At 44.1% G+C, this 54,061-nt stretch carries 34 protein-coding genes and 1 pseudogene; 30 read left to right on the top strand and 5 right to left on the bottom strand.

What is annotated here, in order from left to right; genetic code table 11:
• The 15 genes and pseudogenes from NSB03_RS09855 to NSB03_RS09785 all read left to right on the top strand — a co-directional run.
• Positions 1 to 216 (top strand): annotated as a pseudogene (locus tag NSB03_RS09855) (IS4 family transposase); the annotation flags it as partial.
• A gap of 38 nt (positions 217 to 254) precedes the next feature.
• A complete protein-coding gene (locus NSB03_RS09850; RefSeq protein WP_024986945.1) occupies positions 255 to 1,238 on the top strand; it encodes a FecR family protein in 984 nt (327 codons plus the stop codon).
• A gap of 162 nt (positions 1,239 to 1,400) precedes the next feature.
• Positions 1,401 to 4,733, top strand: coding sequence for a TonB-dependent receptor (locus NSB03_RS09845; protein WP_024986946.1), 3,333 nt, complete (start codon positions 1,401 to 1,403; stop codon positions 4,731 to 4,733).
• A 15-nt stretch (positions 4,734 to 4,748) separates the two neighbouring features.
• Positions 4,749 to 6,389, top strand: a complete 1,641-nt coding sequence (locus NSB03_RS09840) for a SusD/RagB family nutrient-binding outer membrane lipoprotein (RefSeq protein ID WP_024986947.1) — start codon at positions 4,749 to 4,751, stop codon at positions 6,387 to 6,389.
• 34 nt (positions 6,390 to 6,423) lie between these two features.
• Positions 6,424 to 7,536: a glycoside hydrolase family 18 gene (locus tag NSB03_RS09835; protein ID WP_022137597.1), complete on the top strand. Its 1,113-nt coding sequence runs from the start codon at positions 6,424 to 6,426 to the stop codon at positions 7,534 to 7,536.
• A gap of 29 nt (positions 7,537 to 7,565) precedes the next feature.
• Positions 7,566 to 8,708, top strand: a complete 1,143-nt coding sequence (locus NSB03_RS09830) for a DUF1735 and LamG domain-containing protein (protein WP_024986948.1) — start codon at positions 7,566 to 7,568, stop codon at positions 8,706 to 8,708.
• 262 nt (positions 8,709 to 8,970) lie between these two features.
• Positions 8,971 to 9,513: an RNA polymerase sigma-70 factor gene (locus NSB03_RS09825; protein WP_024986949.1), complete on the top strand. Its 543-nt coding sequence runs from the start codon at positions 8,971 to 8,973 to the stop codon at positions 9,511 to 9,513.
• A gap of 151 nt (positions 9,514 to 9,664) precedes the next feature.
• Positions 9,665 to 10,636 (top strand): FecR family protein, encoded by a 972-nt coding sequence (locus tag NSB03_RS09820; RefSeq protein WP_024986950.1) that lies wholly within the window; start codon positions 9,665 to 9,667, stop codon positions 10,634 to 10,636.
• 183 nt (positions 10,637 to 10,819) lie between these two features.
• Positions 10,820 to 14,182, top strand: a complete 3,363-nt coding sequence (locus NSB03_RS09815; protein ID WP_024986951.1) for a SusC/RagA family TonB-linked outer membrane protein — start codon at positions 10,820 to 10,822, stop codon at positions 14,180 to 14,182.
• A 12-nt stretch (positions 14,183 to 14,194) separates the two neighbouring features.
• Entirely contained in the window at positions 14,195 to 15,796 is a 1,602-nt protein-coding gene (locus NSB03_RS09810) for a SusD/RagB family nutrient-binding outer membrane lipoprotein (RefSeq protein ID WP_257466361.1), read from the top strand.
• Between the two features lie 42 nt (positions 15,797 to 15,838).
• Positions 15,839 to 16,852, top strand: a complete 1,014-nt coding sequence (locus NSB03_RS09805) for a glycoside hydrolase family 18 (RefSeq protein ID WP_024986952.1) — start codon at positions 15,839 to 15,841, stop codon at positions 16,850 to 16,852.
• Between the two features lie 24 nt (positions 16,853 to 16,876).
• Positions 16,877 to 17,890: a BT_3987 domain-containing protein gene (locus NSB03_RS09800; RefSeq protein ID WP_024986953.1), complete on the top strand. Its 1,014-nt coding sequence runs from the start codon at positions 16,877 to 16,879 to the stop codon at positions 17,888 to 17,890.
• 11 nt (positions 17,891 to 17,901) lie between these two features.
• A complete protein-coding gene (locus tag NSB03_RS09795) occupies positions 17,902 to 19,116 on the top strand; it encodes a DUF1735 and LamG domain-containing protein (protein ID WP_135035521.1) in 1,215 nt (404 codons plus the stop codon).
• Between the two features lie 152 nt (positions 19,117 to 19,268).
• Positions 19,269 to 21,620, top strand: a complete 2,352-nt coding sequence (locus tag NSB03_RS09790; RefSeq protein ID WP_024986954.1) for a glycoside hydrolase family 3 N-terminal domain-containing protein — start codon at positions 19,269 to 19,271, stop codon at positions 21,618 to 21,620.
• Positions 21,621 to 22,209: 589 nt separating this feature from the next.
• Positions 22,210 to 22,347: a hypothetical protein gene (locus NSB03_RS09785; RefSeq protein ID WP_159102125.1), complete on the top strand. Its 138-nt coding sequence runs from the start codon at positions 22,210 to 22,212 to the stop codon at positions 22,345 to 22,347.
• Between the two features lie 51 nt (positions 22,348 to 22,398).
• Here NSB03_RS09785 and NSB03_RS09780 read toward each other — a convergent pair whose 3' ends face one another.
• Positions 22,399 to 23,778: a sigma-54-dependent transcriptional regulator gene (locus NSB03_RS09780; protein WP_024986955.1), complete on the bottom strand. Its 1,380-nt coding sequence runs from the start codon at positions 23,776 to 23,778 to the stop codon at positions 22,399 to 22,401.
• An 87-nt stretch (positions 23,779 to 23,865) separates the two neighbouring features.
• On the opposite strand from NSB03_RS09780, the gene NSB03_RS09775 reads away from it, so the two are divergent.
• The 15 genes from NSB03_RS09775 to rodA all read left to right on the top strand — a co-directional run bounded on the left by NSB03_RS09775 (position 23,866) and on the right by rodA (position 49,247).
• Entirely contained in the window at positions 23,866 to 24,705 is an 840-nt protein-coding gene (locus tag NSB03_RS09775) for a peptidylprolyl isomerase (RefSeq protein WP_024986956.1), read from the top strand.
• A 5-nt stretch (positions 24,706 to 24,710) separates the two neighbouring features.
• On the top strand, positions 24,711 to 25,946 hold the full coding sequence (locus NSB03_RS09770; protein WP_024986957.1) for a M16 family metallopeptidase: 1,236 nt from the start codon (positions 24,711 to 24,713) through the stop codon (positions 25,944 to 25,946).
• A 50-nt stretch (positions 25,947 to 25,996) separates the two neighbouring features.
• The gene (locus NSB03_RS09765; RefSeq protein WP_024986958.1) at positions 25,997 to 27,355 is read left to right on the top strand and encodes an MATE family efflux transporter; all 1,359 of its coding nucleotides are present in this window, start codon (positions 25,997 to 25,999) and stop codon (positions 27,353 to 27,355) included.
• A gap of 21 nt (positions 27,356 to 27,376) precedes the next feature.
• Positions 27,377 to 29,695 (top strand): ATP-binding protein, encoded by a 2,319-nt coding sequence (locus NSB03_RS09760; RefSeq protein WP_024986959.1) that lies wholly within the window; start codon positions 27,377 to 27,379, stop codon positions 29,693 to 29,695.
• 115 nt (positions 29,696 to 29,810) lie between these two features.
• On the top strand, positions 29,811 to 34,322 hold the full coding sequence (locus NSB03_RS09755) for a translocation/assembly module TamB domain-containing protein (RefSeq protein ID WP_257466360.1): 4,512 nt from the start codon (positions 29,811 to 29,813) through the stop codon (positions 34,320 to 34,322).
• A 31-nt stretch (positions 34,323 to 34,353) separates the two neighbouring features.
• On the top strand, positions 34,354 to 36,693 hold the full coding sequence (gene tamL, locus NSB03_RS09750; protein ID WP_257466359.1) for a translocation and assembly module lipoprotein TamL: 2,340 nt from the start codon (positions 34,354 to 34,356) through the stop codon (positions 36,691 to 36,693).
• Between the two features lie 97 nt (positions 36,694 to 36,790).
• Positions 36,791 to 37,702: a nucleotidyltransferase family protein gene (locus NSB03_RS09745; RefSeq protein ID WP_024986960.1), complete on the top strand. Its 912-nt coding sequence runs from the start codon at positions 36,791 to 36,793 to the stop codon at positions 37,700 to 37,702.
• Between the two features lie 141 nt (positions 37,703 to 37,843).
• Positions 37,844 to 39,799, top strand: a complete 1,956-nt coding sequence (locus NSB03_RS09740; protein WP_024986961.1) for an ABC-F family ATP-binding cassette domain-containing protein — start codon at positions 37,844 to 37,846, stop codon at positions 39,797 to 39,799.
• Positions 39,800 to 39,846: 47 nt separating this feature from the next.
• On the top strand, positions 39,847 to 41,883 hold the full coding sequence (locus tag NSB03_RS09735; protein ID WP_257466358.1) for a M13 family metallopeptidase: 2,037 nt from the start codon (positions 39,847 to 39,849) through the stop codon (positions 41,881 to 41,883).
• Positions 41,884 to 42,034: 151 nt separating this feature from the next.
• Positions 42,035 to 43,558: a bifunctional phosphoribosylaminoimidazolecarboxamide formyltransferase/IMP cyclohydrolase gene (gene purH / locus NSB03_RS09730; RefSeq protein ID WP_024986962.1), complete on the top strand. Its 1,524-nt coding sequence runs from the start codon at positions 42,035 to 42,037 to the stop codon at positions 43,556 to 43,558.
• A 16-nt stretch (positions 43,559 to 43,574) separates the two neighbouring features.
• Complete coding sequence (locus NSB03_RS09725) at positions 43,575 to 44,597, top strand: rod shape-determining protein (RefSeq protein ID WP_121767219.1); 1,023 nt, start codon at positions 43,575 to 43,577, stop codon at positions 44,595 to 44,597.
• Between the two features lie 7 nt (positions 44,598 to 44,604).
• Complete coding sequence (mreC, locus tag NSB03_RS09720; RefSeq protein WP_024986963.1) at positions 44,605 to 45,450, top strand: rod shape-determining protein MreC; 846 nt, start codon at positions 44,605 to 44,607, stop codon at positions 45,448 to 45,450.
• Positions 45,447 to 45,944, top strand: coding sequence for a rod shape-determining protein MreD (mreD, locus tag NSB03_RS09715; protein ID WP_024986964.1), 498 nt, complete (start codon positions 45,447 to 45,449; stop codon positions 45,942 to 45,944). The genes mreC and mreD overlap by 4 nt, the downstream gene beginning before the upstream one ends.
• A gap of 2 nt (positions 45,945 to 45,946) precedes the next feature.
• Positions 45,947 to 47,809 (top strand): penicillin-binding protein 2, encoded by a 1,863-nt coding sequence (mrdA, locus tag NSB03_RS09710; RefSeq protein WP_135039098.1) that lies wholly within the window; start codon positions 45,947 to 45,949, stop codon positions 47,807 to 47,809.
• Entirely contained in the window at positions 47,790 to 49,247 is a 1,458-nt protein-coding gene (gene rodA / locus NSB03_RS09705) for a rod shape-determining protein RodA (protein WP_024986965.1), read from the top strand. The genes mrdA and rodA overlap by 20 nt, the downstream gene beginning before the upstream one ends.
• Positions 49,248 to 49,255: 8 nt before the next feature.
• Here the strand turns inward: rodA and gldH are convergent, their stop codons facing one another.
• Genes gldH through metF form a run of 4 tightly spaced genes read right to left on the bottom strand, consistent with a single transcriptional unit; the run spans position 49,256 to position 53,366 of the window.
• Entirely contained in the window at positions 49,256 to 49,741 is a 486-nt protein-coding gene (gene gldH, locus NSB03_RS09700; protein WP_024986966.1) for a gliding motility lipoprotein GldH, read from the bottom strand.
• Positions 49,719 to 51,272 (bottom strand): PSP1 domain-containing protein, encoded by a 1,554-nt coding sequence (locus NSB03_RS09695; RefSeq protein WP_257466357.1) that lies wholly within the window; start codon positions 51,270 to 51,272, stop codon positions 49,719 to 49,721. Before NSB03_RS09695 ends, gldH begins: the two co-directional genes overlap by 23 nt.
• Positions 51,273 to 51,286: 14 nt before the next feature.
• Positions 51,287 to 52,411: a DNA polymerase III subunit gene (locus NSB03_RS09690; RefSeq protein ID WP_024986967.1), complete on the bottom strand. Its 1,125-nt coding sequence runs from the start codon at positions 52,409 to 52,411 to the stop codon at positions 51,287 to 51,289.
• Position 52,412: 1 nt separating this feature from the next.
• The gene (gene metF, locus NSB03_RS09685; protein WP_257466356.1) at positions 52,413 to 53,366 is read right to left on the bottom strand and encodes a methylenetetrahydrofolate reductase [NAD(P)H]; all 954 of its coding nucleotides are present in this window, start codon (positions 53,364 to 53,366) and stop codon (positions 52,413 to 52,415) included.
• Between the last annotated feature and the right edge of the window lie 695 nt (positions 53,367 to 54,061).

Below are 54,061 nucleotides of genomic sequence, written 5' to 3'. Positions count from 1 at the left end.
ATCGCAAGACTTGTCGCGATGGTCTGCATGGCTCTTGTATGGGCATATCTCGTTGGTGAACATAAAGATATAAATATTAAACCGATAAGGATTCTGAAACATGGAAGAAAGGAAAAGTCGCTTGTCAAGTATGGTTTGGAGGAGATTTCAACAATACTTCTGCGTCCGACTTATACCCCAAAATTCGATGTTTTCAAATTTTTGTCATGTACTTAAATTTAGTATATAAAGCCCCAAAAAGAAAGAAAAGGTTTATGAAAGACTGTATTCAACAACTCGTAGAATTATTCGGAAACAATGATTATTCAGCTGGTACACGAAAGAAAGTACAACGATGGCTGGCTGATGAAGAGCATGTTGACGAAAAGGATAAAGCACTCCGTATGCTTTGGAAACAGGCAGGGGAACAGGAAGTACCCAATGGAATGCAACAATCAATACGCCAAATGCAACAAAATATAGGATTAAAGCCTGTTTCTCATAAGAATTATCAGCTATTTGTATGGAGAGCGGCGGCTATTTTCTTACTGGCTGTATCATCTGTTTCTGTTTATCTGATGTTGGAAAAAGATCGGCCTGTAAAAGATTTGGTAGAGTGTTATATACCAACAGCGGAGATTCACGAACTCACCTTGCCTGATGGCACGCATGTCATGTTGAATTCAAAAAGTACTTTATTATATCCAGAGCAGTTCAATGGAAAGACGCGAAGTGTATACTTGATAGGTGAGGCTAACTTTAAAGTGAAACCGGATAAGAAACATCCTTTTATTGTAAAAGCGAACGATTATCAAGTAACTGCTTTGGGTACGGAATTTAATGTGAACGCTTATCCGGAAAGTAATGAGTTGATTGCCACTTTGCTGGAAGGAAGTGTAAGAGTGGAGTTCAATAATCTGATATCTAATGTTATTCTAAAGCCTAATGAACAATTGATATATAACAAGCATACAAAAGAACATAACCTGCAATTGCCTGAAATAGATGATGTGACAGCATGGCAGCGTGGAGAATTGGTCTTTAGTAATATGCATCTGGAAGATATTTTCACAAGCCTGGAACGTAAATTCCCTTATGCCTTTGTTTATAGTCTTCATAGTATGAAGAAGAATACCTATAGTTTTCGTTTCCAGAATCAAGCAAGTCTGGAAGAGATTATGAGCATTATATCACAAGTAGTGGGAGATGTAGACTATGTTATTAAAGGAAATAAATGCTATGTAACCAATAAGAAATAAATCAGTTGTAGAACCTATTTAAATTGAAGATATTATGTGAAAAAGTATCCGGAAGGAATGCCCGTTCCTTCCGGATGTGAAATCAAGTTCTCCTTAATATTAGCGTGTATTGACGCTATTCTGAATGATCATAGAATAATAACCAATTAACTAATACTAAAGATGCTACAAATTTACGAAAAAATAGCAGAACAAATAGTTCATAAGCGAGGCTTTCTCACTTTTTTAAGTTTATTGTTACTAACATCTACCCTTGCTTTTGCTCAAAGTGGTAATAAAATTACTATTCAGCAGAAAAATATCACTGTTGTTGATGCTCTGAAAGCTGTAGAAAAACAGTCGAAAATGTCTATTAACTACAGTGACTCCGAATTGAAAGGAAAAGAAATAGCAAATCTTAATTTGCAAAATGTTGCTGTATCGGCAGCACTTGATGTAATCCTGAAAGGAACAGGTTTCGCCTATCAAATTCAAGGTAATTATATTATAATCACTGAGAAGAAACCTGCAGTTGCAACACAAACTATGAAGGATATCAAAGGGAAAGTTGTTGATGAGAGCGGTGAACCACTGATTGGAGTTAATATCTCAGTGGATGGCAATTCGACCGGTACAATTACCGATTTTGATGGAAACTTTGCAATAAAAGCTTCAGACAACTCTACTTTGAAAGTTTCTTATATAGGATATGCTACTCAAATGGTAACTGTTTCTAAAAAAGATTTTTATCCGATTACTATGAAACAGGATACGGAGGTGCTAGATGAGGTGGTTGTTACTGCATTGGGTATTAAACGTGCAGAAAAAGCATTGTCTTACAATGTACAACAGATAAAAGGTAATGAATTGACTACTGTGAAAGACGCAAACTTTGTAAACTCATTGAACGGTAAGATAGCCGGTGTAACCATAAACAAGAGTGCGGCTGGTGTCGGTGGTGCAACTCGTGTTGTGATGCGTGGTGCAAAATCCATCGAAGGAGATAATAATGCATTATATGTGGTAGACGGTATTCCTTTGTTTAATACCAATATGGGAAATACAGACAGTGGTATTATGGGTGAAGGAAAGGCTGGAACAGAAGGTATTGCTGACTTTAATCCTGAAGATATCGAAAGTCTCTCTGTGTTGAGTGGTCCTTCGGCTGCTGCGTTGTATGGTAGTAGTGCGGCAAACGGCGTCATCCTAGTAACAACCAAAAAAGGTAAAGAAGGGAAACTATCTATTCAGTTCTCATCTTCTACTGAGTTTAGCAAAGCGTATATGACTCCAGAATTTCAAAATACATATGGAAACAAGAAAGATGTGTATGAAAGCTGGGGAGAGAAATTGCCAACTCCGTCAAGTTACGACCCTAAGCATGATTTCTTTAATACCGGTACGAATTTCATAAACTCACTTACTTTGACCACGGGAACTAAGCAGAATCAGACTTTTGCTTCTATCTCATCTACTAATTCTAAAGGTATCGTGCCCAATAACGCATACGACCGTTTAAACTTCACCATTCGTAACACTTCTACATTTCTGAATGATAAGTTACAACTGGATTTGGGAGCATCGTATGTGAAGCAAAAAGATAAAAATATGGTTTCGCAAGGTCAGTATTGGAATCCGGTGATGGCTGCTTATTTGTTCCCGCGCGGTGAGAATTTTGAGGACATAAAGACTTTTGAACGCTATAATGAGAGCCGTAATTTACCTGTGCAATACTGGCCTGTGGGTGAGTCTACTTATGCTTCTCAAAATCCTTATTGGACAGCTTATCGCAATGTAGCTACCAATGAAAAGAGCCGTTACATGTTCAATGTGGGATTGACCTATAAAATCACCGATTGGCTGAATGTTGCCGGTCGTTTCAGAATGGACGATACCTATGTGAGTTTTGAACGTAAAATTTATGCTTCTTCCGATCAGAAGTTTGCAGAAGGTACTAAGGGGCATTACGGGTACAGTAATTACAATGACCGCCAGGAGTATGCCGACTTTATGCTGAATATCAACAAACGCATTCTGGATTTCAGTCTTGCTGCCAACCTTGGTTGGAGCTATTCTAATTATTGGGCTTTGGAAAGAGGATATAAAGGTGCCTTACTCAAGCTTCCCAATAAATTTACCACTACTAATATCGATACAAAAAATGGACGTATCTCCGAAAAAGGAGGTGGTGACAGTGTGCGTAATCATGCCATCTTTGCTAACGTGGAGTTGGGGTGGAAAAGTATGCTCTATCTGACTTTGACCGGTCGTAACGAATGGAATTCTCGTTTGGTAAATACCAATGAGGAATCTTTCTTTTATCCTTCTGTTGGTCTGTCGGCCATTGTATCTGAAATGGTAAAACTACCTGAATTTATATCTTACTTAAAAGTACGTGGTTCTGTCACTGGAGTAGGTGCTCCAGTATCTCGTGCGGGTTTGACTCCCGGTACGGTGACTGATCCGCTTGTGGGTGGCCTTTTGAATCCTACCTATATCTATCCTTTCACTGATTTCAAGGCAGAACGTACCAAATCTTATGAATTTGGTTTGACTTTTCGTTTGTGGAATAAATTGAGTGCGGAAGTTACTTACTATCATTCTAATACGGAGAACCAGACATTCTTGGGTGAACTTCCCGAGTATACTGGATACAAACAAATTTATTTGCAGGCAGGTGATGTAGAGAACCGTGGTTGGGAAGCTTCATTGGGATATAGCGATAAGTTTAAAAACGGATTATCTTTCTCTTCTACTTTGATTTTTTCACGTAACGTCAACGAAATTAAAGAAATGGTAACTAATTATGAGACAGGTTTGGAGGGAACTTCGCCGATTAATATTCCCGAAGTTGTGAAAGACAAAGGTCGTACGATTTTGAAAGTGGGAGGTAGTATCCATGATATTTATGCCAATACATTTTTTAAGAAAGACAGTCAAGGATTTGTGGCAGTAGAGAGTGATGGAAAATTTGGTATGGAAAGAGGTGAACCTGTTTACTTGGGCAAAACCTCACCGGATTTCAATCTCGGTTGGAGTAATGCATTGTCATACAAAGGTTTTGGGCTAAACTTCCTGGTTAACGGACGCTTTGGTGGTGTAGTAACTTCTTCTACAGAAGCTTTGCTTGACCGTTTTGGGGTTTCCAAACGTTCGGCTGAGGCACGGGATGCCGGGGGGGCTTTGATAAAAAATCAAGGTAGAGTAGACGCGAAGGCCTATTATCAAATGATTGGTACAGGAAACTATGAAACATCCGGTTATTATGTGTACAGCGCTACCAATATTCGTTTGCAAGAATTGTCATTCAGCTACACTATGCCTAATAAATGGTTTGGAAATGTACTGAGAGATGTTACGGTTTCGTTTATCGCAAATAATCCTTGGATGTTATATTGTGAAGCTCCGTTTGACCCTGAACTTACACCTTCTACAAGTACTTATGGACAAGGTAACGACTACTTTATGCAACCAAGTGTACGTAGCTTTGGTTTTGGCATTAAATTTAAATTATAATAAACCAACTTTATTATGAAAAAGATAAATCAATATAAACTCTTAGCAGGTATATGCCTCTTGTCATTTTTGACGGCATGTGATTATGAAAGAATCAATACCAATCCGTTTGAAATGACTGAAGAAGAAGGGCTGATGGATGGTTTTGCTGTAGGCGGTTTGGTTACGGCCATGGAGCAAACTGTTTTTCCGGTGGGTACTCAAGCCGATGATACAGACATTATTAATCAATATCAGACTGATTATCATCTTTCGGCCGATTGTTGGAGTGGTTTCTTCGGGCAGAATAACTCTACCAGTTGGAATTCGGGCCGTAACAATACAACCTATTTTTTAATTGACGGTTGGATTGCGGGCACTTATACACGTTCGTATACCAATGCATTTAATTCTTGGAAGAAATTGAAAGTATTTTCAGAAAAAAATGATGCCCCTGAAATTTATGCATTGGCACAAGTTCTGAAAATTTCGGCTTGGCACAAAACGTTGGAGTGTTTCGGGCCAATGCCTTACACCCATGCTGCCGATCCGACAATGAATATACCTTTCGATTCGGAAAAGGCGGTATATACTGCTATGTTTCAAGACTTGACTGATGCCATTGACGTATTGACTGAAAAAGCTGTGAACGGTATAAAAGTGATGGAGGAATATGATGCGGTTTATGCTGGCGATACCAGGAAATGGGTGAAATACGCCAACTCATTGATGCTTCGTCTGGCGATTCGCGTTCGTTTTGCTGATGAAGAAATGGCAAAGAAGTATGCGATTCAGGCTGTCGGACATTCTATAGGTGTAATGACTGCAAGGGATGATGAAGCACAGATGAGTGCAGGTGCTGGTATTACTTTCCGTAATAACATTGAATGGTTGTCCGAAACGTACGAGGAGTCACGTATGGGATCATCTATATTCTCCTACTTAATGGGATATGCTGACCCTCGTTTAGGTGCTTATTTTAAGCCTGTAGACGCGGCAAGTACAGCCGGACAAGTGGCTTATGACGGTAAAAAATATCAAGCAGTGCCTGCCGGACATACTTTTGCGCCGAATGATGTTTATAAATTGTTTTCTAAACCAAAGATTGAAAGTAACACTCCGACTTATTGGCTGCGTGCCTCCGAAGTTTATTTCTTGCGTGCTGAAGCTGCTTTAGTATGGCCTGCCGACTTCGGTAGTGCTGAAGCGCTTTACAAACAAGGTATTGAAATGTCGTTCCAGGAAAATGGTGTAACTACTTCTGTGGATGCCTATATGAATTCTGGTAAAGCACCGATGAAGCATGAATTCACAGGTTTCTATGCTTGTAGCTTCCCGGCACCTTCTACTGCTACTGCTAAATTTGAAGGTAGCACAGAACAGAAATTGGAGAAGATCATCATTCAGAAATGGATTGCTCTTTTCCCTAATGGTCAGGAGGCTTGGACAGAGTGGAGAAGAACCGGATATCCGAAATTGAATCCTGTAATGGTAAATAATGGTTCGAGTCAAGGTGCAACTAAAGAGAGTGGCGTACGCCGTATGATTTATCCTACAAGTTTTTACCAGACAGAGGAAGGACAGGCTATTTATAACGCAGCTTTGCTGTTACTTAATAACGGTCAAGGAGGCGAAGATAAATCTTCAACCCGCTTGTGGTGGGACTGTAAACGATAACCTATAATCACTATTTTGATACAAAATGAAGAATATGAAAACATTAAGAAATTTATTATATTTCCTCTCTCTGGCAGGCTTGATGATAACAACTTCCTGCACTGATGTGGAAAATATAGATATGGAGCACATCGGAGGTAATAATACGATGGGCGATAGTGAATATTATGCCAATCTGCGTGCCTACAAGGCAACCGCCTGGAATTATGGGCGTCCCGTTGCTTTCGGATGGTACTCCAATTGGTCTCCTGCCGGAGCTTACAGAAAAGGATATCTGACTTCTATGCCGGACAGTATGGACTTTGTTTCCATGTGGAGCGGTGCTCCCGGACGCTTTGATATCACTCCTGAACAGAAAGCGGATAAAGAGTTTGTGCAAAAAGTGAAAGGTACAAAATTGTTGCAGGTGAGCCTGCTTTCTTATATTGGCAAAGGGGCAACTCCAAACTCGGTATATACTCCTGTGGAAAAACAGGCAGAGGAAGAAGGCTGGAGTGATTCCAAACTGGAAGATGCGAAGAAGAAAGCTCGTTGGGAATTTTGGGGATTTGAAGGCGAATTCAACAGTGAAAACCATTATGAATGTTTGGCAAAGTTCGCTAAAGCTCTTTGTGACTCTTTGGATGCAAACGACTGGGATGGTTATGATGTTGACTGGGAAATCGGAAGTGGTGTGTTTGATATGGATGGAACGTTAAGTGAGAATAGGCACTTAATTCATTTAATAAAGGAGATGAATAACTATATTGGTCCGAAAAGCGACCCGGAAGGCAAAGGACATAAGATGATTTGTATTGATGGTCAAATTTATGGTCTTACCAGAGAGTTGGATGAGTATGTCGATTATTGGATTATACAAAGTTATGGTTCTTCCAGACCTAGTCTTGAAGGATATGGTGTAGATCCCAAGAAAATAATTTGCACGGAAAATTTCGAAAAGTATGCCGTTAATGGTGGTCAGTTGCTTAACCAAGCTGCTCATATGCCGTCCAAAAGTTATAAAGGTGGAATAGGGGCTTATCGTTTCGATAACGATTATGACAATACTCCCGATTACAAGTGGATGCGTCAAGCCATTCAAATAAATCAGAAGGTTTTCAATGAATGGAAAGCAAATCAAAGTAAAGAAGAGAACAAGTCAGAATAGACGGGTTGGTAAATCAATAAAACGAAAGAATTATGAATAAACATAGATTCAATTATTTGGTGTTAGGAGGTATGGCCTTGCTGATGAGCGCTTGCAATAATAGCGAGAGTGACTTATTGGAACCTAAACTTTATTTTGAAAATAGGGAATATGTATTCTCGTTGGAAGATGAAAGTGGGGTAAGGAGTTTTGATTTATCTTCAAGACTTTCTTCCATGGTTTCTTCGCAGGTGGATGTGTCGTATGCCATCGCTGATAAAAGTGTACTGGACGAATACAACACGCAATATGGGACAGCTTATGAGATGTTTGATGCATCGAATGTAAAATTAAGCAGTGCGACTTCTACTATTCCAAGTGGAAAGTTGTATGCGGAAAATGTACAACTGGAACTCTCTAATCTGGAGACGCTTGAAGAGGGAAAATCATATGCCTTGCCGGTGCGTGTACAGTCGACTTCTATATCGACTCTTCCCGGAACAAGCATTGCTTATTTCATTCTCTCTAAACCTCTAAAGATAACCAAAGTCGGTACATTCAATAGCAATTATATTTCTGTAAAATTCCCGGTTGGAACTTATTTCTCATCGTTCACTTATGAAGCATTGGTTTATATCGACAGATTTGGCGATAACAATACGATTATGGGGACTGAAGGCAAAATGATTCTTCGTATCGGTGACGCAGGAGGCGGGGTAACTCCTAGGGATATTCTGGAAGTCGCAGGAACACAGGGATATAAAGTCAAGGAGGCATTACAGGCGAAGCGTTGGTATCATATTGCTTTGACTTATGACCAACCTTTGGGAAAAACGGCTATTTATGTCAATGGCTCGAAATGGGCCGGATCAGATTGGGGTATTCCGGGTTTTGATCCAAATTCAGATGTAGGTTTCAACATTGGTAAGATTCCGGGCTTCCCATGGGGAGAACGTCCGTTGTATGGCAAAATGTGTGAACTTCGTGTCTGGAATGTAGCTCGTACGGAAAATCAGCTTAAACAGAATGTGTTGGGCGTTGATCCGAAATCGGATGGATTAGTACTCTATTATAAGTTGAACGGAACGGAAGTCGAAGAAGGAGGAGTTATTACAGACTCTACTGGTAAAATAAATGGCACAACTAATGGTATAAGAATTACCACATTGGATACTCCGGTAGCTATCGAGTAGTGATAAACATCAGTTTTTAAAATACCGATAAGTTTAGATCCATTAATCAGCGTATAAAAGAGCTGAACTTGGATAAACTTGGGCTGTTTTTTTATACAAAAGGAAGAAGGAAACCTGTGAATTAAGCAAATGTTTGTTCGCAGGTTTTCTTATCTTTTAATAAAAGGAATTTTAGCCATATTTAAATTTTCTCTAAAAAGTTTTTGTTTCACATATAAAATATATTTCTTTGCAGCAGTTTAATACTTATGAAACTGCTTGAATGGCTCAAATTAACTTCAATTCGATATATACAACTTATTACAGGAAAGCTTTCCTGTTTACCTTGTCGTATGTCCACAACGACCAAGTTGCAGAGGATATCGTTTCGGAGGCAATCATTCATCTATGGGAATTGAGCAAAGAGCGGGAGATTCCGAGTATTGAAGCTATATTGATCACTTATATCCGCAGTAAATCACTAAATTATCTGAAACATATACAAGCACAGGAAAATGTTTATCAAACTCTGCTTGATAAGGGACAGCGCGAACTGGAGATTCGCATATCTACATTGGAGGCCTGCGATCCTAATGAAATACTATCAGAAGAATTACGGGCAAAAGTAAAGACGCTATTGGCTAGTATGCCTGAGAAAACCCGCATTGCTTTCGTACGCGACCGATTGGATGGTAAATCGCATAAAGAGATAGCCGAAGAATTAGGGATAAGTGTGAAAGGGGTGGAATATCATATCACTAGAGCGGTTAAAATGCTACGAGACAGTCTCAAAGACTATGCTCCATTTTTATTTTTCTTCATTTAAAGCGGCAGTATGGGGCTGTTATTTCTACTTTTTTTGGGGTAATAACAAAAAAAATCGCATTTCTTACTAGGGAATATGCTTGGTGGGTGGTATTCTTTATGAAAGGGGGCAAGTAACCTTGCTTATTCCTGTTTATAAACTATACGTTATTATGAATAAAGAATTACTATTAAAATATATTTCAGGCAAAGCATCCCAACAAGAGAAAGAAGAGGTTGCCACTTGGATTGATGCGGATGCTGCCAATCTCAAAGAGTTCATTTCACTTCGTAAAAGTTACGATGCATTCCTATGGCAGGATACGGAAAGTCTCTCTCGGAAAACGAAAAAGACTTTTTCGTTGCGTCCCGTTGCACGGTGGGTATGGCAGATTGCAGCCGTGTTTGTAGTGGCTTTCGGTTTGAGCTATATAATGATACAGGCTTTCCAAAAAGAAAATGTAGAGATGCAGACTGTTTACGTGCCTGCCGGACAGCGTACCCTAGTAACACTTGCCGATGGAACCACGGTGTGGGTGAACGGAAAAAGTACATTGACTTTTCCAAATCGTTTTTCTTCCCGTACACGCAAAGTTGAACTTGATGGAGAAGCTTATTTTGATGTTCGGAAAGACCCAGAGAAACAATTCATTGTTTCCACTGCCCATCAGTCTGCTATAAAAGTATTGGGTACCAAATTCAATGTAAAGGCATACAAAGAAGCAGATGAGGTTATTACAACCTTGGTTGAAGGAAAAGTCAACTTTGAATTCAACAATGCCGGGCAACAGCCGCAATATATTATAATGGCTCCCGGGCAAAAGTTGGTTTATAATTCTCAAAATGGAAAGACACAACTCTATACAACTTCCGGTGAGAGAGAACTTTCATGGAAAGATGGCAAAATCATTTTCCGTCAAACGTCATTACGGGATGCACTGGATATCTTGGCAGATAGATACAATGCCGAATTTGTCATACAGGAGAATGTACCGCATGACGACTCATTCTCAGGAACATTTACCAACCGGAATCTGGAACAGGTACTTAATTTTATCAGTGTATCTTCAAAAGTACGTTGGCGTTATTTGAATAACAATGGAACTGCCGGTAAAGAAAAGATAAAAATAGAGATATTTATTTAGTGCTAGAAAATATAAAACCTTGAAAACCAAAACTTATTGCCATGAAAAACAAAGACCCTTAAAAACAAAAAAAATACGGGACGATATTGGCCGTATCTTCCCGTATGAGCCTCAGTAATTGTGAACTACTTGTTTGCAGGCAAGTATAACTACCAATTTTCTAATTAAACTCGTTACAAATCTATGCAAAATTATTGTATCGTCCAATTTCTTGGAGGATTAAAGTCGCTTAGACGAACCTTAAAGGAAATATCGTTGGCTATGAAATTACTATTAATGCTGCTTGTTTGTTCTGTTGGGCTGACTTATGCGTCTGACGGATATGCACAAAGAAACTCTATCTCGCTGAACATGAAGAACAGCACCATCGAAGAGGTGCTGCACACTATCGAACGTGAGTCCGGATTCGGCTTTTTTATCAATAGCAAGAATCTGAATCTTAACCGACGGATAACGGTTTCCGTATCGGATAAAAATATCTTTCAAGTACTGAAGCAAGTCTTTGAAGGTACTAATATCGAATATAAGATATTGGATAATCAAATTGTACTGACAGCTAAGGAAACTAAAGTTGCCCAGCAAAAGACGCAAAGCGTTAAAGGTACGGTAGTTGATAAAAATGGAGAACCGCTGATTGGTGTTTCCATAGTGGAGAAAGGAACCACTAATGGAACGGTGACGGATCTTGATGGAAATTATACGTTGACTGTTCATACTGCCAATCCGGTGTTATTATTTTCATATGTGGGGTATCAGAAAAAGGAACAACCTGTCACGGGTTCGGTCTTGAATGTTACTTTGGAGGATGATTCACAAGTATTGAATGAAGTGGTGGTCACCGCCCTTGGTATTAAAAAAGAAGCGAAGGCGCTTTCTTATAATGTTCAGGAAGTATCTGCCAGTGAAATAGTTGGTGTTAAGGATGCCAATTTTGTAAACAGCTTGTCCGGTAAAATTGCCGGTGTGGTTATCAACTCCAGTTCATCCGGTATAGGTGGTGGAGCGAAGGTGGTGATGCGTGGAGCAAAATCCCTTTCTGGAAATAATAATGCACTGTATGTGATTGACGGTATTCCGATGCCTTCATTGGAAACTACACAGCCGGACGACTTTATGACTGGTATGGGACAGTCCGGTGACGGTGCTTCCATGATTAATCCCGAAGATATTGAAACCATGTCTGTATTAAGTGGTGCCGCAGCTTCTGCACTTTATGGAAGCGATGCCGCCAATGGCGTTATCATGATTACCACGAAAAAAGGTGCAAAAGATAAACTTCGCGTCAGTTATGCTAACAATACTTCGTTTTTCAATCCGTTTGTAACTCCGGAGTTTCAAAATACTTATGGTGCAACTACAGGTGAACTGAAAAGTTGGGGGCAGAAAATGGGACAACCCAGTAATTACGATCCGTTAGATTTCTATCAGACAGGATGGAATGAAACTAACTCTTTGACTATCAGCAATGGTAATGAGAAGAATCAGACATTCCTTTCTATGGCTGCTACTAATGCAGCGGGCATTGTTCCGAACAATACATTGGATCGTTACAACTTCACTATCCGGAATACAACGAGTATGCTTAATGACCGTTTACGTCTCGACTTGAGTGCTAGTTACATGAATGTGCGCGAACAGAATATGCTATCGCAGGGGCAGTATTTTAATCCGATAGTTCCTGTCTATCTGATGTCGCCGAGCTACAGTCTGGATATGCTTCAACAGTTCGAGATGTATAACGAAACTCGTAACTTCAAAACGCAATATTGGCCGTGGGATAATCAGGGAATTGCTTTGCAGAATCCATATTGGATTGTCAACCGTGACAATTTTATCAATCATAAGAATCGTTTTCTTGTAAGTGGAGGTTTGAATTTTGAAATCACTAAAGGTATCACATTGGGGGCACGTGCCAAAATGGATTATACCTCGGCTCTGTTTGAAAAGAAATATTCGGCGTCTACTGATAATATCTTTTGTCAGGATTTTGGCGGATATTATAAAGGCGATGCTTCTACCCGTCAGCTTTATGGTGATGTGATGTTGAATATAGATAAATATTTTGGTGATTTCTCATTAACAGCTACGCTAGGGACCAGCATTCAAGATGTCAACTACCAGTATTTCGATGTTGGTGGTAGTTTGAACTCGGTAGCCAATAGCTTTACAACGCTTAACTTGATGCAGTCTACCGTGAAGTTTCAGCAAGATGGTTATCATGACCAGACGCAATCTATTTTTGCTACCGCACAGTTAGGATGGAAAAGCAAACTTTATTTGGATGTAACAGGGCGTGTAGACTGGTCTTCTGCTTTGGCATGGACTGAGGCGAAGTCAGTTGCTTATCCGTCGGTCGGTCTTTCTGCCATTCTGACAGAACTGTTGCCTATCAAAAACGATGTGCTTACTTTCTTGAAAGTACGTGGTTCGTATAGTGAGGTGGGAAATGCTCCTACGCGTTATATTGCTTATCAGACCTATCCGTATGAGTCGGCTTCTCCCACAACAGCTACTACGTATCCTAACACAGATATTAAGCCGGAGCGTACCAAAGCGTGGGAAGTCGGTTTGCAGTCTCATCTTTGGAATGATAAATTGGAACTGAACGTATCTTTGTATAAGACATCTACCTACAATCAATTGTTCAATCCTTCACTCCCCTCATCTTCCGGTTATTCTTCCATCTATGTCAATGGTGGACAAGTGGATAACAAAGGTATTGAGCTCAGTCTGACATTGAATCAGCCTCTCGGACCGGTGAAATGGAACTCTACGTTCACTTACACTCTCAATCGCAACAAAATTAAAAAGTTGTTGAAACCGACCACTTTGTCGGGTGGAGAAGTCGTGAGTCAGGACATGATGGATCTTGGCGGGCTTGAAATCGTGAAGTCACGTCTTTTTGAGGGTGGTTCTATTGGTGACCTCTATGTGACCGCTCTTCGTACAGATCATCACGGATATATTGATGTGGATTATGTCAATAATACAGTAGCTATTGACGACAAAGCCGGCGAACGTAAGGATGGCTGGATTTATGCAGGTAACTCTCAAGCCAAATACATGATGGGATGGCGTAACTCCTTCTCTTGGAAAGGGCTGACATTGAGTTGCTTGATTAATGCCCGTATCGGTGGTGTGGTTGTTTCGCAGACCCAGGCATTGATGGATGCTTACGGTGTTTCTAAGGCTACGGCTACGGCACGTGATTTAGGATATGTATTGATTGATGGTCACGAAGTGCCTGCCGTGCAGAAATATTACAGTACTGTGGGAAGTGGTGTAGGCTCGATGTATGTTTACAGTGCTACAAATGTCCGTCTAGCGGAATTGTCTCTCGGTTATGACGTTCCTGTTCAAAAGATAATTCCCTGGATTCAGAGTATGAATGTAGCCTTCACCGGACGCAATTTGTTCATGTTCTATTGTAAGGCTCCTTATGATCCTGAGCTGACGGCAAGTACAGGTACACACTTTAGCGGTATGGACTATTTTATGTTGCCGAGCCTGCGTAATTTAGGCTTCTCTGTTAAACTTAATTTCTAAAGAATCGACAAGATGAAACAGATATCAAAATATATAAAAGTTGTCAATGGTGCGTTGCTTGCCGGAAGTTTGTTGCTTACAGCCTGCACCAGCCATTTTGAAAGTTGGAATATCAATCCGAATGAGGTGACTCCGGAGCAGATGGAACGCGATAACCTTAAAACTGGAGCTTACTTCACACAGATGGAGAGGGGGATTTTCGTGGTAGGTAAGGATAAGGGAGGTTTGTTTGAGGAAACTCAGATGCTGACCGGTGACATATTTGCCAGCTACTTTGCTCCTGTCAAGACGTGGGATTATGCCGGAACAGAAGATAACGACTGTTATAAACTATATCGCCAGTGGTATAATTCACCGTTCAACAACGCTTATACCGAAGTGATGCAGCCGTGGCAAAGCATCGTAGAGAATACCGATGAGGTTTCACCTGCACGTGCTTTGGCTACTATTGTCAAGGTGTTTGGTATGAGCCGTATTACGGATAAGTATGGTCCCATTCCTTATTCTAAGTTTGGTACAAGCATTCATGTGGTTTATGACAGCCAGAAAGATATATACTATCGCTTCTTTGAAGAATTGGCAGATGCCATTGAGGTGCTTACTGGATATAATAGCCGGACATCCGAACCTTATATGGAACGTTATGACTATATTTATAATGGTAGAGTGGAGAAGTGGATTAAGTTTGCCAATACACTCCGTCTTCGTTTGGCAATGCGTATCTCTTATGTAGATGAGACAAAAGCCCGGACAGAAATAGAAGCTGCAATCGGTCATAGTATAGGGCTGATGACGTCTGTTGATGATAATGCAGTTTTGAAGCAGTCTGCATCGTTCACTTTCATCAATGAGTGGTGGGAAGCATTTGAAAGTTTTAATGATTTTCGCATGAGTGCTACCATGGATTGTTATTTGAAAGGTTTACAAGATCCACGTTTGGCGTGTTACTTCAAGGGTGCTGTGAAAGACGGGGCATATCATGGAGTCCGGAACGGGCAGACTAGCCGTAATCAGGGAACATTGTCAGAGGCGGCTTCCAGTATGAATGTGGGACAAAATGATAATATACAGTGGATGAGTGCTGCTGAAACTTATTTTCTGTTGGCAGAGGCTAAATTGCGTTTGAACCTAGGGGATAAGACAGTACAGGAATACTATGAAGAAGGTGTGAAAATCTCTTTCTCTTCCAAGGGGGCTACAGGGGTGGATACTTATCTTGCTGACAATGTTAACGTGCCGGCTACTTCTTTCATAGATCCGATAACAGGACGTAGCACTGATGTAAGCCGTATGGTTTCGACCTTGACAGTGAAGTGGGATGACAGTGCTTCTGAAAGTAAGAAACTGGAGCGTATTATGGTACAGAAGTGGATTGCTCTTTTCCCTGACGGGCAGGAGGCATGGAGTGAGATGCGTCGTACAGGTTATCCAGGAATTGTAACTATCAGTTCGAATCGTTCCGGTGGTGAAGTTCCTGAAGGAGAACTCATAAGTCGCCTGAAGTTCCCGACAACAGAGTATTCTGACAATAGCGAGAATACGCAAGCCGCCGTCTCCTTATTGCAGGGTACGGATATTGCCGGTACACGTCTTTGGTGGGATGTGAAAAGGTAATCAGATATATAATGTAGAATAATCTAACCAAGTAATTAGAATATGAAAATAATGAAATACTTGTTGACCGCGATAGCCACAGGCAGCCTGATGTCTGCTTGCAACACCGACATCGAATCGCTGACTATCCAGAAGCCGTTGACTTACGACGACCAGTACTACCAAAACCTGCGCGATTACAAAGCAAGTGACCATGAAATAGCTTTTGGATGGTTTGCGCAGTATGGAGCTCAAAACTCAGCGGCTGTTCGATTTATGGGATTGCCCGATAGTCTCGATATTTGTTCTATGTGGGGTGGTATCCCTGCAAAGGAAAATACTGAGATATGGGAAGAAATTCGTTTTGTGCAGAAAGTGAAAGGTACCAAAATGCTCTGTGTGGCAATTACACGTATTGACGCGGAAACTGACGAACACGATTTTAAGAAGGCTTACAATGAAGCAAAGGCAATGCCGAATGGTGATGAACGAACCGCAGCGCTTAATCGTTCCTTTGAAATGTATGCTGAATATTTCCTTGATCAGGTGTTCCTGAATGACCTTGACGGCTTCGATGCTGACTATGAACCGGAAGGTGACTTTTTGAGTGATTCGAATTTTGAACACTTCTACAAGCATATGGCTAAATATATGGGGCCGAATCCGGATATCACGAAAGAAGAACGTCTACAACTCATTGAAGAACGTTATGGTAAAGAAATAGCTTCGCAAGAAGGCATTTGTGATAAAATGTTGAATATTGACCAGACAAGTACCAGTATGACTAGTCTTGTTCCATATAGTAACTATTGTTTCCTTCAGGCATATAGTGGTGGCACAGGTGCCGGCGGATGGCCTGATGAAAAGGTGGTATACTGCTGCAATATGGGTGACGGTTGGCAAGGTGATATGCAGTCCATGTACAATCAGGCACGTTATAAACCTGCGAACGGCAAACGTAAAGGAGGATTTGGAGCATTCTTTATCCATCGCGACTATAATGTACATGAATACAATCCCGAACCTTATTATCGATTCCGCCAATGTATCCAAATACAGAATCCGGCTATCCATTAATTAACTTTTTAATGAAAGATGACAATGAAAAATAGAAAAAATCTGTTTTATATAGGTATGTTCGCCATCTGTGTGCTCGGTTTTACTGCTTGTGGCGATGATGAGACTTACGATGTCTATGGAGATCCGTATAATAGAGTGTACATTTTGGATAATTCCAAGGAGTATAAGATAGTACAGACTCCCATCAGTACAGTCAGTAATGTCGATTTCACATGGGAGGCGAGATGTTCAAAGAAAGCGAGTGGAGACATTAGAGTAACAGTAGCGGTTGATAACTCTCTGATTGATGCTTATAATGAAGAACATGACACAGAGTTTGAAGCTTTGCCTGTTGAAACTGTTGTGCTGGAGAATGCAGAAATGACTATTCCCGCGGGAGAAATGGTGGTGGCAGACGCTGTACATCTAAAATTGACTGATGACGCGAATGTTCTCTCTACCCTTAAAAGTGCGAAAGGATATATTATTCCTTTGCGTCTTGTTTCGGCAGAAGGGGGGAATTCGCAGTTGAGCACTAATATGCTGGCGCCTTCTTTCTTGACTATTACTGTGACCGAGGATAATATGAATCATGAAGCTACCCGATATACTGGTACTGGCACATTAGTGGCAGACCAAACAGGATGGACTGCTACCACCAATGGGACTGTTCAGTCTTGGTATGAACCGATTGAAGCCATTTTTGATGGAAATTATGAAACTTATTGTTCCATTTCTAACCGCTCAGGTGAGCTTTTACTGGATATTGATATGGGGAAAGCATATTCTTTTGATGGTATCAAAATGACAAGTTCCGGATATGATTATGATACTTGGACTGAAAAAGAGGTCGGTGTGTTCAGTGCCGGCATGACTGTCAGCACAAGTGATAATGGTACGGATTGGAAAGCACAAGGGGAAATTGAAAGTGATGCCGAAGATTGTGTTTTCTATGCTCCGTTGACTGCCCGATATATTCGAATAACTGTTCCGAATGCTGGTGGTTGGTATGGTGCATCTTTGGAATGTGGTGTATTTAATGTTTATGCTAAATAATAATTGAAGTTATGAAGAAATATACGCTCTTATCTTTATTTGCCTTGTTGCTTTGTGTGTCAGGTTGCAAGACTGAACCAGATTACAGCGATGCTGTCTATATGACCGGCACGTTGACTTCTTCAAATGTGAAATTTCTCGTTGAGGGGCAGTCTACATTAGGCTTAACCGTAACTTCAACCGATAAGATGGACACTGATGTGAAAGTTGGTGTACAGGTGGCTCCTCAGCTACTTGAGTCTTTTAATGCCTCTACTGGTCGTAACTGCCAGATGCCTCCCGAAGGTAGCTATAGTTTTGAAGGTGGTGAAGTGGTGATTCCGGCAGGGCAAAACCAGTCTACGCAAATCAAGGTGACTGCTGATTCCGAGAAATTACAGGAGGGTGTATCCTATTGCCTTCCTGTATCTATTACTTCTGTGTCAAATAGCGATCTGAAAGTGATGGAAACTTCCCGTACCGCTTATGTTATGTTGACTAAGGTTATTAATATCAAGGCTGCTTACCTGGCACGCCGGGGATATTTCAATATTCCTTCGTTCGGTGATCAGGAAAACAGTCCGGTGAAAGCACTCGGACAGATGACGTTGGAGATGAAGGTGCTTCCCGTATCTTTCCCGGTTGGACAGGAAAGAAGTGCCAATGGCATTAGTTCGTTATGTGGATGTGAAGAGAACTTCCTTTTCCGTTTTGGTGATGGTGCCGGTAATCCGGTTAATAAATTGCAGTTTGTGAAAGGTTCCATTGGTTCGGCTTCGCATCCTGATAAGAAAGACCATTATGAATCATGGGTAGAGAAAGAATTTCCTACAGGTCATTGGTTACACTTCGCTGCTGTGTATGACGGTCAGTATCTACGTCTCTATTTGGACGGTGAGCAGATTCACTTCGTAGAGACAAAGAATGGTGGTTCCATAAACTTGAGTATGGCTTATGACAGTCATACTTGGGAGGATACATTCTCTATTGGCCGTTCGGCAGGTAACGCACGCTTCTTTGATGGTTACATCAGTGAGTGCCGTGTATGGAACGTGGCGCGTACGGCTGCCCAGATTGAGGATGGCGTTTGCTATGTAGACCCCACAAGTGAAGGACTAATCGCTTATTGGCGTTTTGATGGTGAAACGCAAGATGACGGTACGGTGCTTGATATGACTGGACATGGACATAATGCCGTACCGGGTGGTACTGTTACTTATGTCGACAATCAGAAATGTCCGTTCTAAAATAGGATAAAATAGAGGTTGTTTTCACTCAAACGAAGCCTGCTGTCAAATCAGCTTTGCCACAAGGCATTGCGGGATGATAGCAGGTTTCTTATTTGAAATGTTTTTTATAAATGGAGAAATAAAGTCATTAATATAAATAGAGGTTATTTATGCTAAATAGAATATGTGGATTACTATTGTTTTTGGGACTGTTGATGGTGGGAACCTGTGTTTCTGCACAACTGCCGATAGAATCCTATAAAAATCCCCAACTACCGGTTGAACAACGAGTGGCAGACTTACTCTCCCGCATGACCGTGGAAGAGAAAGTCGGTCAGCTTCTCTGCCCCTTAGGTTGGGAAATGTATGAGATAAAAGGAAAAACAGTCACCGTTTCCGATAAGTTCAAGCAACTGATGAAAGAACGGCATGTCGGAATGCTTTGGGCAACTTACCGTGCCGACCCGTGGACAAAGAAAACACTCGAAAATGGTCTGAATCCCGCATTGGCAGCTAAGGCTGGAAATGCCTTGCAGAAATATGTAATGGAGAATACCCGTTTGGGAATCCCCATATTCTTGGCAGAAGAAGCTCCACACGGTCATATGGCAATCGGTGCTACTGTCTTTCCGACGGGAATCGGAATGGCTGCCACTTGGTCACCTCAATTGATAAATGAAGTCGGGAACGCGATAGGAAAAGAGATACGACTTCAGGGCGGGCATATCAGCTATGGTCCCGTGCTCGACCTTACCCGTGATCCGCGTTGGTCGCGTGTAGAAGAAACGTTCGGTGAAGACCCTGTGCTGACTGGGAGGATAGGGAAAGCAATGGTTGAAGGATTGGGTGGTGGAAATCTATCCCAACCATACAGCACACTGGCTACATTGAAGCATTTTCTGGCATACGGAATCTCGGAGAGCGGACAGAACGGAAATCCCTCTTTTGTAGGGATACGTGAGTTGCACGAGAACTTTCTTCCCCCTTTCCGACAGGCAATTGATGCCGGAGCCTTGTCTGTCATGACTTCTTATAATTCGTTGGATGGTATCCCCTGTACTGCAAATTACTACTTACTGACTGAACTTTTGAAGAATGAATGGCAATTTAAAGGATTTGTGGTTTCGGATTTGTACAGCATCGAAGGGATTCACCAAAGCCATTTTGTTGCGCCAACCATGGAGGAAGCGGCTGTCATGGCTTTATCGGCCGGAGTGGATGTAGACTTGGGAGGTGATGCGTATATGAATATAATCAATGCCGTAAATACCGGTCGTGTCAGTAATGCAGTGCTTGACGCATCTGTCGCCCGTGTACTCCGGTTAAAGTTTGAAATGGGTTTATTTGAGAACCCATATGTCATCCCTGAAAAGGCTGAGAAAGAAGTGTGCAATGATGCGCATATTGCTTTGGCACGTAAGATAGCACAAGCCTCAATCACTCTGCTGAAAAATGACCGTTCACTGCTTCCGTTAAATAAGAATATTTCCAAAGTAGCATTGATAGGTCCTAATGCCGATAATCGTTATAATATGTTGGGCGACTATACCGCTCCGCAGGAAGAGGAGAATGTAAAGACCGTATTGGATGGAATCAGGACTAAGTTATCTCCATTGCAGGTAGAATATGTGAAAGGCTGTTCCATACGCGATACTTTGACATCCGATATAGAACAGGCTGTCGCTGCCGCCCGACGTTCAGAAGCCGTAATTGCCGTAGTAGGTGGTTCCAGTGCCCGTGATTTTAAAACCAGTTATAAAGAAACGGGTGCGGCAATTGCTGATGAAAAGACAGTCAGTGACATGGAATGTGGCGAAGGGTTTGACCGTGCGACGCTTTCTCTATTAGGGAGACAGCAGGAATTGCTCAAAGCATTGAAAGCTACGGGGAAACCGTTGATTGTAGTATATATCGAAGGCCGTCCTTTGAATAAAACCTGGGCTGCTGAAAACGCTGATGCTCTGTTGACAGCCTATTATCCGGGACAAGAAGGCGGAAATGCCATCGCTGATGTCCTGTTCGGAGATTATAACCCGGCAGGAAGATTACCGCTGACAGTTCCTCGTTCGGTAGGGCAGATTCCCGTTTATTACAACAAGAAAGCACCTCAGAACCACGATTATGTAGAACTGTCCGCTTCTCCGCTTTATGCTTTCGGATATGGTTTGAGTTATACCTCTTTCGAATATTCGGATTTATGTGTATCAGCTATATCCCCTCATTCTTTTGAAGTTTCATTCAAGGTCAAGAATACTGGGGAGTATGATGGCGAAGAAATACCCCAGCTTTATTTGAGAGATGAATACGCTTCGGTAGTGCAGTCCCTGAAACAGTTGAAACACTTCGAACGCTTTTATTTAAAGCGTGGAGAGGTTAAGGAAGTGAAGTTCGTTTTGTCTGAAAGTGATTTTACGATAATAGACCGGAATTTAAGGGAAGTAGTGGAGCCGGGTACTTTTCAGATAATGGTTGGGGCGGCTTCGAACGATATCAGATTACAGGCAAAAGTGGAAATAGAATAGGATACTACAGACTTGACAAATATCAATGCCACTATAAGATTATTGCCATTCATCGGTTTCACCTGATTCTTGAAATGTCGATGAATAAGGAGATAGCGGGTGAAAGCGAGGGGTAAAATTGGGTGAAACAGGACATTATCGGTTTTACCTTGTCTTTTCAAAATATCCTTTGAGCTAAAACCAATATCATTATAGCTAATCCGGATATCCTTATAGCTAATGAAAATAGGCTTATAGCAAATCCATTGTCAGGTATTAACAGATGAACTGTCAGATGTTAATAGCCTAGTCGTCAGGTGTTAATATCTTGGTTCTCATCTATTAATACTTGAATTGGTACATCTATAGATTCAACAGATTGCATCTATATACTCACCGTATTGCATCTATATATTCAGCACGATGACTATATATGCCCAGCAATCGGTATAAATAAATTCAAAAGGTGAAAGCGATAATGGAAGACTTCACCTGTTTTTTTCCTACGCTTTCACCCGCTATCTCCTTATTCATCGATGTTTCAGTTATAAGGTGAAACCGGTGGAACTTATGAGTCAAAAGTTCATGTTATACTTATGCAAATCAGTAATTGAAAACAAAATCTCATTCATTCCCGTACAAGAATGAGCTAAACCGTACGAAAATGCTCGAATCTGCAGTGACGGAGATTGATATTTCGGATACGGTTGTTTTGAAACAGATTCCTCAAATTGGTAAACTGAAATAATACGTTAGATTCCCAATAAAATAATGTGCCCCCTGCTTTTTAGCTTGTCGCCTACAAATCAATATTATATAACTTCAACTTATTATATAAAGTTTTCCGGTCAATATCCAGTAATTGCGCAGCTTTACTCTTGTTATTTCCGGTTTGGCGCAATGCTTCCAGGATATGTTCTTTTTCAGTCTCTTCATTGCGGAGTGCCATACTAGTACCGGTGGATACCGGAGCTTCCAGCAACTCTGTTCCTAGTTCCAATAAAGTAATAAAACTTCCTTGTGCCAATAAAGTCGCTCTTTTGACGATGTTCTTCATTTGGCGTAGATTTCCCGGCCAGTGATAACTCAGCAAGGCCTGTGACGCCTTTGCGTCAAAACCAACCAGATGCTTATCCAGTTCCTTGTTGGCCTGGTCGAGGAAGAAGTTGGCGAAGAGCAGAATATCTTCTTTTCGTTCTTTCAGGTCAGGCATCCGCAACGTAAACTCATTGATACGGTGATAAAGGTCCTCGCGGAACGTTCCTTTTTCAATCGCTTGCTCCAAATTCTCGTTGGTAGCGGATACCAGACGAATATCCACGGATATTTCCTGGGTAGAGCCGACCGGACGTATCTTTCTCTCTTGCAGGGCACGCAGCAGTTGAATCTGTACCTCATAACTAAGATTCCCGATTTCATCTAAAAAGATAGTGCCGCCGTTGGCTGCGACGAAAGCTCCGGTTTTGTCCGTCAGTGCGCCCGTAAACGATCCTTTCACATGACCGAAAAACTCGGAGGCTGCCAGTTCTTTGGGGATAGAGCCGCAATCTACAGCAATAAACGGTTTGTCGCTTCTCTTGCTGAGTTGATGGATACGATGCGCCACATATTCTTTTCCCGTTCCGCTGGAACCGTTGATTAGTACGGACATATTGGTCGGAGCCACCAATCCTACATAATTGTATAGCTGCTTGGCAGCATCACTTTCTCCCTCCAGATAAGAATGGTTAGTTTCGGAAGTGTCTTGTGAATTAGAACTTCCTTTTTTAGGACTGGAAGAGTTCCGGGCTGTAGAATGGGGTACCGCCGGACTACTTTCCGTTTGCAAAGCCTCGGATATTTTCTTCAGCAACTCTTCAGGATTTACGGGTTTGGCAATATAATCCCGTGCTCCGAGTTTCATCGCCAGTACGGCAGATTGAATATCCGCATATCCTGTCATGATAATCAACGGAATATTTATACCCCGGTCATTCATCCATTTCAACAAATCGATACCTTCGTAATCGGGCAACCGTAAATCAGATAATACCAAGTCAACAGTCTGACTTTCAATATGCTTTCGGGCACGTGCAATATTACTCACTGATGATACTTCAAATCCCTTCTTGCCTAACCAGGTCTTTAGCATCATTCCAAAAGTGATATCATCTTCAACGATCAATATGGAGCTCATCATGTCAGGTTTTGATTCTTTTAAGCTACAAAGGTAAGATGATTTAGGCGAAAATGGTATATTTGCAAACTTAAATTAAATAAAAGCGTAATGAAAAAGATTGTATTGATATTATTAACTATATCGTTTTGCGGATTAACTTCCTGCAAGACTGGAACAAAAAAAGGAGGAGACATGGATAAAGAGACATTGGTAAAGATTGAGACAACTGCCGGAGATATCAAAGTGAAGTTGTACAATGAGACACCAAAGCATCGGGATAATTTTATCAAACTGGTGAAAGAGGGGATGTATGAAGGGACACTGTTCCATCGTGTCATCAAAGATTTTATGATTCAGGCAGGCGACCCGGATTCAAAGAACGCGCCGAAAGGGAAAATGCTTGGAGCAGGTGATGTCGGCTACACCATTCCGGCAGAATTTGTATATCCGAAGTATTTCCATAAGAAAGGCGCCTTGTCGGCAGCCCGTCAGGGAGATAATGTGAACCCGAAAAAAGAATCTTCCGGTTGTCAGTTCTATATCGTGACAGGTAAGGTGTACAATGATTCTACGTTGCTCGGCATGGAAAGCCAGATGAATGAAAATAAAATCAACGTTATTTTCAACAAACTGGCGCAGAAGCATATGAAGGAAATTTATAAGATGCGTAAGGAGAATGACGAAAACGGTCTTTACGATTTGCAGGAAAAACTGTTTACGGAAGCACAGGAATTGTCGGCAAAGGAACCGGAATTCCACTTCACCCCCGAACAGATTGAAGCATATACGACCGTAGGCGGGACTCCGCATCTGGACGGTGAATATACCGTATTCGGCGAAGTAGTGGAAGGTATGGATGTGGTGGATAAAATCCAGAAGGTAAAAACAGACCGTAGTGACCGTCCCGAAGAAGATGTGAAGATAATAAAAGCGGCAATACTTGACTAAATGATATGAAAATCAACAGGCACATTCTTGACAATGGGTTACGGTTGGTACATTCGCAAGATGAAAGTACGCAGATGGTGGCCCTTAATATATTATATAATGTGGGAGCTCGCGACGAAGATCCCGAGCATACCGGTTTTGCCCATCTGTTCGAACACCTGATGTTCGGAGGGTCGGTGAATATTCCCGATTATGACATGCCGCTTCAATTGGCGGGTGGAGAGAATAATGCCTGGACGAATAATGATATAACCAATTACTACCTCACTGTACCTCGTCAGAACGTAGAAACCGGCTTTTGGCTGGAATCCGACCGGATGTTGAGTCTTGACTTTAGCGAACGGAGCCTGGAGGTACAGCGGGGAGTGGTCATGGAAGAGTTCAAGCAACGCTGTCTGAACCAGCCTTATGGAGATGTAGGACATCTTTTGCGCCCTTTGGCTTATCAGGCGCATCCTTATCAATGGCCTACCATTGGCAAAGACCTGTCGCATATTGCCAATGCTACGCTGGAAGAAGTAAAAGCATTCTTTTTCCGTTTTTATGCCCCGAATAATGCGATTCTGTCCGTAACCGGAAATATCACTTTCGAAGAAACAGTATCGCTGACAGAAAAATGGTTTGGTCCTATTCCCCGTCGGGAAGTACCCCAGCGGAACCTGCCTCAGGAACCGGAACAGACGGAAGAACGCCGGTTGACGGTAGAACGGAATGTTCCCCTCGATGCCTTGTTCATGGCTTTTCATATGTGCGATCATCGGCATCCGGATTATTATGCATTTGATATTCTGTCGGATGTGTTGAGCAATGGGCGCTCCAGTCGATTGAACCAGCGTTTGGTACAACAGAAACAGTTATTTTCGAGCATAGATGCCTATATTTCAGGCAGTGTAGATGCAGGGTTATTCCATATTAGTGGAAAGCCTTCGGCTGGTGTCACTCTGGAACAGGCGGAAGCGGCAGTAAGGGAAGAACTGGAACGGTTGCAGCAAGAACTGGTTGACGAACAGGAACTGGAAAAAGTGAAGAACAAATTTGAGTCCACCCAGATATTCGGCAACATCAATTATTTGAATGTAGCAACCAACTTGGCATGGTTCGAACTGCTTGGCCGGGCGGAAGACATGGAAAAAGAAGTAGAACGTTATCGTTCTGTCACGGCAGAACAATTGCGGACAGTAGCCCAATCCGCTTTCCGGAAGGAGAACGGGGTTGTGCTCTATTATAAAAGTAGGGTGTAGCGTCCGGCAAGGTTTACTTGCGGCATACAAGTATTTATAAGACAAGGACAATGAAAAGACTATTTGATATATATAAGACTCATTACAAAGCGCTAATTTTTCTCGGATTACCTATTGTTATTGGACAGATAGGCGTTATTATACTCGGATTTGCCGATACATTAATGATTGGGCATCATAGCACGGTAGAGCTGGGCGCAGCATCTTTCGTGAATAATGTGTTTACTCTTGCCATCATTTTCAGTACCGGATTCTCGTACGGACTGACACCTGTTGTGGGTGGTCTGTACGGTACTCATCAATATGCGCCTGCCGGACAAGCCCTGCGAAACAGCCTGCTGGCAAACCTGATGGTTGCGCTTCTGTTGACTGTCTGTATGACTGTTCTTTATCTGAATATAGAGCATCTCGGACAACCGGACGAATTGATTCCCCTGATTAAACCTTACTATCTGGTGCTGCTTGCTTCCCTAGTGTTTGTCATGATTTTTAATGGATTCAAACAATTTACAGACGGAATCACAGATACCAAAACCGCTATGTGGATACTGCTCAGTGGAAATGTATTGAACATCATCGGCAACTATATCCTGATTTACGGAAAGCTCGGCTTTCCCGAACTGGGCTTGTTGGGAGCTGGTGTCAGCACGCTGTTTTCACGTATCGTGATGGTGGTTGTATTTATAATCATCTTTGCGCGTAGTTCGCGTTTTGTCCGCTACAAAGTCGGTTTTCTCCGGCTGGGGTGGTCGCGTGCCATTTTCGGCCGTTTGAACGGACTCGGATGGCCGGTTGCTTTCCAGATGGGAATGGAAACAGCCTCTTTCAGCCTGAGTGCCATCATGATTGGTTGGTTGGGGACGATTGCTTTGGCTTCCCACCAGGTCATGTTGGCAATTTCCCAATTCACCTTTATGATGTATTATGGGATGGGAGCTGCCGTAGCTGTCCGTGTCAGCAATTTCAAAGGACAGAATGACATAGTCAATGTGCGTCGTTCCGCCTATGCCGGTTTTCATTTGATGATGACATTGGGCGTTGTGCTTTCCTTTATTGTCTTTCTTTGCCGCAATCACTTGGGAAATTGGTTTACCGACAGCCCGGAAGTAGCTGCTATGGTTACTTCTCTTATATTCCCTTTCCTCATCTATCAGTTTGGCGATGGATTGCAGATTACTTTTGCCAACGCTCTGCGTGGAATCTCGGATGTGAAACTGATGATGGTTATCGCCTTTATAGCATACTTTATCATCTCCCTGCCTGTAGGTTACTTCTGCGGTTTCGTGATGGGGTGGGGAGCAGTAGGTGTTTGGATGGCGTTCCCTTTCGGACTGACAAGTGCAGGATTAATGCTTTGGTGGCGTTTCCGCTATATGACGAAACTCTCCGTTCCCCGAATTAATACTTAATGATTTAATACTTAAAATCGCATGGCTTCCTATCGTTTCACAAAACTGAAAGTAACCATCGGTTACACGTTATTACTTGCGATTCTTCTTTTTTCTCTGGTGTTTGTGCATCATGAGATGGAGACATTGTCGGCTGCCGACGACCAGCAGAATCTGCGGACAGACAGCCTGCTGACTCTGATTCACGAGAAAGACCAGAATACCATCCAGATGCTCCGCGTATTGAGTGAAGCGAATGACAGCCTGCTTTCCGCTTCGGAGATTGAAGAGATTATTTCCGAGCAAGACTCTGTTATAATTCAGCAACGGGTGCAGCATCGGGTTATCACTAAACGTGACTCTCTGCTGACTACTCCCAATAAGAAAGGTTTTTTCAAGAGACTGGCGGAAGTGTTTGCTCCTTCCAAGGATAGTGCCGTACTCGTTAATACATCTTTGGAAGTCGCTACGGATACCATTTTGGAACCGGTTGCTTCTAAAGATTCCCTGCAGCAAAAGATTCGCATGGCTACCGAAGAAAAACGATTGCAACGACGAAGAACAATCCGGCGCACCAGTACTAAATACCAACGCATGAATTCGCAGTTGACGGCAAGAATGGATAGCCTGATAAAACAATACGAAGAAGAAATGACTTTGCGTGCCCGTCAGGATGCTGAGATGCAACAAGAGGTAAGAATGCGCTCCGCACGCACCATTGCCGGAATCGCTATCGGTGCGGTTTTGTTGTCTGCCTTTTTCTTGGTATTGATAGTACGTGACATCTCTCGCAGCAACCGCTACCGTCGGCAGTTGGAAGAAGCGAACAAACGGGCGGAAGACCTGCTCGTAGCCCGTGAAAAACTGATGCTCGCCATAACCCACGACTTCAAAGCGCCGCTCGGATCCATCATGGGTTATACCGAACTACTGTCCCGTCTGACGGAGGACGAACGGCAACGCTTCTACCTGGATAACATGAAAAGTTCCTCGGAACATCTCTTGAAACTAGTCAGCGACTTGCTCGACTTCCACCGTCTTGACCTTAATAAAGCGGAAGTGAATCGTGTCACTTTCAATCCTTCGCAGTTGTTCGAGGAAATCTATGTCAGCTTTGAACCGTTGACGGTCGCCAAGGGATTGGCATTGCAGTGCCACGTCGCTCCGGAATTGAACGGACGTTACGTCAGTGACCCTCTGAGGCTTCGGCAGATTGTGAACAACCTTCTGTCTAATGCCGTGAAGTTTACTCAACAAGGCGAGATAACGCTGACAGCCCGATATGATTCTTCAAAGCTGACGATAGCGATTGCAGATAGCGGAAAAGGTATGGCAGCCGAAGACCGCGAACGCATTTTCCAAGAATTTACCCGTTTGTCCGGTGCCCAGGGAGAGGAAGGGTTCGGCTTGGGATTATCCATCGTGAAGAAACTGGTTGTTCTGCTTGAAGGAACGATTGATGTGCAGAGCAAACTGGGAGAGGGAAGTTGCTTTACAGTAGTTCTGCCCTTGTATCCGGTAGGCGAATCCATTCCGGAAAGTCAATCATCCCCGGAAAACGAAACTGCGGATATTGACGAAGCTGCAACTGCCGTTCCTCTGATGAAAGTTATCCGTGTCCTCTTGATTGATGATGATAAGATCCAACTCAGCCTGACGGCAGCCATGCTGAAACAGCACGGTGTTGACGCAGTATGTTGCGAGCAGCTCGAAGAGCTTATCGAACAACTCCGCACTTCTGTTTTTGATGTATTGCTGACAGACATACAAATGCCCGCTATCAACGGCTTCGATTTGGTAAAACTCCTGCGTGCTTCCAACATTCCGCAGGCAAAGACCATTCCTGTGATTGCCGTGACCGCCCGCAGCGAAATGGATAAGGATGCCTTGTGCGAGCACGGCTTTGCCGGATGCCTGCATAAACCGTTTACAGTAAAAGAATTGTTGATGATAGTCAACGAGGGGCAACTTTCGGCTGATGAGGTTCACATCATAGAAGATATGGTAAACACCGGAATAAACTTTTCCGCACTCACCGCCTACTCCGGGGATGACCCGGAAGCGGCATATTCTATCATTCAGACCTTTGTTGAGGAGACAAAAAAGAATGTCGAACGGATGCGACAAGCCTTCGTTGACAAAGATACGGACGGGATAGCTGCCATGGCGCATAAACTGCTCCCTCTCCTCACGTTGATAGGCGCATCGGACGCAATAGCTCCTTTAAAGTTTTTGGAATCCTGCCGTGGAGAGTCTTTCTCTACTGAAATAAGCGATACGGCATCGGCTGCACTATCAACCGTTTGTATTATAATCAGCGAAGCGGAAAATTACTTAACGTCGATGAAAAGTGTCGATTAGGCGGAAATATCCTACTCCTTGACCGGTCATCGTATCTTTCTTGCCTTTATCCAAACCTTTTCTAAAAATAAATTGTTTACTTTGTGTCACTTAATTTATACTGGCACATTTTTACATGAAACGAAAATGGATACGACGGGTAAGCTGGATTCTGCTTACTCCTATAATACTCTTTGTAATACTAATGGTGTTGCTTTACGTCCCTCCTGTACAGAATCTTATACGTCGGGAGGTTACTGCATATGCTTCTAAAGCAACCGGCATGCAGATTCAGGTGGAACGAATCGACCTTCGTTTCCCGCTCAATCTGTTGGTTCGTGGCGTGGAGGTGATTCAGCAGCCGGACACACTCTTGTCTCTGGAAAGCCTGAATGTACGTGTGCAGGCGTGGCCGCTGCTCAAAGGGAAAGTGGAGGTGGACGAAGTGACATTGAACCGCGTTGCTTTCAATTCTGCCAATTTGATAGACGGCATGGAGATAAAAGGTGTATTGGGACGTTTCTTCCTGCAAAGTCACGGTGTCGATTTGTCTAACGAAACAGCCGTTATTAATGCGACGGAACTATCGGACACTCATGTGCAGATGCTGATGAACGACACCACGACTACTCCCAAGGATACCACCGCTTCGGCTCCTGTAAACTGGAAAGTAGACCTTCATCAGCTGAAACTGAAAAACGTATCGTTCAGTATGCAGCTTCCCGCTGATTCGATGCGGATGGCTGCGCATATCGGTGAAGCGACTATTGACGATGCCCAAGCCGACTTGAAGAACCAGTTCTATGGACTGAAGCAATTTTTGTTGTCGGGCACTTCCGCCAGCTACGATACTGGTGCGGCTAAACCCGTCGAAGGTTTCGACGCTTCGCATATTGCCGTCCGTGATGTCAGCATCGGGCTGGATTCCTTATTATATAAAGGTAGGGATATGAAGGCTGTCATCCGTGAATTCACTATGAACGAACGTTCGGGATTGAGCGTTACTTCACTGACGGGACGGGCATTCTCCAATGATTCAATCATCAGTGTACCCGGCTTGAAACTGCAAACTCCTCATTCTGAAATAGATTTATCCGCTCATACTTATTGGGAACTTGTCAACATCCCGACTACGGGGCGTTTGTCTGCCAACCTGAATGCGTATATCGGCAAAGAGGACGTGATGTTATTCACTGGCGGACTGCCGGACAGCTTCAAGGAAGCCTATCCTTTTCGTCCGCTTGTCATCCGTGCCGGTACGGACGGTAACTTGAAAGAAATGCAGATTTCCCGCTTTACGGCAGACTTGCCGGGCGCATTCTCCTTAGAGGGCGGAGGTATCCTCGAAAACCTCGCTGATAGCATTACCCGCTCGGGAACCGTCGGTCTGAAGATGAAAACGCAGAACTTGAATTTCCTTACTGCTTTGTCCGGTGAAGTGCCTAACGGTACGATTGTCATCCCCGACAGCATGAATCTCGTTGCGCAGATAGACATCAAAGGTCCTGAATACAAAGCAAACCTGCATCTGAAAGAAGGGCAGGGGGCTATGAATGTGAACGCGGCATTAAATACTGCCACCGAGGTTTACAAGGCAGACTTGAAAATAGACAACCTGCAACTCCATCATTTCCTTCCGAAAGACTCCATTTATGAGCTTTCCCTTTCTGCTGCCGCTGACGGGCGCGGACTGGATGTGATGTCTTATCGTTCATATGCCAAACTGGATTTGGCTTTAGACCGATTGCATTATGCTCAATACCATCTCTCCAACGTCCATCTGACGGGAGATTTGAAAGGTGCGTTAGTGACAGCTAACTTGACGAGTGATAATGAACTGTTGAAGATGACGACGGATGCCGAATATAATCTGGCACACAGCTATCCCGACGGAAAAGTGACGGTTGATGTCACCCGGCTCGACTTGCACGAACTGGGGCTGATGCCCGAACCGATGAAACTCCCGCTTGCTTTCAATCTTTCTGCGGAAGCCCGTCAGAACCGGGTGTTTACGCATTTTATTTCCGGTGACATGAAACTCAACCTGAGTGCACGTTCCGGTGTCAATCCTCTGATTAGCCAGTCTATCCGCTTTGTGGACGTCCTGATGAAGCAGATTGACGAGAAGGAACTGAATCACGCCGAACTGCGTAAAGCATTACCGGCAGCTGTCCTGTCTTTCTCCGCAGGAAAAGAGAATCCGTTAGCCTATTTCCTGGCTACCAAGAACATATCCTATCATGACGCTTCCATGAAATTCGGCATGGCTCCCGATTGGGGAATCAATGGCAAGGCGGCGGTTCATGCGCTGAAAGTAGACACGTTGCAACTGGATACCGTCTTCTTCACAGTGAAACAGGACACTACGCTTATGAAGTTGCGTGCCGGAGTGATAAACGGCCCGAAGAATCCGCAATTCTCTTTCTCCACTACCTTGACGGGAGAAATTCGCGACCGCGATGCGGAATTGCTGGTGGATTATAAGAATGGTAAAGGTGAGACTGGAGTATTATTGGGCGTAAACGCCCGCCCTCTGTTCGAAGGACAGGGAAAGGGCAACGGAATAGCTTTCACGCTGATTCCGGAAAAACCGATTGTCGCCTTTCAGCAGTTCCATTTCAACGAGAATCACAACTGGATTTATCTGCATAAGAATATGCGCGTATATGCCAATGTGGATATGTGGGACGAGGAAGGCATGGGCTTTAGGGTTCATTCCATGCAGGGCGATACGGTGTCTTTACAGAATATAGATGTGGAAATACGCAGAATCCGCTTGCAAGAGATTACGAGCGTGTTGCCTTATTTCCCCGAAGTAACCGGATTGTTTTCTTTGGAAGCCCACTATATACAAACTGAAAAAGACTTGCAGCTCTCTGCCGAAGCGTCTATTGACGAACTGACTTACGAACGCCAGCGTATCGGTGACATTGCTTTGGGGGCTACCTGGCTGCCGGGCGAACAGGGAAAACAATATCTCAACGCTTATCTGAACCACGACCAGGTGGAGGTGCTGGTGGCGGATGGAAAACTGCTTCCTACCCGGACGGGCAAAGACAGCCTGGAAGTGAATACGACACTGGAACATTTCCCGCTCCGGGTGGCGAATGCGTTCATTCCCGACCAGATGGTCACTCTGTCCGGTGACATGGACGGAAACTTGAATATCACGGGCAGCACTGAGCAGCCTTTGATAAACGGCGAACTGGTATTGGATAGTGTTGCTGTTTTTTCCAGTCAATATGGCGCACGTTTTGTGTTCGACAACCGCCCCGTGCAGATAAAGAACAACCGGCTGTTATTCGATAAATTCGCCATTTATACTACATCGAAGAATCCGTTTACCATTGACGGTTATGTCGATTTCCGTGATATGAGTCGTCCGATGGCGAATTTGAATATGCTGGCACAGAATTATACATTGCTGGATGCCAAACGCACCCGTGAAAGTCTGGTCTACGGTAAAGTATTTGCCGACTTCCGGGCAACGGTGAAGGGACCTTTGGACGGACTGAATATGCGTGGGAATGTAAGTCTCTTGGGCAATACCGATGTCTCCTATGTCTTGACAGATTCACCTTTGACAGTGCAGGACCGCTTGGGAAGTCTGGTTACCTTTACCTCATTCAGCGATACCACGACTGTCGTCCGACAGGAAGTGCCGACCGTCTCGTTAGGAGGACTGGATATGGTAATGATGGTGCATATCGACCCGTCCGTCCGCGTGAAAGTCGACTTGGATGCAAGCAATGACAACCGCATCGAACTGGAAGGTGGTGGTGACCTCTCCATGAAATATACTCCGCAAGGTGACTTGACCCTGACGGGACGCTATACTTTGAGTGGCGGCTTGATGAAATATGCCTTACCGGTGATTGCCGCGAAAGAATTTGCTATTGATGATGGCAGCTATGTGGAATGGACGGGAAATCCGATGGATCCGATGCTGAACTTCAAGGCGACCGACCGCATCCGTGCGTCCGTCTCCGAAGGAGAGAATGGCGGAAGCCGCATGGTTAATTTCGATGTCTCTGTCGTTGTCAAGAACCGTTTGGATAATCTTTCGTTTGCGTTCGATGTCTCAGCTCCCGAAGATGCGACTGTGCAAAATGAGTTGACTGCCATGGGGGCGGAAGAGCGTGGTAAGCAAGCCCTGTATATTATGGTGATGAAAACCTATCTCGGCACCGGCCCGATTGGCGGCGGTGGTGGCGGATTTGGCAAGTTGAACATGGGTTCTGCCTTGACTTCCGTATTGAGCAGCCAGATAAACTCATTGATGGGCAACCTGAAAAATGCGAGTCTATCCGTGGGTGTCGAAGACCACGATGACTCGGAGACAGGAAGCAAACGTACGGATTACAGTTTCCGTTATTCGCAACGTCTGTTCAACAACCGCTTCCAGATTGTAATCGGCGGTAAGGTGTCTCAGGGTGAGAATGCGACGAATGATGCCGAATCCTTTATCGACAACATTTCTTTGGAATATCGTCTGGACAGAACCGGAACCCGCTATATCCGTCTGTTCTATGACAAGAACTATGAGAGTGTGCTCGAAGGCGAGATTACGGAAACTGGAGTCGGTATCGTGCTTCGCAAGAAGTTGGACAAACTAAGTGAGTTGTTTATCTTTAAGAAAAAGAAGTGAAGAAACAAGAATAAAGAAATAAGAAGCAAGGATGAAAGCTATACATATAAAAATATTGGCTGTTTGCCTGATAAGTGTAGTAGTATCGGCATGTTCGGTGACGAAACATCTCCCCGAAGGGGAAGTGCTTTATACCGGAAGCAAGACTGTCATATTGAATAAATCGACAACGCCCGTAGGAGTAACGGCTCTGACGGAAATAGATGCAGCCCTTGATAAAACACCCAGTACGAAGATGCTTGGCGGTATGTTGCCTATTCCCTTTAAAATGTGGATGTACAATAACTTCGTGAAATACAAGAAGGGATTCGGCAAATGGATGTTCAATCGTTTTGCCGCAAACCCGCCCGTGTTTATTTCTACGGTCAATCCGGAGGTGCGTGTGAAGGTCGCTACCAACTTACTGCGTGATTATGGCTATTTCAATGGCAAGGTAGCTTATGAAACGATTGTTGACAAGCAAGACAGTCTGAAAGCAAGTCTTGTCTATACGGTGGATATGAAAAATCCTTATTTTATTGATACGGTGTATTATCAGCGTTTCACTCCCCAGACTCTGCGGATTATGGAGCGAGGACGTCGGATGTCTTATATCAGTCCGGGCGAACAGTTCAACGTAGTAGACTTGGACGAAGAATGTACCCGCATCAGCACTTTATTACGTAATCGTGGATATTTTTATTTCCGTCCTGACTATATGACTTATCAGGCGGATACTACTTTGATACCCGGCGGGCATATCAGCCTTCGCCTGATTCCCGTTCCAGGATTGCCTGCCGCGGCACAACGTCCTTATTACTTAGGCGATGCCTCTGTCTATTTGTTTGGAAAGAACGGAGAAGCCCCGGATGACAGCATGATGTACAAGAACCTGAATATTCACTATTACAAGAAATTGCAGGTTCGCCCTAATATGCTTTATCGTTGGCTCAATTATCAGCAGTTTGTACGCAACGCGCAAATGCGTGCTTCCAACCGTACCCGGCTTTACAGCCAGTATCGCCAGGAACAGGTACAGGAAAAACTCAGTCAGTTAGGGATATTCAGCTATATGGATATACAATACGCCCCCAAAGATACGACAGCTGTCTGTGATACGTTGGACATTACAATGCAGGCGACTTTCGCCAAACCTTTGGATGCGGAACTGGAACTGAACGTAGTAACTAAAAGTAATGACCAAACCGGTCCCGGCGCCTCATTCGGTGTCACCCGGAATAATGTGTTCGGTGGCGGTGAAAGCTGGAATGTAAAACTGAAAGGTTCTTACGAATGGCAGACCGGCGGTGGAGAGAAAAGTTCGTTGATGAACAGTTGGGAAATGGGTATATCCACTTCTTTGACTTTTCCGAGAGTCGTTTTCCCGCGTTTCGGTAAAAGGGAATTTGACTTTCCCGCCACGACTACTTTCCGTCTGTATATCGACCAACTGAACCGGGCCAGATACTACAAACTGTTATCCTTCGGCGGAAACGCGACCTACGATTTCCAACCGACACGTACCAGCCGTCACAGTATCACGCCTTTCAAACTGACATTCAACGTACTCCAGCACCAGTCGGAAGAGTTTAAAAAGATTGCCGCTGACAATCCTGCGTTATATGTCAGTCTTGACAATCAGTTCATTCCGGCCATGGAGTACACCTATACGTATGATAACGCGTCTGTGCGTAGAGTGAAGAATCCTATCTGGTGGCAATCCACCATAACTTCTGCCGGAAACGTGACCGCTACCATCTACCGGGCTTGCGGCCGGCCGTACAACGAGGAAGGAAAGAAACTTCTGGGTGCCCCCTTCTCCCAGTTTATGAAATTCAATACGGAATTTCGCCATCTGTGGAATATAGACAAGAATAATAAGCTTGCCTCTCGTGTAGCCTTGGGTGCTCTTTTCGCATACGGCAACGCTACGATTGCCCCATACAGCGAACAATTCTATGTCGGTGGTGCCAACAGTATCCGTGCTTTTACAGTGCGTAGTATCGGTCCTGGTGGCTATCACCCGAAAGACAGCAAATATTCTTATCTTGACCAGACAGGTACATTCCGCTTCGAGGCAAACGTCGAGTATCGTTTCCGTATCTTCAAGAGTATCTGGGGAGCTACCTTTCTCGATGCCGGCAACGTCTGGCTGATGCGCAAGGACGAGGCTCGTCCCGACTCGCAGTTCCGTCTGAAAACTTTCCCGAAACAGATTGCTTTAGGAACAGGTGTCGGCTTCCGCTACGATATGGATATCCTCGTCTTCCGTCTCGACCTCGGTATTCCTTTGCATCTGCCGTATGATACGGAACGAAGTGGCTATTACAATGTTACCGGAGCCTTCTTAAAGAATTTGGGAATACATTTTGCTATCGGGTATCCGTTTTAATGTTCTTTCTTTGTCTTGAAACAAAGAAAGTTTTTGTACATTTGCAAACGAAATCTGATGCCGTTGACATCACTAACCTTTTAATATTACACAATTTATGAAACCAACTTTATTCTTATTGGCAGCCGGTATGGGCAGCCGTTATGGAGGCTTGAAACAATTGGACGGTCTGGGTCCTAATGGCGAAACTATTATGGATTATTCTATCTATGATGCCATCAATGCCGGATTTGGCAAACTTGTATTTGTAATCCGCAAAGATTTTGAGCAAGATTTCCGTGATAAAATTATTTCCAAATACGAAGGTCACATTCCTTGCGAACTGGTATTTCAATCAATCGACGATCTTCCAGAAGGCTTTACTTGCCCGGCAGACCGTACCAAACCTTGGGGTACTAACCATGCAGTGATGATGGGCGCTGATGTGATTAAGGAACCGTTTGCAGTGATCAACTGCGATGACTTTTATGGTCGCGATTCTTTCCAGGTAATGGGTAAATTCCTTTCTGCTCTTCCTGAAAATTCAAAGAACGTTTATTCGATGGTAGGTTTCCGTGTAGGAAATACATTGAGTGAAAGCGGTACGGTATCTCGCGGTATCTGTAGTACAGACACTAAAGGATTGTTGACATCTGTAGTAGAACGTACAAAAATCCAACGTATGGACGGTGAAGTGAAGTACATTGATGACAATGGCGAATGGACAGCTACTCCTGACACTACTCCGGTTAGTATGAATTTCTGGGGATTCACTCCTGATTACTTCGCTTACAGCCAGGAATTCTTTAAGGCTTTCCTTAGCGATCCGAAGAATATGGAAAATCTGAAGAGCGAGTTCTTTATCCCATTGATGGTAGATAAATTGATTAATGACGGAACTGCAACGGTTGAGGTGCTGGATACTACCAGCAAGTGGTTCGGTGTGACTTATCCGGAAGACCGTCAGAGCGTAGTAGACAAGATTCAGGCATTGGTTGATGCCGGTGAATATCCTGCTAAGTTGTTCTAAAGAAGAGCCATTGATTAAGATAGAGAGCAGTCATTTATAAGAATGACTGCTTTTTTGTTTTTCATAACGTATCATACTAAGTAGTATCTAATAAATATTCAGTATCTTTGCGGTCCAAAATGTTATAAATCAGAAGCAGAAGTGATTTCAGTAGAAGGATTATCAGTAGAATTTAATGCGACGCCGCTTTTTGAGGACGTCAGCTATGTAATTAATAAGAAAGACCGCATTGCGTTGGTCGGCAAGAATGGCGCCGGCAAATCAACCATGCTGAAGATATTGGCCGGTTTGCAGTCGCCGACACACGGAGCGGTAGCTACTCCGAAAGATGTAACCATCGGATATTTGCCGCAGGTCATGATTCTTTCCGACAGCCGGACAGTGATGGGAGAGGCGGAACTGGCGTTCGAACATATATTTGAACTTCAGGCAAAACTGGAACGGATGAATCAGGAATTGGCGGAACGGACAGACTATGATTCGGAAGAATATCACCAGTTGATAGACCGTTTCACGCATGAAAACGACCGCTTCCTGATGATGGGCGGTACGAACTTTCAGGCGGAAATCGAACGGACACTTCTCGGATTGGGATTCAGCCGGGAAGATTTGGAACGCCCTACTTCGGAATTCTCCGGTGGATGGCGTATGCGTATCGAATTGGCAAAATTGCTTTTACGACGCCCGGACGTGCTTCTGCTCGATGAGCCGACCAATCACCTCGATATAGAAAGTATCCAATGGCTGGAAAACTTTTTGTCTACACGTGCCAATGCTGTCGTATTAGTCAGCCACGATCGTGCGTTCCTGAATAACGTAACTACCCGTACCATCGAAATCACCTGCGGTCAGATTTACGACTACAAAGTGAAGTACGATGAGTTTGTAGTCCTGCGTAAAGAACGCCGTGAACAGCAACTCCGTGCTTACGAAAATCAGCAGAAACAAATACAGGATACGGAAGACTTTATCGAACGCTTCCGCTATAAGGCGACGAAAGCCGTACAAGTACAAAGCCGTATCAAGCAACTGGAAAAGATAGACCGCATCGAAGTGGACGAAGAAGATAATTCCGCCTTGCGTTTAAAATTCCCTCCAGCCAGCCGTAGCGGAAACTATCCCGTGATTTGCGAAGATGTGCGCAAAGCGTATGGCAGCCATGTCGTTTTCCATGATGTCAACCTGACTATCAACAGGGGAGAGAAAGTTGCTTTCGTCGGGAAGAATGGAGAAGGTAAGTCTACCTTGGTGAAATGTATCATGGATGAAATAGATTTCGAAGGTAAATTAACGATCGGACATAATGTGCAAATCGGTTATTTTGCGCAGAACCAGGCACAAATGTTGGATGAGAACCTGACTGTATTTGATACCATCGACCGTGTAGCCACAGGAGATATCCGTCTGAAGATACGTGATATACTGGGAGCTTTCATGTTTGGAGGCGAGGCTTCGGATAAAAAGGTGAAAGTCCTTTCCGGAGGAGAACGTACGCGATTGGCAATGATTAAACTTCTGCTGGAACCCGTAAACCTACTGATTCTGGACGAACCGACCAATCATCTGGATATGCGTTCGAAAGATGTTTTGAAGGAAGCTATCCGCGAATTTGACGGAACTGTGATTCTTGTCAGCCACGACCGTGATTTTTTGGATGGGCTTGCGACTAAAGTATATGAGTTTGGTGGTGGACTTGTAAAAGAACACCTTGGAGGCATCTATGAATTCTTGCAAAAGAAAAAGATAGATAGCTTGAACGAGCTTCAGAAAGGAGCGGGACTGTCGGCTTCTCCTACGGCTTCAGCTAAAGGTAATCAACCCGAAACCGTTCAGCCTTCGGAGAATAAGCTTTCTTACGAAGCCCAGAAAGAACTAAATAAGAAGATCAAGAAACTCGAACGCCAAGTGGCGGATTGCGAAGCCTCGATAGAGGAAACCGAATCCGCGATTGCTATCGTAGAAGCGAAGATGGCAACCCCCGAAGGAGCTTCGGACATGAAACTGTATGAACAACATCAGAAACTGAAGCAGCAGTTGGATGTCATTGTTGAAGAGTGGGAGCGGGTTTCGATGGAACTGGAAGAAGTGAAAGGCTAGAACTTCCTTTTAGATAGCATGATAATTCTATAATTATTATATTGAATATGAAAGTAACCAAGTATTTACCAATTCTTGCCGTATGCCTTATGACAACAGGATGTAACAGTAAGAAAGAGGCCGTGCTGACGTCCGGTATCGACCTTGCTAATCTGGATACCACGGCTATGCCGGGTACAAGTTTTTATCAATATGCCTGTGGAGGTTGGATAAAAGACCATCCGCTGACAGACGAATATTCACGTTTCGGAACATTCGACATGTTGCGCGAAAACAGCCGCGAGCAATTGAAAGCACTGATTGCCGAACTGGCTGCGAAGACAGATAACGCTCCGGGCAGTGCCGCTCAAAAAGTGGGCGACCTTTACAACATCGCAATGGATAGCGTGAAGCTGAACCAGGAAGGTGTAGCTCCGATTAAGGCTGAACTGGAAGCTATCGACGCACTCAAGGATAAGAACGAAATCTATGCATATATTGCTGAGAGCCAGAAGAAAGGCATCCGTCCTTACTTCACCATGTTTGTAAGTGCGGATGATATGAACAGTTCCATGAATATGGTGCAGACCTATCAGGGCGGTATCGGAATGGGACAGCGTGACTATTATCTGGAGGATGACGAGCAGACTAAAAATATCCGTAATAAATATCAGGAACATATCGCCAAAATGTTCCAGCTGGCAGGTTATGATGAGGCTACTGCACAGAAAGCTGTGAAAGCGGTGATGAATATCGAAACCCGCCTGGCGAAAGCCGCTCGTTCACAAGTGGAATTGCGTGACCCTCATGCCAACTATAACAAGATGGATAGGGCGACGTTGAAAAAGAACTTTCCTACTTTTGACTGGGATACTTATTTCACCGTTTCCGGTTTGAAAGATTTGGAAGAAGTAAACATTGGTCAGCCTGCTGCCATGAAGGAAGTAGCCGATGTGATTAATACCGTATCACTGGACGATCAGAAACTGTACCTCCAATGGGGATTGATAGATGCCGCCGCTTCTTACCTGAGCGACGATTTTGAAGCACAAAACTTCGACTTCTACAGCCGGACAATGTCTGGCAAGAAAGAAATGCAACCTCGCTGGAAACGTTCCGTGAGCACTGTAGATGGTGTACTTGGCGAAGTGGTAGGACAGATGTATGTAGAGAAGTACTTCCCGGCTGCCGCCAAAGAACGTATGGTTACATTGGTGAAGAACCTGCAAACTTCTTTAGGAGAACGTATCAAAGGTCTGGAATGGATGAGTGAGCCGACCAAGGAGAAAGCTTTGGAAAAACTGGCTACCTTCCATGTAAAGATAGGTTACCCGGATAAATGGAAAGATTACTCCGCACTGGAGATTAAAAACGATTCTTACTGGGCAAACATCGAACGTGCCAGCCAATGGGATTACAATGAAATGATTGCCAAAGCCGGCAAGCCGGTCGACAAGGAAGAATGGCTGATGACACCGCAAACTGTCAACGCATACTATAACCCGACTACCAACGAAATCTGCTTCCCCGCAGCCATCCTGCAACCGCCATTCTTTGACATGAATGCAGATGACGCGATGAACTACGGTGCTATCGGAGTCGTTATCGGACATGAAATGACGCACGGATTCGACGACCAGGGACGTCAATATGACAAAGACGGAAACTTGAAAGACTGGTGGACGGAAGAAGACGCTAAGAAGTTTGAAGAACGGGCACAGGTGATGGTTAACTTCTTTGACAGTATCGAAGTGGCTCCGGGCGTACAGGCTAACGGTCAATTGACCTTGGGAGAAAACATTGCCGACCACGGCGGTCTGCAAGTTTCCTACCAGGCATTCAAGAACGCGACAGCTGCCGCACCGCTGGAAATCGTTGACGGATTTACTCCGGAACAACGTTTCTTCCTGGCTTACGCTAATGTGTGGGCAGGAAATATCCGTCCGGAAGAAATTCTCCGATTAACCAAACTCGACCCTCACTCGTTAGGCAAATGGCGTGTAGACGGTGCACTTCCTCAAATCGGAACATGGTATGAAGCATTTCATATTACCGAGCAAGACCCGATGTTCGTTCCTAAAGACAAACGTGTGTCTATCTGGTAATAGTTTTTGAATAGAAACCAGCTTTGCGAAGAAGCGTTGATTTTTCATATAGAAGAGTCAACGCTTTTTTTTATTAATTCACACCTTATTTATTACGTACGATAAACAATATTTCGTAACTTTGCACATCAAATACTTAATAAGCAATTCAATGTCAGAGTCTAAAAGAATAAAAACAGCATTGGTATCTGTATACCACAAAGAAGGTTTGGACGAAATTATTACCAAACTTCATGAAGAGGGAGTAGAGTTTCTGTCAACAGGCGGGACTCGCCAGTTTATTGAATCATTGGGATATCCCTGTAAGGCGGTGGAAGATTTGACTACTTACCCTTCTATCCTCGGTGGTCGGGTAAAGACATTACATCCGAAAATCTTCGGAGGTATCCTTTGCCGTCGCGGACTGGAACAGGATATGCAACAGATTGAGAAATATGAAATTCCCGAGATAGATTTGGTAATTGTTGACTTGTATCCGTTCGAAGCTACCGTAGCTTCCGGTGCATCTGAAGCAGACATTATTGAAAAAATCGATATAGGCGGAATCTCTCTGATTCGTGCCGCAGCCAAGAACTATAATGATGTAATCATCGTAGCTTCTCAAGCTCAATACAAACCATTGTTGGATATGTTGATGGAGCACGGTGCCACTTCTTCACTTGAAGAACGCCGCTGGATGGCCAAAGAAGCGTTTGCCGTTTCTTCCCACTACGACTCGGCTATCTTCAATTATTTCGATGCCGGCGAAGGCTCTGCTTTCCGTTGTTCAGTGAACAATCAAAAGCAACTCCGTTACGGTGAAAACCCGCATCAGAAAGGTTATTTCTACGGAAATCTGGAAGCAATGTTCGACCAGATTCACGGAAAAGAAATCTCTTATAATAATCTTCTCGACATCAACGCGGCCGTTGACTTGATTGACGAATTCGATGACCTTACTTTCGCTATTCTGAAACATAACAATGCTTGTGGTCTGGCTTCACGCCCTACCGTATTGGAAGCATGGAAAGACGCATTGGCAGGTGACCCGGTTTCTGCTTTCGGCGGCGTGCTGATTACCAACGGTGTTATCGACCAGGAAGCAGCCGAAGAAATCAACAAGATTTTCTTCGAAGTGATTATAGCACCGGATTATGATGTGGATGCACTCGAAATCCTGGGACAGAAAAAGAACCGCATCATCCTCGTCCGCAAGGAAGCCAAATTGCCGAAGAAGCAATTCCGTGCCTTGTTGAACGGCGTGTTGGTGCAGGATAAAGATACTAATATTGAAACGGTAGCCGACCTGAAAACCGTGACAGACAAAGCTCCTACTCCGGAAGAAGTGGAAGATATGTTGTTTGCCAACAAAATTGTGAAGAACAGCAAGTCCAACGCCATTGTATTGGCAAAAGGCAAACAGCTTCTTGCAAGCGGTGTAGGACAGACTTCACGTGTAGACGCATTGAAACAAGCAATTGAAAAAGCTAAATCATTTGGTTTCGACCTGAATGGTGCAGTGATGGCTTCGGATGCCTTCTTCCCCTTCCCCGACTGTGTGGAAATTGCGGATAAGGAAGGTGTTACGGCTGTTATCCAACCGGGAGGTTCGGTAAAAGACGACCTGTCATTTGCTTATTGCAATGAGCACGGTATGGCGATGGTGACTACTGGTATCCGTCATTTTAAACACTAAAAAATAAGAATTAAGAATGGGATTGTTTTCTTTTACACAAGAAATTGCGATGGACTTGGGTACAGCCAATACCATCATCATCACGAATGGAAAGATCGTGGTGGATGAGCCTTCGGTTGTAGCTTTGGACCGCCGTACTGATAAGATGATTGCCGTTGGGGAAAAGGCGAAGTTGATGCATGAAAAGACCCACGAAAACATACGTACCATCCGTCCGTTGAGGGACGGTGTAATTGCCGACTTCTATGCTTGCGAGCAGATGATGCGTGGTCTGATTAAGCGGGTGAATACCCGCAACCACTTGTTTTCACCCTCTCTCCGTATGGTGATTGGTGTTCCTTCGGGAAGTACGGAAGTCGAACTCCGTGCTGTCCGTGACTCTGCCGAACATGCCGGCGGACGTGACGTTTATCTGATTTTCGAACCGATGGCTGCGGCAATCGGTATCGGTATCGATGTGGAAGCGCCGGAAGGGAACATGATCGTTGATATAGGTGGCGGTTCAACGGAAATTGCTGTAATTTCTTTAGGCGGTATCGTATCCAACAACTCCATCCGTGTTGCCGGTGATGACCTGACCGCAGATATTCGCGAATACATGAGCCGTCAGCACAATGTGAAAGTCGGCGAGCGTATGGCGGAACGTATCAAGATAAACGTAGGGGCAGCCTTGACCGAATTGGGCGAAGGTGCTCCCGAAGATTATATCGTTCGCGGTCCGAACCGTATCACGGCTCTTCCGATGGAAGTACCCGTATGCTATCAGGAAGTGGCTCACTGTCTGGAGAAATCAATTTCGAAGATTGAAACAGCTATTCTGAGCGCATTGGAGAGCACTCCGCCCGAACTCTATGCGGATATTGTGCACAATGGTATTTATCTTTCCGGTGGCGGTGCATTGCTTCGTGGATTGGACAAGCGGTTGACTGATAAGATCAATATTCCTTTCCACATTGCGGAAGACCCTTTGCACGCTGTTGCCAAAGGTACAGGAGTTGCGTTAAAGAATGTAGACCGTTTCTCCTTCTTAATGAGATAAGTCAGGGATGAGGAATTTAATAAACTTCCTTCTGAAATACAATTACTGGTTTCTCTTTATCATATTAGAGGTAGCCAGTTTTGTTTTGTTATTTCGGTTCAACCGCTATCAGCAGAGTAGCTATTTTACTTCTGCCAATACGGTTGTGGGGGCGGTTTATGAAGTCTCGGGAGGTATTTCCTCTTATTTTCATCTGAAATCGGTCAATGAAGACTTGCTGGACCGCAACATGCTGCTTGAACAGCAAATCACAAACCTGGAGAAAGCGTTGAAAGAACGTCAGGTCGATTCGGTGACAGTCAGCAGTATCCGCCAAATGCCGCAGAATGATTACCAACTGTTTAAGGCGCATGTGATAAAGAACAGTCTGACACAGCCTGATAACTACATTACCCTTGATAAGGGTTCTTCTTCCGGCATCCGTCCCGAGATGGGAGTGGTAGACGGCAATGGTATTGTAGGTATTGTGTATGAGACATCTCCGTCCTATTCGGTCGTGATTTCTGTGTTGAACAGCAAGTCCAATATAAGTTGTAAGATAATAGGCAGTGATTACTTCGGTTATCTGAAGTGGGAGCACGGGGATTCGCGCTACGCCTATCTGAAAGACCTGCCCCGCCATGCGGAATTCAATTTGGGAGATACAGTAGTGACCAGTGGTTTCTCAACCGTATTCCCGGAGGGTATCATGGTAGGTACGGTAGATGACATGGCCGACTCCAACGACGGACTATCCTATCTGTTGAAAATCAAGCTGGCTACCGATTTCGGAAAACTCAGCGATGTGCGTGTAGTAGCCCGCAACGGCCAGGAGGAACAGATGAAACTTGAAAACAAGGCAACGAAACAATGATTATCACCTATATACATAGAATCGGATGGTTTATCGGCTTGGTACTTCTTCAGGTGCTTATCCTGAATAACGTGCATATAGCGGGATACGCTACCCCCTTTCTCTATATTTACTTTATACTGAAGTTCAGCTCCGGCACTTCACGGAATGAACTGATGCTGTGGGCTTTCTTTTTCGGACTTACCGTCGACGTATTTGCCGATACTCCGGGAATGAATGCGGCTGCCACGGTGTTGTTTGCTTTTCTGCGCCCTTCGTTGCTGCGTCTGTTTACTCCCCGTGACAACCTGGACAGCTTCATCCCTTCTTTCAAGACAATAGGAATCACTCCTTTCCTGAAATATACTACTGCAAGTGTTTTTGTGCATAGCTTGGCACTACTCTTTATTGAGTTTTTCTCGTTTTCCAGCATTTGGCTGTTGCTGTTGCGGGTGCTGATCTGCACCATTCTGACTGTAACTTGTATTGTGGCTGTTGAAGGTATAAGGAAGTAAAGATGGCAAAAGATTATAGATTAGAGAAACGCAAATTTGTTATCGGCGGCATTGCTCTGTCCATTGTCCTGATTTATCTGGTACGGCTTTTCGTATTGCAGATTACAACGGATGACTATAAGAAGAATGCCGACAGTAATGCTTTTTTTAATAAGATACAGTATCCCTCGCGCGGAGCTATCTACGACCGTTCAGGTAAACTGCTGGTATTCAACCAGCCTGCCTATGATATTTCGATTGTCCCGAAGGAAGTCGAGAATTTGGATACGCTTGACCTGTGCCAGTCACTGAATATCACCCGTGCCCAATTCCTGAAGATTATGAGCGATATGAAAGACCGTCGCCGCAATCCGGGGTATTCCCGCTATACCAACCAGTTATTCATGTCGCAGCTTTCGGCAGAAGAATGTGGTGTCTTTCAGGAAAAGCTGTTTAAATTCCGTGGCTTTTATGTCCAGCGGCGTACAATTCGTCAATATTCCTACAATGCCGCCGCACACGCTTTGGGAGATATCGGAGAGGTTTCTGCCAAAGAAATGGAAGCGGATGAGGATGGATACTACACTCGTGGCGATTATGTCGGCAAGTTGGGGGTGGAGAAATCATATGAAAAGTATCTGCGTGGAGAGAAAGGAATTGAAATCTTGCTGCGTGATGCGCACGGCCGTATCCAAGGACATTATATGGATGGCGAATACGACCGTCCTTCCGTCCCCGGTAAGAATCTGACATTAAGCCTGGATATTGATTTGCAGATTTTGGGCGAACGTTTATTGAAGAATAAAATTGGAAGTATCGTTGCCATCGAACCGGAAACCGGTGAAATCCTCTGTCTGGTATCTTCTCCGAACTACGACCCGCATCTGATGATTGGCCGTCAGCGCGGTAAAAACCATCTGATGTTGCAGCGCGACAAGATGAAGCCTCTGCTGAACCGTGCTTTGATGGGAGTTTACCCGCCGGGGTCTACCTTTAAGACTGCACAAGGCTTGACCTTTCTGCAAGAAGGCATTATCACCGAGCAAAGTCCGACTTTCCCCTGTTCGCGTGGTTTCCATTATGGCAGGCTGACAGTAGGTTGCCATGCTCACGGAGCACCGATTCCGTTGATACCGGCTATCGCTACATCGTGCAACTCCTACTTCTGTTGGGGGCTGTTCCGTATGTTCGGCGATCGTAAATACGGCTCACCGCAAAATGCTATTACCGTTTGGAAAGACCACATGGTTTCGCAAGGATTCGGTTACAAGCTGGGAGTTGACTTGCCGGGGGAGAAACGTGGATTAATCCCAAATGCCCAATTTTATGATAAAGCCTACCGCGGACATTGGAACGGACTGACAGTAATCAGTATCTCTATCGGACAGGGAGAAATCTTGTCTACTCCTCTTCAGATAGCCAACCTGGGGGCGACGATTGCCAACAGGGGATATTTCGTCACACCGCATATCGTGAAGGAAATCCAGGATAACCAGATAGACAGCCTCTATCGTACCCCACGCTATACCACTATTGAGAAGAGACATTACGAATCGGTGGTGGAAGGTATGCGTGCCGCCGCTACGGGCGGTACTTGCCGGATGCTTTCCATGATGGTGCCGGATTTGGAAGCCTGTGGAAAAACGGGTACTGCGCAGAACCGCGGACACGACCACTCGGTATTTATGGGCTTTGCGCCGATGAACAAACCGAAGATTGCTATTGCCGTCTATGTAGAGAACGGCGGATGGGGCGCTACATACGGAGTTCCTTTCGGGGCACTGATGATGGAGCAGTATTTGAAAGGCAAGCTCTCGCCGGAGAACGAATTGAGGGCGGAAGAATTTAGTAACAGAGTGATATTATATGGTAACGAGGAACGATAGTTTGTGGAAAACGCTGGACTGGGTAACGATTTGCATTTATCTGCTCCTGATTGTCGGCGGATGGTTTAGCGTCTGCGGAGCGAGCTATGACTATGGCGAACGCGACTTCCTCGACTTTTCTACCCGTGCCGGAAAACAGTTCGTATGGATTATCTGTTCGTTCGGGTTAGGCTTTGTACTGCTGATGTTGGAAGACCGGATGTATGATATGTTCGCGTACATTATATATATAGGGATGATTCTCTTGCTTATCGTCACTATCTTTATTGCGCCGGACACAAAAGGTTCGCGTTCCTGGCTCGTCATGGGGCCTGTCAGTCTTCAACCCGCCGAGTTTGCCAAATTCGCCACTGCCTTGGCGTTGGCAAAATACATGAACGCCTACTCATTCAGCATCAAGAAGGAAAAGTGTGCTTTGATTCTTGGACTGATTATTCTTCTTCCGATGATGCTGATTATCGGTCAGCGGGAAACCGGTTCCGCGTTGGTATATCTTGCCTTTTTCCTGGTTCTCTACCGGGAAGGAATGCCGGGTGTGGTACTCTTTGCCGGAGTATGCGCGGTGATTTATTTTGTGGTCGGCATCCGTTTTGACGAAGTGTTTATAGCTGATACTCCCACGCCATTGGGAGAGTTCGTCGTATTGCTCCTAGTCTTATTGTTTGCCGGAGGCATGGTATGGATATATCGTAAGAAAGCCGTGCCTACCCGCAACATCATTGGCGGAAGCCTGGGGGGATTATTAATCGCCTATCTGATATCCGAATACTGGGTACATTTCAGCTTGGTTTGGGTGCAATGGGGGCTTTGTGCGGCGGCGATAGGTTACTTGATTTATCTGGCGTTAAGTGAACGGCAACGCACCTATTTTTTGATAGCCTTGTTCACCATCGGCTCCATCGGATTTCTGTATTCCAGTAACTATGTCTTTGACAATGTATTGGAACCTCATCAGCAAATCCGTATCAAGGTAGTGTTGGGCTTGGAAGAAGATTTGATAGGTGCGGGATATAATGTGAACCAATCCAAGATTGCCATCGGCTCCGGCGGGCTGACTGGAAAAGGTTTCCTGAATGGCACGCAAACCAAATTGAAGTATGTGCCCGAACAAGACACTGACTTTATCTTCTGTACGGTAGGAGAGGAGCAAGGCTTTGTCGGTTCGGCTGCCGTCCTGATAGCTTTTCTTATTCTGATTTTGCGGTTGATATTCCTGTCCGAACGACAACCCTCTACTTTCGGGCGAGTCTATGGTTACTCCGTCGTCAGCATTTTTCTCTTTCACCTATTTATTAATGTCGGTATGGTGCTGGGATTGACCCCGGTTATCGGTATCCCGTTGCCGTTCTTCAGTTACGGTGGATCTTCTTTGTGGGGCTTTACGATATTGCTGTTTATTTTCCTGCGTTTGGATGCAGGGCGGGGAAGAAGGCTTTAGGAGAACTTTTAATTCTCTATGTGTTGTTTCTCAATCCGTATGCCTATGTCATTCATTCCTTGCAATTTCTCGTCTTTCATTCCGCTCGTTACCTTAATGGTATAATTGCCCGGATGCAAAGGACGGACGGATTTGACAAATGTTTCTGTCTGATAAACGCTTCCCCATCCTTTCCCTATCCATCTGCCAGTGGAATCGGCAAGGCTGATGGCGATAGTATCGGTATGCCACACCGTAGAATCCAACATATTCTGAGAAATGAATAAGTGCAAGTCATGATAAGGATAATCTGTCCTGTTGCGGACTTCTGCGAATAACCGGAAAACGGTAGGAAGACTATCAGTGACAGGAATAAGAAAAGAGAGTGTATCACTCTTTCCCCATCCTTCATTGGGAAGGGATTGGTAAGAGTGATACACTGTATTCTCGTTGTTACAGGCTGCTAAACAAGCAGCGAACAGACAAAATAAACTATTTCTGAGAAGGCTTTTCATTATTATTCTGCGGTTTCTCCTGATTCGGATTTCTTTCTGGTCTTTCTCCTCTCTCCGGTCTGGGACGACGTTCCTGCCCTTGTGGACGCTCGGGTCTATCCTGGTCCTGGTTCTGCTGTCTATCCAGATTCTGCTGTCTATCCTGGTTTCTGGGTCTTTCCTGATTTTGAGAACGTTCTTGATTCTGCGGACGCTCTTGGCCTTGCGGACGTTCCGGGCGTCTGTTTTCGTTATTCCGTCCTTGATTCTGTCCCCTGTTCCGATTATTGTTATTGTTGTTTCTCGGCCGGTTTTCTCTTTCCCCTCTGTTACCGTTTTCTGATGGCTGCGAGCGGTTATCGTTTTCTCGTTGAGGTTGTTGCGGACGATTCTCCCCTCCTGCTTGTTGTTGCGAGCGGTTATTATTGTTGTTATTTCCTTTTTTCTTCTTTTTGTTATTCCGGTTTCCGTTGTTGCCGCTGTCCTTATTATTCCGGCTACGGTCAAAACGGGTGACACTTTCCTGTTCAAGCAAATCCACCGGTTTCTTCGGTTCCGGCTTTCTTTCTTCTTCGACCAGGCTGTCCGGTTTCACCCCTTTTCTATTCATTGAGATAATCTCGAACGCACGTTTGCCGCTAATCGTCACCAGGTTTGCCGGGAAACTTTTATCTGTAGAATAAGAAATCTGATTGCTCAGAATATCTGCTTTGAAGAAATAGAAGGTGCCGTCCTTCGTTTCCAATTCAATTTCCTTGGAAGGCAGGCGTTTCTGAGCTTCCACATAGCAGTCCACCTCATAGTTCAGACAGCATTTCAATTTCGCACACTGTCCGGCAAGTTTCTGAGGATTCAATGAAATATCCTGATAACGGGCTGCACTGGTAGATACCGATACGAAACTCGTCATCCACGTAGCGCAGCAAAGCTCGCGTCCGCAAGGACCGATACCTCCGATACGTCCCGCTTCCTGGCGCGCACCAATCTGCTTCATTTCGATACGTACACGAAACACTTCTGCCAATACCTTAATCAGTTGGCGGAAATCTACACGCTCGTCCGCAATATAATAGAAGATAGCCTTGTTGCCGTCTCCCTGATACTCCACATCTCCGATTTTCATGTTCAGGCTCAGATTCAAAGCAATCTGACGCGCACGAATCATCGTAGCATGCTCCTTACCTTTGGCTTCGTTGAATTTCTCCATATCCACCGGTTTGGCTTTCCGGTAAACACGCTTGATTTCCGTATCTGCCTTGAAGTTTGCTTTCTTCATTTGCAGCGGAACGAGCCGGCCGGTCAATGTAACCACTCCGATGTCATGACCGGGAGCCGCTTCAACGGCAACAATATCCCCCTTTTCCAGTTTGATTTTGTTGCTGTTGCGGTAATACCCTTTTCGAGTATTCTTAAATTGTACTTCCACCATGTCATTCTCTTCCGCATTGCCCGGAATGTCCGCCAGCCAATCATAGGTGTTCAGTTTCTTATCTTGTCGGGAGCACCCTTTGCAGCAAAGGCCGCCGCTCCCATTATGAAGTTTATATTCCATAGTTTATATATTTATTATTGCTTCAACAGTACAATCATCTTCAGCGAGAAGTCGAAGAATACCATCTTGGCATTTACATTCTGTTCTATATGTAGTTGCGCTTCGCTTAATTCGTCCATGATGCCTATCACATTCCGTTCGTTGACAAAGGGGGCAAAGCGGGTTGCAAAATTCTGTTCATTAATCGTCATATACGTCAGGTCGCGTTGGTGCAGGTTGAAGATAAAATTCTCCCGGATCATGCGTTGGCAATATTCCAGGAAGTTCTTCTGACGCTCACGTCCCATGCCCGCCACTTGCTCGCTCCACATTTTCATCTCCCTGAGTTTCCGTTGGTAAGACAATCGCATCAGGCTGACAAACAAGTCAAAAAACAATTGGTTCTCTTCATTCAGATGAATCGTTTCGAGTGCCTTGATAAAATTCCCGTTTGCCAGATGGGCAATGGAAATACTGTCGGCAGGCAAAATGTTATATTTCGTCTGTAATACCCGGTCGATGCTGGCTTCATCAATCTTCCGTACATTCATGCGCTGGGTACGGCTTAGGATAGTGGGCAGAATCATGTCCGGTGCTTCCGATACTAATAAGAAAACCGTTTTCTCGGGCGGTTCCTCAAGCAACTTCAGCAGTTTGTTGGCGCATACCGGATGCATCTTTTCCGGCAGCCATACAATCGTAATCTTATGTCCCCCTTCACTGGATTTCAGGCTAAGTTTTTTTAGGATTTCGTCACTCTCTTTGGCGTAAATCAATGCCTGTGAGTTTTCCGCATCCATCTCTCCCAACCAGTGATTGAGGTTAAAGTAAGGATGATTGATAACAAACGGCCGCCAGTCGGCAATATAATCATCGCATACTTCCTTTTTCCCTTTTGTGCTTTTCACGATAGGGAATACGAAATGGACGTCGGGATGCACCAATTTATTGAATTTCACGCAGGACGGACACGTTCCGCAGGCATCAGTCTTTCCCCGATTAGTGCAACTGATGTAACGTGCGTATGCAATAGCCAACGGCATTTTCCCGACCCCTTCCGGTCCGCAAATCAGCTGGGCATGTGGAATACGCCCCTCATTCACTTCCTGAATGAGCCGTTGCTTGATTTCTTCTTGTCCGATTACGTCTCTGAAAAACATATCAATAAATGATTTTGGCTACTTCTTTGATACTGTCTACTGCTCCGATAGAGTAGAAATGAATACTCGGCACTCCATGAGCCATCAACTCCTTGCACTGGGATACACACCATTCGATGCCTACCTGCTCGGCTTCCGCGTCATTCTTGCACTTCAACGCTTCTTTCACCAACTCTTCCGGCAAATCCACTTTGAAAGTCTTTGGAACCATGCTTAGTTGAGACAGTTTCTTGAACGGCTTGATTCCCGGAATGATAGGTATATTGATACCTGCCGCCTTGGCGTGCTCCACAAACTCAAAATATTTCCTGTTATCGTAGAACAACTGTGTCACGGCATATTCCGCTCCGTTCTCCACTTTTTTCTTCAGCCAGTAAAGGTCTGTCTCGATATTAGGTGCTTCTTCGTGCTTCTCCGGATAACAAGCCACCCCGTATGAAAACGGCGTATTGCTGACTTTCATCTCCGAACCATCCACAAAAATGCCTTTATTGAAATTATTGATTTGTTCCTGCAACTCGATAGCATGATGATAACCGTCGCCTTCCGGTGTAAATGCCGACTCATGTTTCGCTTTGTCACCACGCAATACCAGCAATTCTGTGATATTCAGGAATTGCAGGTCGAGCAGCACATACTCGGTTTCTTCACGTGTGAATCCGCTGCACAATATATGCGGAACTACTGTAATATTGTATTTATTCTGAATGGCGGCAGCCACGGCAACCGTTCCCGGACGCCTTCTCAAGCGGTTTCTCTGAAACAATCCGTTACCGAGGTCTTTATACACGTATTCGCTGCGGTGGGTAGTGATATTGATATATTTCGGGTCAAATTCCCGAAGCGTATCGATTGTCTGATATAACTTTTCTATTCCCGTTCCTTTCAGCGGTGGAAGTATCTCGAAAGAAAAAGCGGTTTTCTTGTTGCTATGTATTAAATCAATTACTTTCATTCTTTTTTTGCTAATGTTCGTTATCTACTTGGATTAAACGTGCATATTGGGACAAAAATACGAAAAAAGAAAGATTTCTTCTTTATTTACTCTAAAATAGTTTTGTTTTATCGTATTATTATAGATAAAAGAGGAAATATCCCCTATAGGATATGCCCTCTCTTATCTAATCATTGTTATATCAGAATTTATTTTTCGATGCAGAAGTTTTTTCTTATCTATGCAAGCGTAAATAAGGCCGAGTCCTCTCTTCGTAAGAACTGAATATAGATACAACAGATCTTGTAGAGAAAATACGGATAAAATAGTAGCAACTTCCACAAAAGTTTTTCTCTCTTGTTGTTTCAAGATAAAGGGCTTTTCTGTATGCAATATGCCTTACGTTTGCCCTGCTTGGCCCTGGCTTTGGAAGACTTTTACACTAGAATAAAAAAAGCAAAAACATTTCTCATATTCTCATAGTAACGCATATTTGCCTGATTACTAAATGTATAAGGAATGAGAATAAAATTGTTTACATGCATTTCTCATGGTTTTATCAAGAAAACACGCTTAAAACAATGCATTTCTCATACCATTACCGGCATTTCTCATACATCAAAAACAGTATTCCTATAGTCTGATCATTAACACTTAATAGACTGTAGCAAAACTGCCGCTCATTTTTATTATAACTAACTGACAACCAAAGATTA

The organism is Bacteroides acidifaciens (assembly GCF_024623065.1).
Classification (GTDB): Bacteria; Bacteroidota; Bacteroidia; order Bacteroidales; family Bacteroidaceae; genus Bacteroides; species Bacteroides acidifaciens.
The sequence above is the reverse complement of the archived record's forward strand: the minus strand, read 5'-3'. Positions and strand labels throughout refer to the sequence as shown.

What these genes read in the sequence shown, in the direction of transcription:
- NSB03_RS09850 (WP_024986945.1), top strand. Translation starts at nt 255, where the DNA reads ATGAAAGACTGTATTCAACAACTCGTAGAATTATTCGGAAACAATGAT.
- NSB03_RS09845 (WP_024986946.1), top strand. Translation starts at nt 1,401, where the DNA reads ATGCTACAAATTTACGAAAAAATAGCAGAACAAATAGTTCATAAGCGA.
- NSB03_RS09840 (WP_024986947.1), top strand. Translation starts at nt 4,749, where the DNA reads ATGAAAAAGATAAATCAATATAAACTCTTAGCAGGTATATGCCTCTTG.
- NSB03_RS09835 (WP_022137597.1), top strand. Translation starts at nt 6,424, where the DNA reads ATGAAAACATTAAGAAATTTATTATATTTCCTCTCTCTGGCAGGCTTG.
- NSB03_RS09825 (WP_024986949.1), top strand. Translation starts at nt 8,971, where the DNA reads ATGGCTCAAATTAACTTCAATTCGATATATACAACTTATTACAGGAAA.
- NSB03_RS09820 (WP_024986950.1), top strand. Translation starts at nt 9,665, where the DNA reads ATGAATAAAGAATTACTATTAAAATATATTTCAGGCAAAGCATCCCAA.
- NSB03_RS09815 (WP_024986951.1), top strand. Translation starts at nt 10,820, where the DNA reads ATGCAAAATTATTGTATCGTCCAATTTCTTGGAGGATTAAAGTCGCTT.
- NSB03_RS09810 (WP_257466361.1), top strand. Translation starts at nt 14,195, where the DNA reads ATGAAACAGATATCAAAATATATAAAAGTTGTCAATGGTGCGTTGCTT.
- NSB03_RS09805 (WP_024986952.1), top strand. Translation starts at nt 15,839, where the DNA reads ATGAAAATAATGAAATACTTGTTGACCGCGATAGCCACAGGCAGCCTG.
- NSB03_RS09800 (WP_024986953.1), top strand. Translation starts at nt 16,877, where the DNA reads ATGAAAAATAGAAAAAATCTGTTTTATATAGGTATGTTCGCCATCTGT.
- NSB03_RS09795 (WP_135035521.1), top strand. Translation starts at nt 17,902, where the DNA reads ATGAAGAAATATACGCTCTTATCTTTATTTGCCTTGTTGCTTTGTGTG.
- NSB03_RS09790 (WP_024986954.1), top strand. Translation starts at nt 19,269, where the DNA reads ATGCTAAATAGAATATGTGGATTACTATTGTTTTTGGGACTGTTGATG.
- NSB03_RS09780 (WP_024986955.1), bottom strand. Translation starts at nt 23,778, where the DNA reads ATGATGAGCTCCATATTGATCGTTGAAGATGATATCACTTTTGGAATG.
- NSB03_RS09775 (WP_024986956.1), top strand. Translation starts at nt 23,866, where the DNA reads ATGAAAAAGATTGTATTGATATTATTAACTATATCGTTTTGCGGATTA.
- NSB03_RS09770 (WP_024986957.1), top strand. Translation starts at nt 24,711, where the DNA reads ATGAAAATCAACAGGCACATTCTTGACAATGGGTTACGGTTGGTACAT.
- NSB03_RS09765 (WP_024986958.1), top strand. Translation starts at nt 25,997, where the DNA reads ATGAAAAGACTATTTGATATATATAAGACTCATTACAAAGCGCTAATT.
- NSB03_RS09760 (WP_024986959.1), top strand. Translation starts at nt 27,377, where the DNA reads ATGGCTTCCTATCGTTTCACAAAACTGAAAGTAACCATCGGTTACACG.
- NSB03_RS09755 (WP_257466360.1), top strand. Translation starts at nt 29,811, where the DNA reads ATGAAACGAAAATGGATACGACGGGTAAGCTGGATTCTGCTTACTCCT.
- tamL (WP_257466359.1), top strand. Translation starts at nt 34,354, where the DNA reads ATGAAAGCTATACATATAAAAATATTGGCTGTTTGCCTGATAAGTGTA.
- NSB03_RS09745 (WP_024986960.1), top strand. Translation starts at nt 36,791, where the DNA reads ATGAAACCAACTTTATTCTTATTGGCAGCCGGTATGGGCAGCCGTTAT.
- NSB03_RS09735 (WP_257466358.1), top strand. Translation starts at nt 39,847, where the DNA reads ATGAAAGTAACCAAGTATTTACCAATTCTTGCCGTATGCCTTATGACA.
- purH (WP_024986962.1), top strand. Translation starts at nt 42,035, where the DNA reads ATGTCAGAGTCTAAAAGAATAAAAACAGCATTGGTATCTGTATACCAC.
- NSB03_RS09725 (WP_121767219.1), top strand. Translation starts at nt 43,575, where the DNA reads ATGGGATTGTTTTCTTTTACACAAGAAATTGCGATGGACTTGGGTACA.
- mreC (WP_024986963.1), top strand. Translation starts at nt 44,605, where the DNA reads ATGAGGAATTTAATAAACTTCCTTCTGAAATACAATTACTGGTTTCTC.
- mreD (WP_024986964.1), top strand. Translation starts at nt 45,447, where the DNA reads ATGATTATCACCTATATACATAGAATCGGATGGTTTATCGGCTTGGTA.
- mrdA (WP_135039098.1), top strand. Translation starts at nt 45,947, where the DNA reads ATGGCAAAAGATTATAGATTAGAGAAACGCAAATTTGTTATCGGCGGC.
- rodA (WP_024986965.1), top strand. Translation starts at nt 47,790, where the DNA reads ATGGTAACGAGGAACGATAGTTTGTGGAAAACGCTGGACTGGGTAACG.
- gldH (WP_024986966.1), bottom strand. Translation starts at nt 49,741, where the DNA reads ATGAAAAGCCTTCTCAGAAATAGTTTATTTTGTCTGTTCGCTGCTTGT.
- NSB03_RS09695 (WP_257466357.1), bottom strand. Translation starts at nt 51,272, where the DNA reads ATGGAATATAAACTTCATAATGGGAGCGGCGGCCTTTGCTGCAAAGGG.
- NSB03_RS09690 (WP_024986967.1), bottom strand. Translation starts at nt 52,411, where the DNA reads ATGTTTTTCAGAGACGTAATCGGACAAGAAGAAATCAAGCAACGGCTC.
- metF (WP_257466356.1), bottom strand. Translation starts at nt 53,366, where the DNA reads ATGAAAGTAATTGATTTAATACATAGCAACAAGAAAACCGCTTTTTCT.